The sequence below is a fragment of the Pseudomonas sp. BIOMIG1BAC genome (genome assembly GCF_001705995.2).
GTDB classification, from domain to species: domain Bacteria; phylum Pseudomonadota; class Gammaproteobacteria; order Pseudomonadales; family Pseudomonadaceae; genus Aquipseudomonas; species Aquipseudomonas sessilinigenes.
Map to the genome: position 1 here is coordinate 4,467,940 of NZ_CP049045.1, position 57,671 is coordinate 4,525,610.

Genomic DNA, 57,671 nt, shown 5'->3' on the forward strand with positions numbered 1-57,671 from the left:
GACGCCCTTGGGTTCGCCGGTGGAGCCGGAGGTGTACATGATGTACGCCACCGCTTCGCTGGACAGTTCCAGGCCGGGGTTGTGCCCCGGCAACCGGTCCAGGCGCAGCCGATCCAGCTCGACCCGTGGCGTCGCTACATCCAACGGCCGATCGCTATGGACCAGCAGGACCACCGCCTGGCTGTCGGCCACCATGAAGCCCAGCCGCTCGGCCGGGGCATGGATATCCAGCGGGACATAGGCCGCACCGCACTTGTTGACCGCCAATTGCGCCATCAACAGATCCAGGCTGCGTGGCAACAGCAAGGCCACGGCCTGCCCGGGAAGCACGCCAAGCCCCAGCAGGTGATGGGCCAGCTGGTTGGCCCGGGCATTGAGCCGGGCATAGCTGAGCACCTCCTGGCCATGCACTGCCGCCACCTGTTGCGGACGCTCCAGGACCTGCGCCTCGAAACGCTGGTGCAGGGTCTGCCGGCGCGGGTAGTCACGGTGGGTAGCGTTGAACGCCACCAGCACCTGCTGGCGCTCGGCAGCCGGTAGCACTGCCACCCGGCCAATAGCCAGCCCCGGCTCCTGTTCCAGGGCGTGCAGCAGGTTTTCCAGGGTGCACTGCAGGTACTGGCAGATACGCCGGGCATCGACCCCGGCGGCTACCGCCGTGCACATGAAGCCATCGCCCAGGTCGTCGATGCTCAAGGTCAGCGGATAGTTGCTGCGCTCTTCGGCGTTGAGCAACTGCATGCCCTCCCAGGCCCCGTCCGCCGGCCCCGTCAGATCGGCCGACGGTGCGCTGTGGCGATAATTGAGCAGGCTGCTGAACAACGGCGTACCTGGCTCCACCGCACTGCAACGCTGCACCAGGGCCAGGGGCGCCTGCTCATGCCCCAGTAGTTGCGCCAGGCGCTCATGGGTGGCCAACAGCGCATCGCGCACCGGCACCTCGCCCAGGTCGACCCGCAACGGCAAGGTATTGATGAACACCCCCAGGGCCCGCTCGGCGCCTTCGCCACCTTGCATCCGCCCCAACAGCACGGTGCCGAATACCACCTGTTGCTGCGCGGCCAGGCTGCCCAGCACGCGCCCCCAGGCCAGGTGCATCAGGCTCGCGGCGCTGACGCCCAGTTGCCGGGCCTGCAGGCGCAAGCGCCGGGCCAGCAGCCGATCCAGGGGTTGGCGAGCCTCGCTGAGGACGACCTCGCGACCCGGTACTTCCTGCAAGCCCAGGGGCAGGGTCGGCTGGTGGATATCGCCCAGCATCTGGCGGAAAAACACCTCATGCTCGGCCGCCCCGATTCCCAGCCGGGCCTGGGCCACGTAGTTGCGATAGGGCACGGCGGCGCCCAGGCGCTCCTGGCGCCCCAGGAGGAAGGCGTGCAGCTCGTGCTGCAGCACTTCCAGGGCCACGTGGTCCATCACCAGGTGGTGGAACAATAACAACGCCACCAGCCGTCCATGGTCCGGATCGACGGCATACACCAGGCGCAGCAGCGGTGCCTGGGCAATCTCCATGCGGTAGCGACAGCTGTCGAAGCGCGCCTGCAATTGTTCCAGCACCGGCCCTTGGGCAGCGTCCAGCACCCGCTCTTCACAGACCAGCGCAGCTTCGCGCCAGACCACTTGCAGCGGCTCGTCCAGCCCCTCCCAGAGCACCGCGCTGCGCAGAATGTCATTACGTTCGATCACCCCCTGCAAGGCCTTGGCGAAGGCCTGCAAGCGCCCGACGGTGTCGAAGGCGAACTGCGCCTGGAGCACATAGGGATCGCCCTGGCCGGCGGCCAGGTGGTGGTAGAGGATGCCCGCCTGCAACGGCGCCAGCGGATAGATGTCCTGGACGTTGGCGGTACCGCCGGGCACCGTGGCCACGACCCGGTCGATGGCGGCCTGGTCCAGCTCGATCAGCGGCAACAGTGGCGGGGTGATGCGCGGGCAATCGCGGTAGATCAGGTTCTGCGGCACCTGCACCTCGCGGCCACGGCCCACGGCAGCGGCCAGGGCGGCCAGGGTTGGCTGGCCGAACAGCACCCGCACATCCGCCGAGAGACCGGCCCGGCGCATGCGGCCGATCAGGCTCACCGCCAGCAGCGAGTGCCCGCCCAGCTCGAAGAAATGGTCGTGGCGCCCTACCCGCTCGACGTTGAGCAACTCGGCCCACAACTGCGCCAGCAGGATCTCGGTGTCGCCCACCGGTGCCTCGTACTCGCGCACCAGCGCCGCTTCCAGCCCGGGTGCCGGCAACGCCTTGCGTTCCAGCTTGCCGTTGGGGCTCAGGGGCAAGGCCTCCAGGTGTACGAATAGCGCGGGCACCATGTAGTCCGGCAGGTGCTCCAGCAACGCCTGGCGCAACTGTTCGACAGGCAATTTCCCGTGCCCGGCATCGCTGGTGTAGTAGGCCACCAGGCGCTTGTCCCCGGGTACGTCCTCGCGGGCCAGGACCACGGCCTCCTTGATGCCTTCGAGCTGGGTCAGGCGCGCCTGGATTTCCCCCAGCTCGATGCGCAGGCCACGGATCTTCACCTGGTCGTCGTTGCGTCCCAGGTACTCGATATTGCCGTCGGCGAGATAGCGCCCCAGATCGCCCGTGCGGTACATCCGCGCGTCCGGCTCGGCGCTGAACGGATCGTCGACAAAACGCTCGGCGGTCAGTTGCTCGCGGTTCAAGTAACCGCGCGCCACCTGCACCCCGGCAATGAACAGCTCGCCCACCACGCCCAATGGCACCGGCTGCAATTGCGCATCCAGCAGGTACAGGCGGGTGTTGGCGATCGGCTTGCCGATGGGCGTGTTGTCAGGAGTCGTCTCCAGCGGACCGGTACAATCCCAGGCCGTCACGTCCACCGCGGCTTCGGTGGGGCCATACAAATTGTGTAAACCAACATTCGGTAACTGCTGCTTGAAGCGCCGCACCAGGCTGCCCGGCAGCGCCTCGCCGCTGCACATCACCTGGCGCAAGCTGGCGCACTCGCGAGTCTCGCCATAGGCCAGGAACACGTCGAGCATCGAGGGCACGAAATGCAGGGTGGTGATGTTTTCCCGGGCGATCACCTGGCGCAGATAGGCCGGGTCCTTGTGCCCTTCGGGGCGAGCCATCACCAGGCGGGCGCCGGTGAACAGCGGCCAGAAGAACTCCCACACCGACACGTCGAAGCTGAACGGAGTCTTCTGCAACACCGCGTCGCAGCTGGTGAGCCGGTACTGCTCCTGCATCCATAGCAAGCGGTTGACCACCGCCCGGTGCTCGTTCATCGCGCCCTTGGGCTGGCCAGTGGAACCGGAGGTGTAGATCACGTAGGCCAGGCGCCGTGGCGTAAGCCCGGCGATCCGTGGATTGATCCTGGGCTGGCGGCTCCACACCGATTGTTCGAGATCCACCACTGGCACGTCCGGATCGCCCAGCAGGCCCAGGGTCGCACCCTGGGCCAGCACCGCCAGCGGCGCGCTGTCCTCAAGCATGTAGGCGATACGCTCGGCCGGGTAAGCCGGGTCGATGGGCACGTAGGCACCCCCGGCCTTGAGGATCGCCAGCAGGCCCACCACCATGTCGACGCTGCGCTCGACGCAGATCGCCACCCGCTGGTCCGGGCCGACGCCCAATTGCAGCAGGTGCCCGGCCAACTGGTTGGCCTGCTGGTTGAGCTGGCGATAGCTCAGGCACTGCTCGCCGGCCTGCACCGCCAGCGCCTCTGGGCTGCGCAGTACCTGGGCTTCGAACAACCCGTGCAGGGTCTGCTCCAGCGGATAGTCGCGGTCGGTGGCGTTGAAACCTTCGAGCAACTGCCAACGCTGCTCCTGGTCCAGCAGCGGCACCTGATCCAGGAGCATCTGGTCGTCGCTCACCATGGCCTGCAGCACCCGCTGCAGGTAGCCGACATAACGCTGCAGGGTGGCCTCGTCGAACAGCGCCGTGGCGTACTCCAGGGTGCCCTCGATATGGTCCTGGACCTCTCCCAGGTTCAGCGACACGTCGAACTTGGCGAAATGGCTGGCCTCGTGGATGCCCTCCAGGCGCAAGTCCCCCAGCACCAGTTGCGGGACATCACCGTTCTGCCAGGTCATCAGGGTCTGGAACACTGGGCTGTGGGACAGGCTGCGCACCGGCCGCAGGATCTCCACCACCTGCTCGAACGGCAGGTGCTGGTGGGCCTGGGCTTCGAGGGTGCGGGCCTTGACCTGGGCCAGCAACGCCTCGATCCGTGGCGCTGCCGCCAGGTCCACGCGCACCGCCAGGGTGTTGACGAACAAGCCGATCAGGCCCTCGACTTCAGCCTGCATGCGATTGGCCACCGGGGTGCCGACCACCACTTCGGCCTGCCCTGACAGACGCCCGAGCAACAAGGCCCAAGCGCTCATCAGGGTCATGTACAAGGTACTGCCATGACGCTGGCTCAAGGCCCGCAGGCCCGCCGTGAGCTGGGCATCCAGGCGCACCAGGATGCTGCTGCCGGCATAGTCCTGCTGGGCCGGGCGCGGCCGGTCGGTGGGCAACAACAGCAAGGCCGGCGCCCCCTCCAGGGCCTGGCGCCAATAGTCGCCCTGCTGTTGCAGCACCGCACCGCTGAGCCAGCGCCGTTGCCAGTGGGCAAAGTCACTGTACTGCAGCGCCAGCGCCGGCAACGGGTCCGGCAGGCCGCGGCTGAAGGCGCCGTACAGGGCCACCAGCTCACGGGTCAGCACGCCCATGGACCAGCCATCGCTGACCATGTGATGCAGGGTCAGCAACAGTACATGGTGATCGTCCGCCAGGGTCACCAGGCGCCCGCGGATCAGTGGCCCGCGCTCCAGGTCGAACGGCGCCGAGGCCTCGCCCTGGACCAGGGCCTGCAAGGCCTCGTCGGCCCGAGGATGGCCGCGCAGGTTTTCCACCTGCAGGCTCAACCCGGACTGCGGGTCGGCAATCAGCACTTCGGCTTCGTCGCCATACTGGGCGAAGCGGCTGCGCAAGGTTTCATGGCGCGCGACGATACGCGCCAGCGCACGTTGCAGGGCCTGGCTGTCCAGTTGCCCGCGCAGGCGCAAGCCGATGGGAATGTTGTAGGCGGTGTTGGCGCCCTCCATCTGTGCCAGGAACCACAGTCGCTGCTGGGCGAAGGACAGCACCTGGGGCTGGTTGCGCGGCGCCGGCAGCAAGTCCGGCAGGCTGCTGCGCTCGGCCCGGACCAGGGCCTGGGCCACGGCGTGCAGCTCAGCGTTGGCGAACAGCTCACCCAGGGCCAGCTCCACACCCAGACGCCGACGCACCTGGGACAGCATGCGCATGGCCAGCAGCGAGTGCCCGCCCAGCTCGAAGAAATGATCGTGGCGCCCCACCCGCTCAACGTGCAGCAGCTCGCTCCAGATCTGTGCGAGCACGACCTCATTGTCGCCCTCCGGCGCCTCGTACTGCCGGGACAGCAGTGCATCCAGCTCCGGCACCGGCAAGGCCCGGCGATCCAGCTTGCCATTGGCGGTCAGCGGCAAGGCGTCGAGCCGTACATAGGCGACCGGCACCATGTAGTCCGGCAGTTGCGCCAGCAGATACTCGCGCAGCTCGCCCACCGTGGGCGCCACAGCCTGCTCAAGCGCAGTGAAATAGGCCACCAGCCGGGGGTTGCCCGGTTGGTCCTCGCGGGCCAGCAGCACAGCTTCCCGCACACCGGGGAACTGGTTGAGGCGGGTCTCGATCTCGCCCAGTTCGATGCGCACGCCACGGATCTTCACCTGGTGGTCATTGCGCCCCAGGTACTCGATGCGGCCGTCCGCCAACCAGCGTCCCAGGTCGCCGGTCCGGTACATGCGTGCCCCTGGCTCGTTGCTGAACGGGTCATCGAGGAAGCGCTCGGCAGTCAACTGCGGCCGGTTCAGATAGCCGCGGGCCACCCCGGCGCCCCCCACGTACAACTCGCCGGCCACGCCGATGGGCACCGGCTGGCACTGCTCGTCCAGCAGGTAGATCCGCGCGTTGGCCATGGGCCGGCCAATGTCCAGCAGCCCGCCCGCGACCAGGGCGCCCGAGGTGGCGACCACCGTGGCCTCGGTGGGCCCGTAGTTGTTGACCAGCGTGAAGGATTGCGCCTGGTCGAACTGCCGCAGGCGGTCGCCACCGATCAGCAGGGTGCGCAAGGTCGGATGCTTCTGCTCCTGGCTGAAGGCATGCTCGGCCACCGGGGTTGGCAGGAAGCTCACATCCAGGGGCTGGGCACGCCACCAGGCCAGCAACTGGTCGATATCCTGATGGTCGATGCCCGTAGGCGGCAGATGCAGGGTCGCGCCATTGCACAGGGCCGGCCAGAGCTCCCAGGCCATGGCATCGAAACCGAAACCGGCAACGCTGGAGGTGTGGCGCCCCGGCCCCAGGTCGAAGGCCTGGCAATGCCAGTGCACCAGGTTCGCCAGGCTCTGGTGCTCGACCATCACGCCCTTGGGCTGGCCGGTGGAACCGGAGGTGTAGATCACATAGGCCAGGTGCCCGGCATGCAGCCCGGGTACCGGTGGTGCGCTGGCCGGTTGTCGTTGCCAGGCCAGGTCGTCGAGATCGACCAGCGGCCGTTGCGCAGCACCGATCAATGCCCGGGTCGCGCCCTGCACCAAGACCGCCAGTGGCGCGCTGTCCTGCAACAGGTAGGCGATGCGCTCGGCCGGATGGGCCGGGTCGATGGGCACATAGGCACCACCGGCCTTGAGGATCGCCAGCAGGCCCACGGCCATGTCCGGCCCGCGCCCGACACAGATCGCCACCCGGCTGTCCGGCCCGACGCCCAGCCCGCGCAAATGGTGGGCCAGGCGATTGGCCCGGGCATCCAGCTCGGCATAACTGAGGCGCGCGTCCCCGGCTTGCACCGCCGTGGCCTCGGGTTGCTGCGCGACCTGGGCGGCAAACAGCTGGTGCAGGGTCATGCCACGTGGATAGTCCTGGCCGGTGGCATTGAAGTCCTCCAGCACTTGTCGGCGCTCGTCCGGCCCTAGCAACGGCACCCGGGCCAGGTCCTGATGCTCGTGGGCGACCATGGCTTGCAGTACCTGCACCAGGTAGCCGGCAAAACGCTGCGCCGTCTCGGCATCGAACAGCGCCGTGGCGTAATCCAGGGAGCCACGGATCTGCCCCTGGCTCTCCCCCAGGCTCAGGGTCAGGTCGAACTTGGCCACCTGGCTGGCACCGGCGACCCCTTCGAGCTTGAGCTCACCCAGTACCAGGTCCTGGGCAAAGTCCTCGACCCAGGTCAGTACCGCCTGGAACAGCGGGCTGTGGGCCAGGCTGCGCTGGGGCCTAACGATCTCCACCACCTGTTCGAACGGCAAGTCCTGATTGGCCTGGGCCGCCAGGCTGCAGGCACGGACCTGGGCCAGCAACTCGACCACGCTCTGCCCAGCGCTCACGTCCAGGCGCAGGGCCAGGGTGTTGACGAACAGGCCGATCAGGCCCTCGACCTCGGCGCGCATGCGGTTGGCCACCGGGGTACCGATCACCAGGTCATGCTGGCCCGAGAGACGCCCGAGCAGCAACGCCCAGCCTGCCAGCACGGTCATGTGCAACGTGCAGCCATGGCGGCGGCCCAGGGCCTTGAGCTGCGTGCTCAAGCCGGGCTCCAGCAGCAACGGCACGCTGGCGCCACGGTAATCCTGCTGCACGGGCCGTGGCCGGTCGGTGGGCAGCATCAGCAAGGTCGGCGCGCCGGCCAGGGCCTGGCGCCAATAGTCACCCTGGCCTTGCAGCACCGCACCGCTGAGCCAGCGCCGCTGCCACAAGGCAAAGTCGCTGTACTGCACCGCCAGTGGCGGCAACGGGTCCGCCTGGCCCTGGCTGAAAGCGCTGTACAAGGCCACCAGTTCACGGGTCAGCACGCCCATGGACCAACCGTCGGCGACGATGTGGTGCAGGGTCAGCAACAGCACATGGTGCTCATCCGCCAAGCGCAACAGGCGCCCACGAATCACCGGTCCGCGCTCCAGGTCGAAGGCTTGCGCTGCCTCGGCCTGCACCCGCTCGGCCAGTGTCAGGGGAGCCTCGGCCAGGTCTTCCTCCAGCAGTTCCAGGGCACCCTCGACCGGCCCCACCAGTACCTGGGGTTGTTCCTCTACCAGGACAAAACGGCTGCGCAACGTAGCGTGCCGAGCCACGATCGTCTGCAGCGCCTGTTGCAGCGCCTGCCGATCCAGGCGCCCACGCAGGCCCAGGCCGACGGGAATGTTGTAGGCACCCGCGCCGCCTTCCATCTGCGCCAGGAACCATAACCGCTGCTGGGCAAAGGACAGTGGCAGGTCTTGATCCTGCAGGGCCGGGAAGATTTCCGGCAGCTGGCTGCGTCCGCTGCGCTCCAGCACCGCGGCGACCGCCTGCAGCTCGGCATTGGCGAACAGCTCGCCCAGGGCCAGCTCCAGCCCCAGGCGCTGGCGCACCAGCGACACCATGCGCATGGCCAGCAGCGAGTGCCCGCCCAGCTCGAAGAAGTGATCCTGGCGGCCGACCTGCTCGACCTGCAGCACGTCGCTCCAGATCTGCGCCAAGGCCGTTTCGGTAGGGCCTTCGGGGGCCTGGTACTGGCGATTGAACAGCGATTGCTGGTCCGGCGCCGGCAAGGCCTTGCGGTCCAGCTTGCCATTGGCGGTCAGCGGCAAGGCGTCGAGCCGTACATAGGCGACCGGCACCATGTAGTCCGGCAGTTGCGCCAGCAGATACTCGCGCAGCTCGCCCACCGTGGGCGCCACAGCCTGCTCAAGCGCAGTGAAATAGGCCACCAGCCGGGGGTTGCCCGGTTGGTCCTCGCGGGCCAGCAGCACAGCTTCCCGCACACCGGGGAACTGGTTGAGGCGGGTCTCGATCTCGCCCAGTTCGATGCGCACGCCACGGATCTTCACCTGGTGGTCATTGCGCCCCAGGTACTCGATGCGGCCGTCCGCCAACCAGCGTCCCAGGTCGCCGGTCCGGTACATGCGTGCCCCTGGCTCGTTGCTGAACGGGTCATCGAGGAAGCGCTCGGCAGTCAACTGCGGCCGGTTCAGATAGCCGCGGGCCACCCCGGCGCCCCCCACGTACAGCTCGCCAGCCACACCGATGGGGACGGGTCGATGCTGCTCGTCCAGCAGGTAGATCCGCGCATTGGCCACGGGCCGGCCGATGTCCAGGCTGCCCCCGGTCTCGACAGGGCCGGAAGTGGCCACCACCGTGGCCTCGGTAGGCCCGTAGTTGTTGACCAGGGTAAAGGTTTGTCCCCGGTCGAACTGGCGCAGGCGATCACCACCGACCAACAGGGTCTGCAGGGTCGGATGGCCCACTTGCTGGCTGATGGCGTATTCGGCCACCGGGGTTGGCAGGAAGCTCACCTGCAAGGGCTGCTGGCGCCACCAGTCGAGCAAGGCATCGACATCCTCAGTGCCTTCGCTGGCGGGTGCCAGGTGCAGGACCGCACCGCTGCACAGCGCCGGCCAGACCTCCCAGGCCATGGCATCGAAACCAAAACCGGCCAGGCTCGAAGTGTGGCGGCCAGGCTGCAGGTCGAAGGCCTGGCAGTGCCAGTCCACCAGGTTGCCCAGGCTCTGGTGCTCCACCATCACCCCCTTGGGCAGCCCCGTGGAGCCGGATGTATAGATCACATAGGCCAGGTTGGAGGCGCTCAACCCCGGTACCTCCAGGTTGTCCTGGCCCTGCTCCTGCCAGTGTCGCGGGTCCAGCTCCAGCACCGGTACCGCTTGGGGCGGCAAGCGCGACAACAGCTCCGCCTGGGCCAGCACTACCCGGGGAGCGCTGTCTTCGAGCAGGTAGCTCAAGCGCTCGGCCGGATGGGCCGGGTCGATGGGCACATAACCGGCCCCGGACTTGAGGATCGCCAGCAGGCCTACCAGGGTTTCCAGGCTCCGCCGGGCGACGATGGCCACCCGGTCCTCGGGCCGTACACCCAGGGCCCGCAACTGGCGGGCCAGGCCATTGGCCTGCTGGTTGAGCCCGGCATAGCTCAACGAACGCCCCTGGTGGCAGGCCGCCAGCGCCTGTGGCGCACGTGCTGCCTGGGCCTCGATGCGACCATGCAGGGTCTGGCCCCGCGGGTAGTCCACGCGGCAATCATTGAAACCTTCCAGGACCTGCTGGCGCTCCGCCGACGGCAACACCGACAGAGCCTGCAATGCCAACTGCGGCTGCTGTTCCAGGGCCTGGGCCAGATGCTCCAGGGTGCACAACAGGTAACCGAGGATCCGCCGTGGATCGACCTGGGTACTGGCCAGCAGGGTCAGGCCGAAGTCCTCGGTGAAGTCATCGACGCTCAGGGTCAGGGGGTAGTTGGTGCGTTCCTCGCTGTGCAGGGTGCTGATCCCGGCCCAGGCGGCCTGGGCCTCGGCGCTGGCCCCGGCGTTGCTGTGGCGGTAGTTGAGCAGGGTACTGAACAGCGGGGTCGGTGCACTGACTCCGCTGCAGCGCTGGGCCAGGGCCAGGGCCGCATGCTCATGGCGCAAGAGACTGGTCAGGCGCTTGTGGGTGTCCTTGAGGGCCTCGGCCAGGCCCTGCCCGGCCACGTCCAGGCGAAACGGCAAGGTGTTGATGAAGATGCCCAGGGCCCGGTCGGTGGCTTCGGCGCCCTGCATCCGCCCCATCAGCACGGTGCCGAACACCACCTTGTGCTTGCCGGCCAGGGTCGCCAGCACGCGGCCCCAGGCCAGGTGGAACAGGCTCGCGGCACTGACTCCGGCCTGCCGCGCCTGGCTGCGCAAGCGCAGGCTCAGGGCCGTGGGCAAGGCCAGGCTAGCTTCCTCGATGGCCCGGCCATCGCCTTGCACATCCTGCAGGCCAAACGGCAGGGTCGGCTCGTCGACGTCCGCCAGCATCTGGCGGAAAAAGGTCTCGTGTGCTTGTTCGCTGATGCCCAGCCGGGCCTGGGCTACGTAGTTGCGAAACGGCATGGCCGGGCCCAGGCGCGCGGCCTGGCCGGTAAGCAGCGCCTGCATTTCGTGGCGCACCACGTCCAGGGCACTGTGGTCCATGGCCATGTGGTGGAACAGCAAGATGGCGACGATGCGCTGCCCGGCTTCGTCCCAGGCATGCACCAGGCGCAGCATCGGCGCCTGGCTGATGTCCAGGCGGTAGTGGCGGGCATCGAAGCGCCCTTGCAGTTGCTCCAGCACGGCGCCGTCGACCGGGTCCGGCTCGACCTCCTGGAGGATCAGCCCGGCCTCGCGCCAGACCACCTGCATCGGTTGCGCCAGGCCGTCCCAGAGCACGGCGGTACGCAGGATGTCATGGCGGGCGATGACCCCGCGCAGGGCCTCGGCGAAGGCTTCCAGGTGCTGCGCGCTGGCGAAGGCGAACTGTGCTTGCATCACGTAGGGATCGCCCTGGGTGGCGCTGACGTGGTGATAAAGGATGCCTTCCTGCAGCGGCGCCAGGGGGTAGATGTCCTGGACGTTGGCGACCCCACCCGGCACCGTGGCGACGATGCGGTCGATGGCCTGCTGGTCGAGGTTGGCCAAGGGCAGCAGGTCCGGGGTGATGCGCCGGGTCTGCGCGGTGATGCCGTTGGCCGGCACCTCGACCTGGCCAGCCTTGGCCGGCGCGTACTCACCGCTCTTGATCAGCTCGATCAACTGCGGCTTGAGCTCGCGCAGGCGCGCCAGCAGGGCCGGGTCGCTCAAGGCCTGCTTGTTGCCCTGGACCACCAGTTGGTCGTCCTTGAGTACCAGCTGGACATCCTTTTCCTTCAGTGTCGCCAACAGTTCGATCACGTTCACAGGACGATCTCCATTCGCTCGGTCATTGCCGCGTAGCCGGCCAGGGTCGGTTGTTCGAACAACCCGCGGACATCGGCCTCCATGCCGTGTTCGCGCATCCGGCTGATCAGGTTCACCGCCAGCAGCGAGTGCCCGCCCAGCTCGAAGAAGTGATCGTGGCGCCCTACCCGCTCGACGTTGAGCAGCTCGGCCCACAACTGCGCCAGCAGGATCTCGGTGTCGCCCACCGGTGCCTCGTACTCGCGCACCACCGCCGCTTCCACCCCGGGTGCCGGCAACGCCTTGCGTTCCAGCTTGCCGTTGGGGCTCAGGGGCAAGGCCTCCAGGTGTACGTAGAGCGCCGGCACCATGTAGTCCGGCAGGTGCTCCAGCAACGCCTGGCGCAGCTGTTCGACGGGCAATTTCCCGTGCCCGGCATCGCTGGTGTAGTAGGCCACCAGGCGTTTGTCCCCGGGCACGTCCTCGCGGGCCAGGACCACCGCTTCCTTGATGCCTTCGAGCTGGGTCAGGCGCGCCTGGATTTCCCCCAGCTCGATGCGCAGGCCACGGATCTTCACCTGGTCGTCGTTGCGTCCCAGGTACTCGATATTGCCGTCGGCGAGATAGCGCCCCAGATCGCCCGTGCGGTACATCCGCGCGTCCGGCTCGGCGCTGAACGGATCGTCGACAAAACGCTCGGCGGTCAGTTGCTCGCGGTTCAAGTAACCGCGCGCCACCTGCACCCCGGCAATGAACAGCTCGCCCACCACGCCCAATGGCACCGGCTGCAATTGCGCATCCAGCAGGTACAGGCGGGTATTGGCGATCGGCTTGCCGATGGGCGTGTTGTCCGGGGTGGCGTCCAGCGGGCCGGTGCAATCCCAGGCCGTCACGTCCACTGCCGCTTCGGTGGGGCCATACAGGTTATGCAGGGCAACGTTGGGCAACTGCTGCTTGAAGCGCCGCACCAGACTGCCCGGCAGCGCCTCGCCACTGCACATCACCTGGCGCAAGCCGAGGTCGTCCGGCGTGGCGTCGTGGACGAGGAATACATCGAGCATCGAGGGCACGAAGTGCAAGGTACTGATGCCCTGCTCGCGTATCAGCTGGCGCAGGTAGGCCGGGTCCTTGTGCCCTTCGGGGCGGGCCATCACCAGGCGCGCGCCGGTGAACAGCGGCCAGAAGAACTCCCACACCGACACGTCGAAGCTGAACGGGGTCTTCTGCAACACCGCATCGTCCACATCCAGGCGGTACTGCTCCTGCATCCACAGCAAGCGGTTGACCACCGCCCGGTGCTCGTTCATCGCGCCCTTGGGCTGGCCGGTGGAGCCGGAGGTGTAGATCACGTAGGCCAGGTGCCGTGGCGTCAGGTGCGGCAGCTGCGGGTTGTCCCGGGACTGTCCGGCCCATTGCGGCTGGTCCAGGTCCAGCAACGCCAGCCCGGACGCCTGCGCCAGGTGCCGGGTCGCACCCTGGACCAGCACCGCCAGCGGCGCGCTGTCCTGGAGCATGTAGTCGATCCGCTCCTGGGGATAGGCCGGATCGATGGGCACGTAGGCGCCCCCGGCCTTGAGGATCGCCAGCAGGCCCAGCACCATGTCGACGCTGCGCTCGACGCAGATCGCCACCCGCTGGTCCGGGCCGACGCCCAATTGCAGCAAGTGCCCGGCCAACTGGTTGGCCTGCTGGTTGAGCTGGCGATAACTCAGGCGCTGCTCCCCGGCCTGCACCGCCAAGGCCTCGGGGCTGCGCAGCACCTGGGCCTCGAACAACCCGTGCAGGGTTTGCTCCAGCGGGTAGTCGCGGGCGGTGGCGTTGAAGCCTTCCAGCAGTTGCCGGCGCTCGGCCTCGGGCAGGATCGGCACCTGCAGCAGGGAACGCTGCGGCGCTTGTTCCAGGCTGTCCACCAGGGCCAGCAGGGCTTGTTGCAGGTAGCCGCACACCCGTGCGGCGCCAATCCGCGCCGGGGTCATGGCGGTCAGGCGCAAGCCCTGGCCAAAGTCGTCGACGTTGAGGCTCAGCGGGTAGTTGGTGCGCTCTTCGCTGTGCAGGGTCTCGATGCCCTGCCAGGCTTGGCGCACGGCCTCGCTCGGCGGTGCATCGCTGCCGTGGCGGTAGTTGAGCATGGCACTGAACAGCGGCAGCGGTGCGGCCACCCCGCTGCAACGCTGGGCCAGGGCCAGGGACGCATGTTCATGGCCGAGCAAGGCGCTGAGCCGGGCGTGGGTGGCCTTGACCGCCGCACGCACCCCGCCGGCGTCCAGGTCGACCCGCAGCGGCAAGGTGTTGATGAACATGCCCAGGGCCCGGTCGGCGCCCTGCCCGGCCTGCAGGCGGCCCAGCAGCACGGTGCCGAATACCACCCGTTCCTGGCCGGTGGTGAGGTTCAGCACCCGGGCCCAGGCCAGGTGGAACAGGCTCGCGGCACTGACCCCCAGCAGCCGCGCCTGGGCCCGCAGGCGAGCGGCCAGGGTCGCGTCCACGGCTTGCTGCACTTCCTCGATGGCGTCGCCGTCGCCCTGCACATCCTGCAAGCCGAATGGCAAGGTCGGGGCATCGATGTCGCCGAGCATTTCACGGAAGAACGCCTCGTGTTCCTCGCGAGTGACACCCAGGCGTGCCTGGGCCACGTAGTTGCGGTAGGGGATCGCCGCGCCCGCGGGCTGCTGCCCCAGCAGGCAGGCCTGGATCTCTTCGCGCACCACCTCCAGGGCGGTGTGGTCGAGGACGATGTGGTGGAACAACAGGATCGCCACCACGCCCTGGCGTACCGGGTCCTGGGCGAACACCAGGCGCAACAACGGCGCCCGGGTCAGGTCCAGGCGCCAATGGCGAGGATCGAAGCGCTGGTGCAACTGCTGCAGGATGTCGCCGTCGGCCGGATCCAGGTCGACTTCCTCAAGGGCCACCGGGGCCTCGCGCCAGACCACTTGCAGCGGTTGCTTGAGCCCCTCCCAGAGGATCGCCGTACGCAGGATATCGTGGCGCTCGCCGACCCGTTGCAGGGCCGCGGCGAAATCCTCCAGGCGCTGGCGACTGGCGAACGCCAGGTGCGACTGCAACAGGTAGGGATCGCCTTCGCGGGCACTCAGGTGGTGGTAGAGAATGCCTTCCTGCAAGGGCGCCAGCGGGTAGATGTCCTGCACATTGGCAGCACCACCAGGCACCGTGGCCAGCACCCGGTCGATAGCCTGCTGGTCCAGTTCGACCAGCGATAACAGCGACGGGGTGATGTGCTGGCAATCGGAGGGGATGCGGTTGTCCGGCACCGGTACTTCACGACTGCTCCCGGTCGTGGCCGCGAGGGCCGCCAGGGTCGGCTGCTCGAACAGCACCCGTACATCGGCCGCCAGCCCGGCCTGGCGCATGCGCTCCACCAGGGTCACCGCCAGCAGCGAATGCCCGCCCAGTTCGAAGAAATGATCGTGGCGCCCCACCTGCTCGACCTTGAGCAGCTCGCTCCAGATCCGCGCCAGGGCGATTTCCACCTCACCCTGGGGCGCTTCGAACTCGCGGCTGAGCCAGGCCCCCTGCCCCGGCTCCGGCAAGGCCCGGCGATCGAGCTTGCCGTTGGCAGTCAGCGGCAAGGCCGCAAGCACGACATAGGCCACTGGCACCATGTAGTCCGGCAGGTACCCTTGCAAATGATCGCGCAGGTCTTCGGCACTGGGCTCGCCAGTAGCAGGCGTGCAGGTGAAATAAGCCAGCAGGCGTCCTTCGCTCACCAGCACCAGGGCCTCCTTAAGGGCCGGGTGCTGGAGCAGCGCGGCTTCGATTTCCCCCGGCTCGATGCGCATACCCCGTACCTTGACCTGGTCGTCGTTGCGCCCCAGGTAGTCGAGGGTGCCGTCTTCGCGCCAGCGCGCCAGGTCGCCACTGCGGTACATGCGCGCGCCGGGCTCGGCACTGAACGGGTCGTCGAGGAAGCGCTCGGCGGTCAGTTCGGGGCGATTGAGGTAACCCCGGGCCACCCCGGCACCGCCCACGTACAGCTCGCCGGCGACACCGACCGGTACCGGTCGCAGCAACTCGTCCAGCAGGTAGATACGGGCGTTGGCCATGGGCCGGCCGATATGCAGCGCACCACCGGCCACAAGCGCGCCGGAAGTCGCCACCACCGTGGCTTCGGTGGGCCCATAGTTGTTGACCACAGTAAAGCCCGGGTCGCGAGCGAACTGGCGCAAGCGGTCACCGCCGATCAGCAGGGTACGCAGGGTTGGGTGCCGCAGTTGCTGGTTGAAGGCGTATTCAGCCACCGGTGTCGGCAGGAAGCTCACATCCAGCGGCTGGTCGCGCCACCAGGCCAGCAACCGCTCGATGTCCTGGGCCCCGATATCGGCCGGCGGCAGGTGCAGGGTCGCGCCACTGCACAGGGTCGGCCAGACCTCCCAGGCCATGGCGTCGAAGCCCAGGCCGGCGAGGCTGGAGGCATGCCGCCCGGGCCCCAGGTCGAAGGCCTGGCAATGCCAGTGCACCAGGTTCTCCAGGCTCTGGTGCTCGACCATCACGCCCTTGGGCTGGCCGGTGGAACCGGAGGTGTAGATCACATAGGCCAGGTGCGCCGGGGTCAGCCGCGGCACCTGCGGGGTGTCCGGGTCGCTGTCGCTCCAGACCTCGCGATCGAGGTCGAGCACCGGTACCCCAGGCACTGGCGACAGGCCGCCGGCCACCAGCAGCGCCCGGGGTGCGCTGTCCTGTACCAGGTAGGCGATGCGCTCGGCCGGATGGCTCGGGTCGATGGGCACATAGGCGGCCCCGGCCTTGAGCACCGCGAGCATCCCTTGCAACAGTTGGGGACCACGGGCCATGCACAAGGCCACCCGGTCATCGGGTTGCACGCCGAACGCCAAGAGTTTCCGGGCCAGCTGATTGGCCTGCTGGTCCAGCTGGCGATAGCTCAGGCGCAGCGGCCCCTGGACCAGCGCCACGGCGTCGGGCGCCGCCCGGACCCGGGTCTCGAACAGGCCATGCAGGGTCTGCCCACGCGGATGGGCGGCGGTGCTGGCATTGAAGTCCCGCAGCAGGCGCTCGCGCTCCGCCAGCGGCAACACCGACAGTTGCCCCAGCTCCAGCTCGGGGCTGTGTTCCAGGGCAGCGACCAGTTGCTCCAGGGCGCACGCCATGTAGCCACCCAGGCGCTGCGCACCGATCCTGGCCAGGGCCAGCACCGACAGGCTGAAACCGTCGCCGAGATCGTCGACGCTCAGGCTCAGTGGATAGTTGCTGCGTTCCTCGCCCCCCAGCAGCTCCACGCCCTGCCAGATGTCCTGCCCCGCAGCCGCCGCTGGCGGGGCGCTATGGCGGTAGTTGAGCAAGGCATTGAACAGTGGCGAGCCGCTGGCCACCGCGCTGCAACGCTGGGCCAGGGCCAGGGAGGCGTGCTCGTGGCCCAGCAACGCGCTGAGCCGGGCATGGGTCGCCCTGACGCCATCACGCACTCCCACCCCCTGGACATCCACCCGCAGCGGCAGGGTGTTGATGAACACCCCCAGCGCCCGGTCGGCACCCTCGCCGCCTTGCATACGTCCCATGAGCACGGTACCGAACACCACCTGGCGGCGATTGGCGACCTGCCCCAGCACCAGGGCCCAGGCCAGGTGCATCAAGGCGGCGGCGCTGACGCCCAGTTGCCGGGCCTGTTCGCGCAAGCGGCCAGCCAGGGCCGCTGGCAACGCCAGGTGGGCCTCGTCGATATCGTGGCCCTCGCCCTGCACATCCTCCACGGCGAACGCCAGGGTCGGCTCGTCGATGTCCGCGAGCATGTCCTGGAAGAACGCCTCGTGTTCTGCCTCTCCAGCCCCCAGGCGAGCCTGGGCCACGTAGTTGCGGTACGGCACCGGGGTGCCCAGGTGCTGGCCGCGATTGAACAGCAGCTCGTGCATTTCCTGGCCTATCACCTCCATGGCGGTGTGATCCAGGGCCAGGTGATGGAACAAGAGGATCGCCACCACCTGCCGGCGCACCGGATCGAAGGCGTGGACCATGCGGATCAACGGCGCCTGGGCCAGGTCCAGGCGCCAGTGGCGCGCATCGAAACGCTGGTGCAACTGCTCCAGGACATCACCCTCGGCAGGGTCCAGGTGCTGCTCCAGCACCTGCAGCCGAGCCTCGCGCCAGACCACCTGGACCGGTTGCGGCAACCCCTGCCAGAGCACGGCGGTGCGCAGGATGTCATGGCGCGCGATGACCTGCTGCAAGCCGCTGGCGAAGCGCTGCAAACGCTCCAGGCTGTCGAAGGCCATCCGCGACTGCAGCAGGTAGGGGTCGCCCTGCCCGGCACTCAGGTGGTGATAGAGAATGCCCTCCTGCAAGGGGGCCAGGGGATAGATGTCCTGGACGTTGGCGACGCCCCCCGGCACCTGGGCCACGATCCGGTCGATGGCCGGCTGGTCCAGCTCGATCAGCGGCAGCAGGTCCGGGGTGATGCGCTGGCAATCGGCGGCAATGCGATTGGCCGGCACCTGCACCTCGCGGCTGGTGCCCACCGCCCCCGCCAGGGCAGCCAGGGTCGGCTGGCTGAACAACACCCGCACATCGGCCCCCAGGCCAATCTGGCGCATGCGCTCGATAAGGCTCACGGCCAACAGCGAATGCCCACCCAATTCGAAGAAATGGTCATGGCGCCCCACTCGTTCGACCTTGAGCAGGTCGCTCCAGATTCGTGCCAGGGCGATTTCCACGTCGCCCTGGGGCGCCACGAATTCACGTCCGGGCATGGCCGTCGCCGGTGGCGCGGGCAAGGCCTTGCGATCCAGTTTGCCGTTGGCCGTCAACGGCCAGGTGTCCAGCCGCACATAGGCCAGTGGCACCATGTACTCGGGCAGTTGTTGCAGCAAGGTGGCGCGCAGGCTCTGGGCAGACACTGACGGGGCATCCTGCTGGACCCGGTAGTAGGCCACCAGGCGCTGCTCGCCCGGTTCGTCCTCGCGCACCAGGATCACACCGTCCTTGACCCCCGGGCAGGCCAGCAAGCGCGCCTCGATTTCCCCAGGCTCGATGCGCAAGCCGCGGATCTTCACCTGGTCGTCGCTGCGCCCCAGGTATTCCAGCAGGCCATTATCCAGCCAGCGGCCGATGTCCCCGGTACGGTACAACAACGCACCGGAACGCTCGCCGAAGGGGTCGTCGATGAACTTCTGGGCATTGAGTTCGGGGCGATTGAGGTAACCCAGGGCCACGCCGTCGCCACCGATCACGATCTCGCCCGCCACGCCGATGGGCAACGGCTGCTGGCGGGTATCCAGGATGTACACCTGGGTGTTGGACAAGGGTCGGCCGATGGGCAGGCTGTCGGCATCCGCTGGTAATTCCCACGGCTCGTGGGTGACCGCGAAGGTGGTGGTTTCCGTCGGCCCGTAGCCATTGACCAGGCGCAATCCCGGGGCCTGGGCCTGCATCCGCCTGAACGCCGTGGCATCGGCCCGCTCGCCACCACACAGGAGCATGCGCAGCCCCTTCAGGGCCTGGGGAATCAGTTGCACGTACTGGTTGAACAGGCTGGTGGTGAGGAACAGCATCGTCACGCCAGATGCTTGCAACAGCTGGGCGAACGCCGGTGGATCGAGCAGGGTCTGGTGGTCCACCACCACGACCCGGCCACCGTTGAGCAAAGGTCCCCAGACGTCCAGGGTGCTGGCGTCGAACGCCGGGTTGGAGGCGAACGCCACCCGATCACCGGTGTTGAAGTCGGCATAGCCGTTGTTGATCACCAATCGGGTGATGGCCCGGTGCGGCACCAAGACGCCCTTGGGTTCGCCGGTGGAACCGGAGGTGTACATGATGTACGCCACCGCTTCGCTGGACAGCTGCAGATCCGGATTGTGCGTGGGCGTCCCCTGCAACGACAGCCGATCCAGCTCCAGGCGCGGCACCGGCACATCCAGTAGCTGGTCGCTGCGGGTCAACAGCATCACGCTCTGGCTGTCCTGGACCATGAACGCCTGGCGCGAGGCTGGGGCATTGCCGTCCAGCGGTACGTAGGCCACACCGCATTTACTGGCCGCCAGCTGGCCCACCAGCAGGTCGATGGAACGCGGCAGCAAGAGGGCCAGATGAGCCCCTGGCTTCACGCCAAGGCTTAGCAAGTGGTGAGCCAGCTGGTTGGCCCGAGCGTTGAGCTGGGCATAGCTGAGCACCTCCTGGCCATGCACCGCCGCGACCTGTTGCGGGCGCTCCAGGACCTGCTCCTCGAAACGCTGGTGCAAGGCCTGCTGGCGCGGGTAGTCGCGGGTCGTGGCGTTGAAGTCCACCAGGATCTGGCGCCGCTCGGCCTGGGGCAGCACCGGGATCTCCCCCAGTGCCAGGGCCGGTGACTGCTCCAGGGCCTGCCCCAGGTGCTCCAGGGCACAGGCCAGGTAATCGCAGACCCGGGCCCCGTCTACCTGGGCCACGGCCTGCACGGTCAGGCGCAGGCCCTCGGCGTCATCGTCGACATTGACCACCAGTGGATAGTTGCTGCGCTCCTGGGAGTCGAGTACCCGAATGCCCTCCCAGATCGCCAGCGCCTGTTCGTGATCGGTCGACCGAGCGCTGTGGCGATAGTTGAGCAGGCTGTTGAACAGTGGCAGCGCCGCCGGTACGCCACTGCAGCGCTGGGCCAGGGCCAGGGACGCATGCTCGTGGCCAAGCAACTGCGACAACCGCGCGTGGGTGTCGCGCAGGGCCTGCTCTACCCCCTGCCCGCCCAGGCTGACCCGCAGCGGCAGGGTGTTGATGAACATGCCCAGGGCCCGGTCCGCCCCCGCACCGCCCTGCATGCGCCCCAGCAGCACGGTGCCGAACACCACTTCATCACGACCGGACAACTGCCCCAGCACCCGGCCCCAGGCCAGGTGCACCAGGCTGGCGACACTGACGCCCAGGGCCCGGGCCCGTTCGCGCAGGCGCCGGCACAGCAGCGGATCGAGCCTGAGCTGGCGCTCCTGGATACCCTGCCCGTCACGGTTGACGTCCTGCAGGCCGAACGCCAGGGTCGGCTCGTCGATGTCCCCCAGCAGGTCGTGGAAGAACTCTTGGTGCTGCGCTTCGTCCAGCCCCAGACGAGCCTGGGCCACATAGTTGCGATAAGGCGTAGCGGGCGGCAACTGGGTGGCACGCCCTTGCAGCACGGCGCTGATTTCCTCCACCAGCACTTCCAGGGACGTATGATCCAGGGCCAGGTGATGGAACAGCAGCATGCCCAGCCAGCGCGCCTGTCCCGGGTCCTGGGCGCAGACCAGGCGCATGAGCGGCGCACACCCCAGGTCCAGGCGGTAGTGGCGGGGATCGAAGCGCGCCTGCAATTGCTTCAGGGTACTGCCCTTGGCCGGTTCTACCGACAGCACCTGCACGGCCAGCGGAGCCTGGCGCCAGACCACTTGCACAGCCTCGTCCAGGCCCTCCCAGACCAGGCTGGTGCGCAAGATGTCGTGACGCTGGATCACCTGGTCCATGGCCTGGATGAAGGTCTCCAGGCTCGACTCGTCGGCGAACTCGAATTGCACCTGCAACAGGTAGGGGTCGCCTTGGGTGCTGCTCAGGTGGTGATACAGGATGCCCGCCTGCAGGGGCGCCACCGCATAGATGTCCTGGACATTGGCCGTACCGCCTGGAACCGTGGCCACCACCCGGTCGATGGCGGCCTGGTCCAGGTCGGCCAACGGCAACAGATCGGGAGTGATGCGCGGGCAGTCAGGGGCAATCAGATTGGCCGGCACCGATACCTCATGGCCGGCTCCCACGGCCGCAGCCAGGGCGGCCAGGGTCGGCTGGCCAAACAGCACCCGCACATCGGCGCACAAGTCCACCTGGCGCATGCGCTCCATCAGCTTCACGGCCAGCAGCGAATGCCCGCCCAGCTCGAAGAAGTTGTCCTGGCGGCCGACCTGGGGCAGTTGTAGCAACTCCTGCCAGATACGCGCAATGCTCTGCTCCACGTCGCCTTGCGGCGCCTCGTAGTCGCGCCGGGCCACGGCCTGGCTGTCCGGTGCCGGCAGGGCCTTGCGATCGAGCTTGCCGTTGGTGGTCAGGGGCAGGCTGTCCAGCAGCACGAAGGCACTGGGCAACATGTAGTCGGCCAAGTGCTGGCGCAGTTGCTCACGCAGTTGCGTGGCATTGGGCTGCTCGCCCGGCTGGGCGATGAAATAGGCCACCAGGCGCTTGTCTGCGTGGACGTCCTCGCGCGCCACCACGACCGCTTCGCGCACGCCGGCACAGGCTGCCAGGCGCGCTTCGATTTCCCCCAGCTCGATGCGAAAACCGCGAATCTTCACCTGGTCGTCATTGCGCCCCAGGTATTCCAGGCTGCCGTCCGTGCGCCAGCGGGCCAGGTCGCCGGTCTTGTACAGCCGGGCCCCGGCGCGAGCGCTGAACGGGTCGTCGATGAAGCGTTCGGCCGTGAGCTGGTCACGGTTCAGATACCCCCGCGCCACCCCGGCGCCCCCCACGTACAGCTCCCCGACGACACCGACGGGCAATGGCTCGCGCCGGGCATCGAGGACATACAGTTGCAGGTCGGGAATACGCCGGCCGATGGGGCTGATGCCCACCAGTTGCGCATCGGCGGCCTGCAGCGGCCGGTAGGTCACGTGGACGGTGGTCTCGGTGATGCCGTACATGTTCACCAGTTGGGTACCGACGTTGCCGACCCGGGCATACCAGGGCTTGAGCATCCCCGGTTCCAGGGCCTCGCCGCCGAAGATCACCTGGCGCAGCGAATGCTTGAGGGCACTGCGGCCCTGGGCCGCAATCAGCGAGCGGAAGGCACTGGGGGTCTGGTTGAGAATGCTCACCGACGCCTCACAGAGCAGCGCATAGCAGGCATCCGGCGAGCGGCTGACGGCCTGGGGCACCACCAGCAACTGACCGCCATGGACCAGGGCACCCCAGATTTCCCACACCGAGAAGTCGAAGGCAAAGGAATGGAACAACGCCCAGACATCGCGCCAGTTGAAATCGAACCAGTCACGGGTGGCGGCAAACAGCCGGGCCACGTTGCGATGCTCCACCATCACGCCCTTGGGCAGGCCGGTAGAGCCGGAGGTGTAGATCACATAGGCCAGGTGGGTGGCGTTGAGCCCCGCGACCTCGGGGTTGTCCAGGGCTTCGTGGGCCAGGCTGCGGCTGTCGAGATCGATCAGCGGCACCCGCAGGTCGGCCACCAGGGCCTGGGTATCGGCCTGTACCAGCAACGCCACCGGGGCACTGTCCTGCAAGGTGTAGGCGATACGTTCGCGCGGATAAGCCGGGTCGATGGGCACGTAGGCGCCACCGGCCTTGAGGATCCCCAGGAGGCCAATGATCATTTCCAGCCCGCGCTCGACACAGATCGCCACGCGCTGGTCAGGGCGCACCCCAAGGGCCAGCAAACGGTGGGCGACCTGGTTGGCGCGCTGGTTGAGCTGGCCGTAGCTCAGGCGCTGCCCCTGGAAGATCAGCGCCGGGGCCTCGGGCTGGACCCGCGCCTGGGCTTCGACCTGCTGGTGGATCAGTACGGTGTCCGGGTAATGCCCCGGGGGCGTGTTGAGGCCATGCAACAGGTAATGACGCTCGCTGGCCGGTAGCATTTCCAGGCTGTGCACCGCCGCCTCTGGCGTGGTCTGCAGGGCCAGCGCCAGACTTTCCAGCACCCCCAGCAGGTAGCCGGTGATGCGAACGGCACCGATGCGGGCGTCCACCAAGGCGATGATGCGCAGGTCCTCGCCCAGGTCGTCGACGTTGATGGTCAACGGATAGTTGGTGCGCTCCTGTGCTCCCAGAACCTGGATACCCGGCACCACTTCCTGGGTCTGCGCACCATCGTCGGCATGGCTGTGGCGATAGTTGAGCATGGCGCTGAACAACGGAGTCGGCGCCTGCACGCCGCTGCAACGCTGGGCCTGGGCCAGGGAGGCATGCTCATGGCCCAGCAGGTCGGTCAGGCGCCGATGGGTGGCCAGCACCCCGGCTCGTACGCCCTGGGCCCCGACATCCACTCGCAGCGGCAAGGTGTTGATGAACATGCCCAAGGCCCGCTCGCCCCCCGCGCCGGCCTCCATGCGCCCCAGCAGCACGGTGCCGAAAACCACCGCCTCGCGCCCCGAGACCTGGCCCAGGACCCGCGCCAGGGCCAGGTGCAACAGGCTGGCCACGCTCACCCCCAACTGCCGGGCCTGGCTGCGCAGGCGCTGGCTCAGGTTCGGATCGAGGGTCGCCCGGTGTTCTTCGATGCGCCGCCCAGCGCCCTGGACGTCGCCCAGGCCGAACGGCAGGGTCGGCTCGTCGATATCACCGAGCATCTCGCGGAAAAAGGCGTCGTGCTGCCCCTGCTCCTGGGCGAGCCGGGCCTGGGCCAGATGGTTGCGAAACGGTACCGGCGCCGGCAGCCGGTCGCTGTGCCCCAGCAGCCAGGCGCGGATTTCCTGGCGCACCACATCCAGCGCGGCGTGGTCCAGGGCCATGTGGTGGAACAGCAGCAAGGCCACCTGGCGCCGGTTGGCCGGGTCCCGGGCATGGACCAGGCGCAGCAGCGGCGCCTGGCGCAGGTCCAGGCGCAAGTGCCGGGCATCGTAACGGGCCTGCAACTGCTCCAGGACATCACCCTCGGCAGGGTCCAGCGCGATCTCCTCGCACACCAGCGGCGCGTGGCGCCAGACCACTTGCAACGGCTCATCGAGGCTTTCCCAGGCGATGGCGGTCCGCAGGATGTCATGCCGCTCGATGACCCATTGCAAGGCCGCGGTGAAGTCCCGGAGCAGGCCCTCGCTGGCGAAGGCGAAGCGTGCCTGCAACACATAAGGATCGCCCGCAGCCGCCGATAGATGGTGATACAGCATGCCTTCCTGCAACGGTGCCAGGGGGTAGATGTCCTGGACATTGGCCGCCCCACCCGGTACCCCGGCGACGATGCGCTCGATGGCCGGTGGGTCCAGGCGCACCAGCGGCAGCATGTCCGGAGTGATCTTGAAGGCCGGGCTCAGCCAGTCGCCGCCCTGCTGGTCCAACAGTTCCAGAATTCGCGCCTTGTGCTCCACCAGGCTGTCCCAGAGCGTATCGTCCAGGGCCTCGTCGTCGCCCTGGACCAACAGGTCCTGGTCTTCGCGCTGCAGGCGGATCGCGAGAGTGGAAAGAGCTGCCATCAATTCACTGAGCTGCATGGGGAACCTGCCTGAGAATTCGGAAACGGTTGAAGAGAACGGTCCATGTTTCAGATGCAACGTTTCAGATGCGGCCAGGTGCCCGAACATCGAGCGGCCATGGCTCCCGGAGTATCCGTGGGCCATCGACCGCCAGGGTCTGGCGCCGCCTGGAAACGCTAAAACATCCCCTGGCGGGGAACTGACATAGGAAGTTGGGACACTGCCCGGGCCCTGTCCCCAAAGTCACTGCGACCCGCGCCGGCTCAAGGCCGGCGCGGGAAACCATGACCGACAAGGGTCATTGCAGGCTCAGAGGCGCCGCTGGCGCTTGAGCTGGGGAATGGTGGTGGCGGGGATGTCCACACTTCGCGAATGACTGCGGGTATTGGCTGCCAGCGCCGCCAGGGTGGGCTGGCTGAACAGCAGCCGTGCATCGGCGTGCAGCCCCTCCTGGCGCATGCGCGCCACTAGACTGACCGCCAGCAGGGAATGCCCGCCCAGCTCGAAGAAATGGTCATGGCGCCCTACCCGCTCGACTTGCAGGACCTCGGCCCACAGCCGCGCCAGGGTGGTTTCCGGCTCTCCCACCGGCGCCTCGAAGGCCCGTGCCAGCACCGCCTCGGCCCCAGGTTCGGGCAGGGCCTTGCGGTCCAGCTTGCCGTTGCTGCTCAAGGGCAGCTCGGCAAGCAGTACATAGGCCGCCGGCACCATGTACTCCGGCAGGCGCTCCAGCACATGGGCCCGCAAGCCTTCCACGCCGGGTGCACTCGCCCCCGGGTGCAGGCTGTAGTAGGCCACCAGGCGCTCACTACGCATCAACACCGCCACCTCGCGCACTGCCGGATGGCTGGCCAGCCGCGCCTCGATTTCCCCCGGCTCCAGGCGCAAGCCACGCAACTTGATCTGGAAGTCGTTGCGCCCCAGGAACTCCAGGTTGCCGTCGTCGCCGTAGCGCACCAGGTCGCCCGTGCGGTACAGCCGGTCGCCCGCGACGAAGGGGCTGTCGATAAAACGCTCGGCCTGCAACTGCGCCAACCCCAGGTAGCCACGGGCGACCCCGACGCCACCGATGTGCAACTGGCCACTGACACCCCGTGGTACGGGCTGGTCATGGGCATCGAGCACGTACAGCCGGGTGTTGGTAATCGCTCGGCCGATGGGCAATTGCACTGCCGGAATCGCTGCCCCCGGCTCCAGGGTCCAGGCGGTACTGTCCACCGTGGCCTCGGTGGGGCCATAGACATTGTGCAGCCGCGCCCTGGGCAGGCGCTGGCGGAACAGGCGGGCGATCGCCTCGGTCAGCTCGCCACCGCCGCAGAACACATCGGTGAGGCTCTGGCACTGGCCCGACTCTTCCAACTGCAGGAACTGCAACAGCATGGCCGGGACGAACTTGACCATCGTCACCTGCTGCTCCACCACCAGCTGTGCCAGGTAGGTCGGCTCACGCTGGCCGCCAGGTCGTGCCAACAGCAAGCGCATGCCGGTGACCAGTGGCCAGAACAGCTCCCAGACCGAACCATCGAAGCTGAACGGAGCCTTTTGCAGCAAGGTGCCGCCGCCGGACTGCGGGCACAACTGCGAGCCCCAGTGCATCAGGTTACCCAGGCCACGGTGCTCCACCATCACCCCCTTGGGCGTTCCGGTGGAGCCGGAGGTGTAGATCACATAGGCCAGGTGCGAGACGTTCAGTCCCGGTACCTGCGGGTCATGGCCGGGCTGGTGGTGCCAGGCCGCATGGTCGAAGTCCAGTAGCGCCAGGCCCGGGCCTTGCAGCAGATGCCGGGTCGACTGCTGTACCAGCAGCACCCGTGGCTGGCTATCCTGGACCAGGAAACGCAGGCGCTCGGCCGGATAGTCCGGGTCCAGCGGCACATAGGCCCCGCCGGCCTTGAGAATCCCCAACAAGCCCACCAGCAGTTGCGGACCGCGCTCGACACAGAGCCCGACCCGGACATCCGGCCCGACACCCAGTTCGCGCAGGTGATGGGCGAGCTGGTTGGCTTCATGGTTGAGCTGTGCATAGCTCAGGCACTGCTCGCCGGCTTGCAGCGCAATGGCCTGGGGAGTGCGCCGCACCTGGGCCTCGAACAAGGCGTGCAGGGTCGACTCGCGCGGGTAGTCGGACTCGGTGGCGTTGTACTCCAGCAGCAGTTGCGCCGCCTCTGCCGGCGGCAGGATCGACAAGCTGTGCAGCGGCGTCTGCGGGGCCTGCGCCAAGGCCTGCAACAGCCCCTCCAGGGCGCAGACCAGGTAATCCAGGACCCGCTGGGCGCCGATCTGTCGCGGAGCCCGGACACCCAGGCGAAAGCCCGGCTCCAGGTCATCCACCGCCAGCATCAGCGGGTAGCTGACCACTTCCTCGCAGCTCAGCAGCTCCACCCCTGGCAGATCCTGCAGCAGTGCCTGGGCGTCGGCACCGACGTTATGCCGATAGTTGAGCAAGGCATTGAACAGTGGCGTCGGCGGCGCCACCGCGCTGCAGCGCTGGGCCAGGGACAACGGCGCCTGTTCGTGGGCCAGCAAGGCACTGAGGCGTGCCTGGACCTGGCGCAGGCCGTCGGCGACCCCGAGCCCTGCCAGCTCCAGGCGCAGCGGCAAGGTGTTGATGAACATGCCCAGGGCCCGATCAGCGCCGGCGCCGGCTTGCAGCCGCCCCAACAGTACCGTCCCGAACAACACATCGTCGCGACCGCTGCTGCGCCCCAGCACCAGGGCCCAGGCCAGGTGGAACAGGCTGGCAGCGCTGACGCCCTGTCGGCGCACCGCGCTCCTGAGGCGCCGGGCCAGATCTTCATCCAGCAAGTGCCGGACCTCATCCGGGGCCGACTGCTCGCCAGGACGCTCCTTGAGCTCGAAGGCCAAGGTCGGCGCGTCCACCGCTGCCAGGCCCTGGCGGAAAAACGCCGCGTGTTCCTGCTGTTGCAAGCCGGTACGCGCCACGTACTCCCGATAGGCGAAAGGCGCGGCCAGTTGCCCTTGGTGCCCGGCCATATGGGCACCGATCTCGGTCATCAGCGTCACCGTGGAGGTGGCATCGTTGACCAGGTGATGAAAACGCAGCATCGCCACCCAGCGCTGGTTCTGCCGGTCTTCGGCCCAGGCCAGGGCCAGCATCGGCGCCTGGCGAATATCCAGCGGCCGATGCCGCGGATCGAAATGCTCGATCAGTTGCTCGGCCACCGCGATCCCCCCAGGCTGGGGCTGCAATTCCTGCACCGTCAGCCGGGCCTCGCGCCAGACCACTTGCACCGCCGGTTCGACCACCTCCCAGACCAGGCTGGTCCGCAGGATGTCATGCCGCTGGATCACCGCCTGCAAGGCTTGGGCGAAGGCTTCCAGGTCTTCGCGGCGGGCAAAGGCGAACAAGGCGTGTTGCTGGTACGGATCGCGTGCGGCAAACGTCATGTGGTGATACAGCAGGCCCGCCTGCAAGGGCGCCAGCGGGTAGATCTCCTGCACATTGGCGGACCCGCCAGGAACCGTGGCCACCACCCGGTCGATGCTGTCCTGGTCCAGGTCCAGCAGGCTGAGCATGGACGGCGTGATGCGCTGGCATCCCGAAGGCACGCGGTTGGCCGGGACCTGCCAGGCCGGCCGGTCATCCACCGCGGCGGCGAGGCTGGCCAGGGTCGGCTGGCCGAACAGTACCTGCACATCGGCATGCAGGCCCTCCTGGCCCATGCGCTGGATCAGCTGCAAGGCCAGCAGGGAGTGCCCGCCCAACTCGAAGAAATGGTCATGGCGCCCGACTTGCGGCACGTGCAGCACCTCGCTCCAGAGCCGGGCCAGGGTGGTTTCCAGCGGCCCGCAGGGGGCCTCGTACTCGCGGCTGATCAGCGCTTGCGGGCCCGGGGCCGGCAACGCCTGGCGATCCAGCTTGCCATTGGCGGTCAGCGGCAAGGCCTCGAGCTGCACATACGCCATGGGCACCATGTAGTCCGGCAAGTGCTGGAGCAGGTACTCGCGCAACTGGCCGATGGCTACCGGCTCGCGGGCGGTGAACCAGGCCACCAGTTGACCGTCGCGGGCCTGGACCACGGCCTCCTGCAGAAGCGGATGGCAGCCCAGGCAGGTCTCGATTTCCCCCAGTTCGATGCGCAGGCCACGGATCTTCACCTGATCGTCGTTGCGGCCCAGGTACTCCAGGGTGCCGTCCTGTTGCCAGCGAGCCAGGTCACCGGTGCGATACATGCGGGCACCGGGCTGGTCGCTGAATGGATCGTCGAGGAAGCGCTCGGCGGTCAGTTGGGGCCGGTTGAGGTAACCGCGGGCCACGCCTGCGCCACCGACATACAGCTCGCCAGGCACGCCAATGGGCAACGGTTGCTGCTGCTCGTCCAGGAGGTAGATGCGGGCATTGGCGATCGGTCGCCCGATATGCAAGGGCGCGTCGACCTCGATCACCCCGGAAGTGGCCACCACCGTGGCCTCGGTCGGACCGTAGTTGTTCACCAGGACAAAGCCCTGTTCACCTGGCGCCTGGCGCAGGCGATCGCCACCCACCAGCAAGGTGCGCAGGGTTGGGTGGCCGGACTGCTGGCTGAAGGCGTACTCGGCGACCGGGGTCGGCAGGAAGCTCAGGTCCAGGGGCTGGGTACGCCACCAGGCGAGCAAGGCGTCCAGGTTTTCCGGCCCCTCGCTGACCGGGGCCAGGTGCAGGGTCGCCCCGGCACACAGGGTCGGCCAGACCTCCCAGGCCATGGCATCGAAACCAAAGCCGGCCAGGCAGGACGCCTGGCTGCCTGGCCGCAGGTCGAAGGCCTGGCAGTGCCAGTCCACCAGTCCGGACAGGCTCCGGTGCTCCACCAGTACGCCCTTGGGCAGGCCGGTGGAACCGGAGGTGTAGATCACGTAGGCCAGGTGCTGCGGGGTCAATCCGGGAACCTGCAGATTACGGGGGCTGCCCTGGCGCCACTGTTCGCTGTCCACGCTCAGAACCGGCACCGACAGGGGCGGCAACCCTTCCGCCAGGCTTCCCTGGGTAAGCACCGCCACCGGCGCACAGTCCTCCAACAGGTAGGCCAGGCGCTCGGCCGGATGAGCCGGATCGATGGGCACATAACCGGCCCCCGTTTTGAGGATCGCCAGCAGGCCCACCAGCGTCTCGGGGCTACGTCGGGCGACCATGGCGACCCGGTCGTCCGGGCTTACGCCCAATGTCAGCAGGTGCCGGGCCAGGGTATTGGCCCGCTGGTTGAGCTGGGCATAGCTCAGGGTCCGTCCCTGGGCCACCAGGGCGATGGCTTCGGGGGTATGCTCGGCCCAGGCTTCAATGCGCGCATGGATGAGGCGTTCGGCGCTCGACGCTCGGTCGGTGGCGTTCCACTGCTGCAGCCGCGCACGCTCGCCATCGGTCAGCAATGAGAAACGCCGTATGGGCAGCGCCACGTCCTCCAGCCCCTGCTGCAGTACATGCAGCAGGTGGGCGGACAGCGCCTGGATGTCTTCGTCCCGGAAGTAGCTGCGATCGTAGACGAAGTGCATCCAGGCACTGTCCTCGAAACGGTTGCTGCGCAGGTGGATGGCCAGCGGCGCCGGCTCATGGTGGTTGGAAACCTTGACCGAGGAAGCCCCGGCTTCGCCGTAGTGGTAGTCGAGGTTTTCCACTTCATAGGACAGCGACAGCTCGAACAGCTGGGTGCGATCCTCGCGCAGCAGTCCCAACGCCCGGTTGAGTTCGCTCAAGGGGAAACGCTGGTGGCGAAAATCCTGCTTGAGCCTGTCGCGCACCGCCATCACCAACCCCTGGAAGGTCAGCTCGCCAGGAAAATCCATGCGTACCGCACTGACCTGGGTAAAGGAACCCAGGGTGGCCTTGAAGGCCGCGTTGGGCCGGTTGAGTACAGGCATGCCCAACACCCATTCGGCACGCTGGCCAACCCGGGTGAAGTACACATGCAGCGCCGCCAGCAGCACATGGAATGCCGACCCGCCCAGTTCCTGGCCCAGGCTCTTCATCCGCTCATGCAGGACGGCCGGGAAGGCTTGCACCAGGGACTCCCCAGGAGGGGCGTCGGGAGATGGCCGGTAACGCGTGCGCAACAGGGGCTCGGGCAAGGTGCGATACAGGTCCAGCCAATAGTCGCGGTCGCGCTGATAGCGGCTGGACTGGCGATAGCGGGCATCGTCCTCGATGAAGTCACTGAAGCACGGGGCCGTGGCCTCGGGCTCTTCGCCGCGCAACAGGGCACCGTAGACCTCGCCCAGGGCCTGGGAGAGCTGGGCAAAGCCCCAGCCATCGAGGATCAGGTGATGGGCCTCGACTTCCACCAGGTGGTGCTCGGGGCCCAGGCGCAGCAGCGAGAAACGGCACAGGCGCTGCCCTTCCAGGGGAAAGGCCTGTTGCATTTGTCGCTGGACATGCTGGCGGGCGACAGCCAGCGGGTCGGTTTCGTCGCTGAAGTCGTGAAAGGCCAGCTCCACCGACCAATGGCGGTCGAAGTACTGCAGGGGCAGGCCGTCCTGGCTGCCTTCGAGGGAGAGCACGGTGCGCAGCACGTCATGCCGGGCCACCACCAGCTCCACGGTGCGCTGCATCAACTCGGGGCGAAACGGGCCTCGCAGCTCGGCATACCCGCCGATGTTGTACAACGGCGAGTCGCCACGACTGAGCTGGTCGAGCCAGATATCGCGTTGCCCGGCGGTCAACGGCAGGCCCGTGGCCTGTAGTGGGCTGGCGTTCATGAATGCCCCCGGGCCGCTCTCGCAACCGACGATTGGCGCAGGGAAACGAGAGTGGCAGGTGCGACGAAGTCGCCCACGGCTATGGCAGCAAAAAGCGTCATAAGATCCTTCTCATGTGATGGCCTGGGCACTGATGTCCGCGGATTTAAGCACCGGCCCCAGGGCCTGTATGTCACCCGAAACCCGGACGGTCCGGGGGCCCGCCTAGGCTGTGGAGCGGCTGTTGGCCGGGCGATGCCGGGAGCAAGGAAGTGATCAGCGGATCGGCTGAATTAGCTGTAGGAAATTGACCATCCGTACACGAGGCAGTTGACTCGAAAGTCGACTTCCGACCCCTTGGCCAAACAGCCCGTTCAGGCACTTGCACAGGGGCGCAAGCAAACGCCCACGGGCCCGCCAGGCCGATTCGCGCGATCGTGGACGCGGCGTTGCAGAGCACCGGGCAGGCTTTTTTTGTCCCAGTTTACCCCTACAGACGCCAAGCAAATTCTTAGGCTTAAATCAGATTCGTCTGACCGGATCAGGTTCATGGAGAACCTGTTGCGGTGTGCCGTCGCAACAAGGCTTCGATCAGCGATTTGCCTTGATCAAGGATGATAGGGATATGAGTCTGAGCAGCAACCTCGCGAACATGCAAACCCCACACTTCTACCTGGAACTGGGACAGTTGATCTCCAGCACCGGCCATGGGCAGTTCGCCGCCAACATGCTCGAACTGGTGAACAAGCTGGTCTCGGTGAGCCAACTGTTGCTCAGCGAGTGGACCCTCGACGAAAACCTCGGTTGCTCCCGGGAGATCGCCCTGCTGGGGCGCGCCGGCTTGCAGGAAGAGCTGCCACTGCCCGAGCCACCGCGACGCCATGACCCACTGCTGCACAAGATGCTGGAAATGGACGATTCGCTGCTGATCCAGATCAACATCCAGCCCCATGACCGGCAATCGCGCAATCTCCCCCACCAGTGCCACCTGGTCTCGCGCAAGGCCAACCGCCGCTGTGTCATCGCCTTCTATCGCGAGTCGGCCCAGGGCGCCTTTTCCCTGGCCGAGCTGTCGTTTCTCAAGAGCCTGTCCACAACCCTGCTGCCACTGCTGGAGCGCCATGCCCAACAGTATCGGCAACAAGCCCTGAAGAGCCTGCGCAACTGGAGCACGCGGCCGGTGGCCAATCAGGACCAGTCCCCGTTGCAGCGGGAGTTCGACGAGCGCCTGTCGCTGGGCGACATCACACTCTCGGCCCGGGAAAAGGAAGTCTGCCTGGGGTTGCTGACCGGCGGCACGGTGCCGGAGATGGCCCAGCGCCTGAGCGTCAAGAACAGCTCGATCGAGACCTACCTCAAGCGTGCCGCCGCCAAGCTGGGGGTCAGTGGCCGCCACGGCCTGGCCAAGTGGATGGTCGGCGCCTGATCCTGCCTCCCCTACCCTGATGCGGGTCACCCGGGTGTTTTGGCCGGGCCCGCGTCAATGTTGGCCGTCCAGGTTCAGGAAACACCCCTGAGAATGCGCCCAGCCGGGCCCGCCACGGCAAGAGCGCCGAGGCTTCAGACCTCGCAGTCCGCAGAAACCGCCCACCACTGGCCGAACAGCGCCAGCCCGGCAGCCCGGGCCAGCGCCACCGAGGCCAGGTTGTCGGTCTGGCAGCGGTACTGCGGCTCCTGGCCCTGCTCCAGGGCATGTCGGCAGATGGCCCGCACCAGCCTGCGCGCATGGCCACGGCCGCGAAACGGCTCCAGGGTCAGGACCCCGAGATCGGCCAGCCTCGACTCGTCCCAGGGATACAGGCTGGCCGCCGCCACCAACCGCCCTTCGTCGAACGCCCCGAATACCGCCCAGTGGTCCAGCTCGACGTAGGCATTGTCCAGGTCCTCTTCGCTGGCACTGGACTGGAAGCCAGTGAAGGCCTGCTCATCGCTGGCCGATAGCGCCCGGGTATCGCCCAGGGCATCGTCGCCAAGCAACTCGGCCTGGCACTGGCGAGGGAAATAGAACACATGGTCGGCGCCATTGAAGGTGATGCCGGCCCGCGCCACCCGGGCCAGAAACTCGGCCTCGGTGGCTACCGGGGCCTCGGACAACCCCATGATCTGCGCCATGGCCGGGGCCAGTACCGCCTGGCTGCCGCCGGGGGTCTGGAGCAGCATCAGGCGTGACTCGTCCTCCAGTTCGGGATTGAGTCGCACACTGAAACCGCCGTTGCCCTGCAAGCCTTCCGGGCAGCAGAACTGTGATTGCCAATAGTCTTGAACAGTCGCTGAAAACCAGGTCATGAGGGTCATCCACAAAGTTGTCGTTCAAAGGTTGGCTGGCCACCCGGCCCGCATTCACAGGCGCCCTTCGGCGCGGTCCTGCGCCGTCACCGAGGTCAGCCGGGCCAGGCGCGGCGCCAGCCACTGGTTCAAGTCGTCCAGGTAGCTGAACACCACCGGCACCAGCACCAGGCTGAGCAGGGTCGAGGTCACCAGGCCACCGATCACCGCCACCGCCATGGGGGCGCGGAAACCGGCATCGGCCCCGGTGCTGAACACCGCCGGGAGCATGCCGGCGACCATGGCCAGGGTGGTCATGATGATCGGCCGCGCCCGTTCGGCTCCCGACTGCATCAGGGCCTGGTGCCGGGACACGCCGGCACGGCGCTTCTCAATGGTGAACTCCACCAGCAGGATCGAGTTCTTGGTGACGATGCCCATCAACATCAACAGGCCGATGACCACTGGCATGTCGATGGCGGCGCCATACAGCAACAGCCCGCCGATGGCTCCGCCCACCGACAGTGGCAGCGCAGTGAGAATGGTCAGTGGCTGCAGGAAATCGCGAAACAGCAGCACCAGCACCGCGAACACCATCATGATGCCGAAGCCCATGGCCACGGCGAACTTGTCGAACATCTCGGTCATGTACTCGCCATCGCCGTACTCCATGCGAGTCACGCCCTGGGGCAGGTCTTGCAGGGCCGGTAGCTGCTCCACGGCCTCCAGTGCAGTCCCCAGGGTCAGCCCGGACAGATCGGCATCCACCGAGATCCTGCGCAGCCGCGAGAAACGCTCGATCCGCGCCGGCCCGCTGCCATAACCGATATCGGCCACGGCGCTCAGCGGCACCACGGTGCCGCTGTTGGTGCCCACGCCAAGGTTGTTCAGGGCATCGAGATCACCCTGCTTGATCTGCGGCAGCAGTACCCGGATCGGCACCTGGCGATCGGGAAAGTTGAAACGCGCCGAGCTGGAGTTGATCTCCCCCACGGTGGCGATCCGCGCCACGCTGCCGATGGCCTGGGCACTGACCCCGGCCCTCGCCGCCTCGTCCGCCCGGGGCTGGATCAGCAGTTCCGGACGTGCCAGCGGCTCGTTGACCTGGACGTTGGCCAGCCCCTGGATACCGCGCATCTGCCGTTGCAAGGCATGGGCGGCCTGGCTCAGGACCTGGCCATCGGCCCCCACCAGGATGATCGAGACATCCCGTGCCGCGGCCTCGCCACGAAAGGAATAGCGCAGGTCGGCAAAACCGTTGAGCAACGGGCGCAGGGACTGCTCGAAGGCTTTCTGGCTGAGTTCGCGCTCGCTGGCCGGCACCAGCCGGACCAGCAGTTGCCCGGTCGCCACGTCGGTGGTGCCGGACGGGTCTTCACCGCCGGCGGTGGCGAACACCGAGAGCACCTCGGGCCGCTGGCGCAGTTGCTCGGCCATGCGGGTGAAAACCTCGTCGGTCTGGGCCAGGGGCGTGCCCGGCGGCAGGAACACATCGATACGCGTCAGGCTGGTGTCGTTGACCGGCATGAAGCCCGAAGGCAGCAGCGGCACCAGGGCGAACGAGCCACACAGGAACAAGCCGGCGATACCCAGGCTTCGGCGTCGATGGCCCAGGGCCCATTCCAGCAGGTTCAGGTAGTGCGCCAGGATTCCCCGCGGCGAGGCTGGCGCCGGGTCGTGTCCTCCACTGGCGCAGGCCTTGGGCGCCAGCAGATAGGCCGCCAGCAGGGGCGTGACCAGTCGCGCCACCAGCAACGAAGCCAGCACCGCCGCCGATACGGTGATGCCGAACGGAGCGAAGTACTGGCCGACGAAACCACCGATGAAGCTCACCGGCAGGAACACCGCAACGATGGTCGCCGTGATCGCCACCACGGCAAAGCCGATGGCGTCGCTGGCATCGATGGCCGCCTGGTAGGGACGCTTGCCCTGGTCCAGATGACGCTCGATGTTCTCGATCTCGACGATGGCGTCGTCCACCAGGATGCCGATCACCAAGGTCAACGCCAACAAAGTGATGCTGTTGAGGGAATAGCCGAAGGCGATCATCACCACGAAGGTCGGCAGGATCGAGAGCGGCAAGGCAATGGCAGCCACCAGGGTGGCACGCCAGCTCCTGAGGAAGACGAACACCACCAGCACGGTCAACAACGCGCCTTCTACCAGGGTCATGACGGCAGCGTCATAGCTGGCCAGGGTGTAGTCAACGGTGGACGAGACCTGGAGGATCTGCAGGTCGGGGTTTTGCTGCTGCAAGCGCTGGATCGTGGCCTCTACCCCGGCGGCGACCCGGGTGTCGCTGGAGCCTTTGGCGCGAAACACTGCGAACCCCACCACCTCCCGACCGTCGAGCCGGGCCCTGGAGCGGGCCTCGCTGGCACCGTCGTAGACCTTGGCCAGGTCCTCCAGGCGTGCCCAGCGTCCATCGGACAAGGCAATGGGTGTATTGGCCAGGGCGTGCACGGTCGGTGCACTGCCCAGGGTGCGGATGGATTGCTCGCTGCTGGCCACGCTGGCCCGCCCACCAGGCACGTTGATATTGCTCTGCACCAGTTGCGCATTGACCTGGTCGGCGGTCACGCCCAGGGCTTGCAGGCGCTCGGCCTGCAACTCGACCCTGACCTCGCGCTCGACGCCACCCTGGCGCTGGACCTTCTGTACCCCCGGCACCGCCAGCAACTCACGGCTCAGTACATCGTCGACGAACCAGGACAAGTCAGCCAGCTGGCGGTCGCGCCCCTGCACCGCATAGTTGAGGATCGCCCCGCCCTCGACATCGACACGGGTGATCATCGGCTCCTCGATGGTCTGCGGCAGGTCGGCGCGGATCAGCGCGATGGCGTCGCGGATATCGTTGGCCGCGCGTCCCGGGTCGACCCCTAGCTGGAACTCCACGGTGGTCAAGGAAATACCGTCGCCCACGGTGGAGGTGATATGGCGGATCCCGGCCAGGCCCGATACCGCGCGCTCGACCCGCAGGGTCACCGAATGCTCAAGTTCGGTGGGCGCCGCCCCGACCTGGGAAATCACTACGGTGATCACCGGGAACTCCACCCTGGGATTGGCATTGATCGGCAACTGCACGAAAGAGAACCAGCCAGCGACCGTCAACACCAGGAACATCACCAGGGTGGGGATCGGCCGGCGGATCGCCCAAGAGGACAGTTGCAGGCTCATGGCGTCGCCCTCGACGGCTCGTCATCCGGGTTGACGATATCGCCATCGCGAACGAACGCCGAGGCCTGGGCCACGACCCGCTCACCCTCGGCGAGGCCAGCGAGCACCTCGACCTGGATACCATCACGCCGACCGACACGAACCTGGCGCAACTTGGCCGTACCGTCCGGCTCCAGCACCATGACCGAGGCCTGTTCGTCGCTGACGAAAGTCAGGGCCCGCTGTGGCAGCACCAGGCTCGTGGCCTGTTGCGGTCTCTCCAAGCTGGCGCTGGCGAAGCTGCCGGCACGCAGGCCGGGCTCGGCGGCCAGGGCAATGCGTACCCGGGCTCGCCGGCTCGTAGGGTCGACCTTCGGGGCCAACAGGCGCACAGTGCCGGCCACTGGCGTCGCCACCCCCGCTGCCTGGACCTGTACCTGGGTGCCGACTTCAAGCAGGCCCAGGCCGTTCTGCGTCACTTCGCCGTCCAGCTCCAGCTGGTTGTCGCGGATCAAGCGAAACAATGGCTCGCTACCGCTCATGGCTCCGATACGGGCATGGCGCTCGGAGATCACCCCCGCCACCGGTGCCCGCACCACGGCTTTCTGCCGCTGGGCCCGGGCATCCGCCAGCTCGGCCTGCGCCTGTTCACGCTCGGCCTGGGCTGCCGCCAGGTTAGCCTCGGCAGACCGCGACTGGGCCCGCTGCTGGTCCACCTGCTGGGCACTGGCAGCACCAACGCTGCCCAGTTGATCGAGGCGGCCAAGGCTGGCCCGGGCCTCGGCATGCAGCGCCTGGTGCTGGCGGATCAGAGCAGTGCTGCGACGCAGCGCAGCCTCGGCCTGTTGTACCCGGGCGTCCAGAGTGCTGGTTTCCAACTGCGCCAGGGTCTGGCCCGCTATCACCTGGTCTCCCTCTTCCACCAAGACTGCCGCGACGCGCTGTTCTTGCAACGCGGTGCCAATGGCGATTTCTTCCCGGGGGACCACACTGCCGCTGATGAACAGGTTCTGCCCGACACTGCCCGGCTGGGCCACAACGCTGCTGACCTTCATGGCCGGCGCTACCTGGTTGTTATTGCCACCGGGCAGTTGGGTTCCTGGCAGCCACAGCGCCAGCACGGCGACCACCAGGGTCAGCAACGCCATGATCAGGAGCTTGGGCTTGTGCTGGGCCAGGCGTTGGAGCCGCTGCTCGCGCCGTTGCTCGGGGGTGGGATTCGTCGGGTTCATCTGCTGGATTCTCGAATGATTACGCGCGCCCTTGCGCTGGGCGCAATGCTCTGCCGTGGAGCTGGCCATGGCTGCCTGGAGTATTGCGGGCGGTACTCAACCAGGCTCCAGGGGTTGGGGGCGCAGAAAGCGCCGAATGATCTGGCGCAGCATGGGTTGGTGCTCCCGGGCCTTGAACCCGGGCTCCAGCACTACCCTGGCGATGGCGCCCTCGGTGAGCGCCACCAGCCATACCGCGGCCTTGTCCGGGTCGAGCTGCGGGTCGACCTGGCCGGCGGCCATGCCGCGTTCGAGCAACACCGCCAGACCCGCCTTGACCTGGGCTTCATTGGCCGCGAACAGTGCCCCCACCTGCGGATTACGCGTGGCCTCAGCAGCGACCTCGATGCTGATGCGGGCCTGCAGCGGGTCGCTGGAAAGCGCCATCATGGCCAGGGCGAGTTCCTCGATGGCCCCCAGTGCGTCCTCGGCAGCGGACCAGCGCTCGAACAAGCGGAGCATGTTGTCCTGCTCCTGCTCGGCAATGGCCGCGATGATCGCTGCCTTGCTAGGAAAGTAATGAAACAGGTTGCCCGGGCTCATCCCGGCAGCGGCGCAGATCTGTGCGGTGCTGGTGGCGTGGAAACCGTGGCGGGCGAAACATTCCACCGCGGCGCCAAGGATTTGGCGACGCCGATGCTGTGCCTTGTAGGGGTCTGCCGTTCTCATTGCTCATCCTGGCGCAGCAGGCTCGTGCAGCGCGATGAATAGACTGATTGATCGATCTATTTTTGAGTCCAGAGCCAGCCGCGGCCAACGCTCCACGGCATGGCCGGGATCGTCCCCTGGCTGGCGATCTGCAATGACGACAGGCTAGCGCGGAGCTTTTCCGGCAGCTGTAAATCTATGTGAAAAATGGTGCATAACGACTGCAAGCGCATGGCACCTGCGACTCAGCCGCCCTCGACGTGCAACCCACGTTGCACGTACCACGACAGTGGCAGCGTCAACAGCAGGAGCGCCGCCAGTACCATGATCGCTACCATCACGCTGCTGGCATCGCTGAGCAGGCCTGCCAGAACCGGGGCCAGCGCCCCGCCGCCGATGGTGCCGGTGTAGAACAGCGAGAACGCCTGTTCGCGCTTGCCGGCAGCCGCCAGGTCCGGCACTGCGCCATAGAGCACCGATGAGGTGCCGTTGAGCACCAGGCCCAGCAGCGGCAACATCAGCATCAGGCCGCCATAGGGCAGGAACACCGCCAGCACGATCAGGCAGGCCGTGCTGGATTCGGTGATCCAGACGGTCTTCATCATGCCGATGCGGGCCCCGAGATAACCGCAGAACAGCTTGCCGAACGCGCCGCCGATGAACAGCAGGGTCAGGGCCAGGCCGATCCCGACGCTACCCGCGCCCTTGGCCTTGAGCAGGAACGGCAGGAAGGTCAGGAAGCCCATGCGCACGGCACTGTCCAGCGTGCCGGTGACGATCAGCGCCCCTAACCCAATGAGCGAGCCATGGCCGTTGGCGGCCTTCGGGGCCTTGCCCTGCATGGCCAAGGTACTGTCCCTGGATGGCATCAGCCACCACAGCAGCACTGCGCAGCCCAGCCCCAGCAAGCCGACCAGGGTGACGCTGGCCCGCCAGCTGGCCACGGCCAGCAGCAGCCCCACCAACCCGGGAACCAGGGTCTTGCCGATGTCTCCGGCGAAGTTGTACTGGGCCAGGGCTTCCTTGACCCCGCCACCGGCTTCATGGGTATCGGTGATTATCGATGAGGCCAGGGGGTGCTGGGTGCTGGCGCCCAGGCCTCCGAGCGCCAGGGCCAGGAGCAATACCGCAAGCCCGGTGGCCTGCCCCGCCAGCAGGTAGGCCAGCCCGGCCAGTGCGGTACCGCCCACCAGCAATCGCTCGCGCCCCCAGCGCCGGGCCGCCCGACTGGCCAGCAACTGGAAGCCGGCCATCATGGCGGAGTAGACCCCACGCAACAGGCCGATCTGCCCATAGCTCAAGGCAAATTGCGCCTGCCAGAGCGGTAGCAATACGTAGATCACATCGGTGAGCCCGTCATGCACGGCATGGGCGCTGCATCCGGCCAGCAGGGAGCGGCGACGTACCTGGGTGTCGTTGGCGGGGGCCGGGGTGGCGTGGTTCAGATCGTTCATGATGTGGGCCGGATGAAGTGGAGGGAAGAAAGCAAACAACGTCGCAGGCGCTGGCTGAATCAACCGGCCAACTGCCGCCGGGGTTGCGGGGCGCGCCAGCCAAACCAGCCGATCAGCAGGACCAGCAGTTGGAACATCACGATCAGCGCTACGCAGCCATGCCAGCCCCAGCGCTCCCAAAGCAGTGCCGGGACCAGAGCCCCGCCGCTGCCCCCCAGGTAGTAGCAGCTCAGGTATAGCCCTACCGCACGAGCCTTGTTTGGCCCGGCCCTGGTACTGGTAAAGGCATTGGCCGCAGCCTGGGCCAGGAACACCCCGGTGGAGCTCAGCGCCAGGCCCAGCACCATCAGCCACAGGGAGGACAGTAGGGTCAGGGCCGAACCGCAGACGCCCAGCAGCGCCGCGACCGCTAGCAACTCGACCTGGGGACGGGAGCGGCTCAGGCGACCGGCGACGGGAATGACCACCAGTGCCAGCAGGAATACGCTGTAGAGCGTGCCCAGGGCCGCCGGCCCCAGCGCGAAGGGTGGCTGGCTGAGGTAGAGCCCGGCATAGGTAAAGGTGGCGACTTGCGAAAACAGTACGCAGAACCCCACGCCATAGGCCGCCAGCAAGGGTTTGCTGCACAGCTCACGCAGACCCGCCCGGCGCGTGGTGTTACCGGCCGGCACGGGGGGATTGGCCGGCAACAGGCGATGGATGGCCAGGCCGATGAGCACGCTCAGGCCCGCCAGTACCACAAAGGCCTCGCGCCAGCCCAGGTACTGGGTCGCGACGCCGGTGACAAAGCGCCCGGCGAAGCCGCCGAGCACGGTACCGGCGACATAGAGGCTGGTGACTTCGGTGACGGTGCCGCCGCTCCAGCGATCGCCGATATAGGCCACGCTGGTGGCGAACACCAGGGGAATCAGCAGGCCTTCGACCAGGCGCCAGGCCAGCAGCTGGAACAGGCTGCCAGCGCCAGCCAGCAACACCGACGGCAGTGCCAGGAGCAAGGCGGCCAGCACGATCACCGTCCGCTGTGGAAAGCGGCTGCTCAAGCGCGTGCTCAAAGGCGCGCTGAGCGCCACACCCAGTGTGGTCAGGGTGATGCTCCAGCCGGCCTCCGCGGTGCCCACGGCAAACTCTTGGGCCAGTACCTGGAGAATGCCCTGGGTGGCATACAAATGGAGAAAAGCCGCGCAACCACATAAAAACAGGGCCAGGCGGGCGTGATGCTGGGGCAGATTCATGAAACCTCTCGTTTTGTGACGAAAGGGCTTTATAAAATACGCCGCCGAACCAAGACCAATACCGATTTTCGACCGATCGATACCCGGGAGCCAGGATGCTCGATCTACGCAGGTTGCGTTACTTTCTGACCGTCGCCGAAGAGCTGCACTTCGGCCGCGCCGCCTTGCGCCTGCACCTCGCGCAACCGCCGCTGACCCGCCAGATCTCGACGCTGGAAAACGAACTGGGATTTCGGTTGTTCGACCGTACCAGCCGCGCGGTGTCCCTCACTCCCCAGGGCCAGCACTTCCTGCCCTATGCCCAGGCGGTGCTGGAACAGGTGGAGCGGGCCCAGGTCATGGCGGACAAACTGGCCGCAGGCAGCGCCGGGCAACTGGCCCTGGGCTACGCCAGCTCGATTGCCTTGTCGGAGTTGTTCAGCCAGGCGCTCCAGGCTTTTGCCCAACGCTTTCCGCAGGTTCAACTGACCCTGGTGGAAGGCGCGTCGGTCAGCCAGTGGGGGCAAATCGTCGACGGTCGTATCGATATCGGCCTGAGCCGGATGCAACCGCCAGAGGAGCTGAGCGAAATCCACACCCGGTCCCTGGGCGATGAACCCCTGGTGGCGGCGCTCGCCAGCGACAGCCCGCTGGCGGCCCGGGCCGAGGTGAACCTGGCTGCGCTGAGCGAGTACCCGCTGATCCAGTTTCCGACCGGCTACGGCTCGGGACTCAACGAGGCCATAGAACAGCTGTACCGACGCAACGACCTGCCCCTGCGCCCTGGCCCCAGCGGGCGCCAGATCACCTCGATCATTGCCCTGGTGGCGGCGGGCCAGGGAATCGCCCTGGTACCCAGCTGTACCCAGACACTGGCCCGCAAGGGCGTGACCTACCGGCCAGTGACCGACCTGGGGGCCAGCGCCCCGCTGCTGGTATTGACCCGCAGCCAGGGGCGCAGTCACCTGGTGGAAGCGTTCTTGGGGGTGATCGATGAATTGTTCGAGGCACAACAGGCCACGATGCGGACCTGAATCAGAGCACCGTAAGCCCAAGGCCAGCCAACAGCATGCCGGCCTGGCTACGGGAAATGATCGCCCCCTTGAACAGCTTGGCGTCCACCAGCCGCAGGCCCTGCAGGCTCGCCTCGCGCAGGTCGGCATCGTCGAAACGGGCATTGTTCACCCGGGCCAGGGACAGGCTGCCGCCCTCGACGAACACCGCCTTGCGAAAATCGCAGTAGGTGAGGTCGGCCTCGCTGAAATCGATCTTGTACAGCTGCGCCTTGTAGAACGAGATGCCGGACAGCATGGCGCTGTTGAGCAGGCAATCGGAGAAAACCAGGCCCAGGGCCGAGACATCGGCGAAATTGGCCCCCGTCAGCTTGCAACCCTCGAACTGTACATGGGCGACCTTGCTGCGCTGCCACAGGGTGTTGTTCAGGTCGCAGCGTTCGAAACGGGCATCGGTGAGCACCGCCGAGCGCAGGATCGCCTGGCCGGCCCGACAGCTGAGCCACTGGCTATTGCTCAGGTTGGCGGCGGTCAGGTTGCTGCCGCTGAAGCTGCAACGTTCGAAATGGGCCCCGGCCAGGTTGATGCGAGACAGGTCCTGGCCGCTCAGGTCCAGGCCTACGCCACGCACGGGCAAGGTTTGGCTGGCGACCAATTCGGCCAGGGAACGATCTTGCAGATCCTCGGGGGTGATGTCGAAGTAACCGTCTTGCGCCTGCATGCTCTCTCCTGAGCCTGGGGTTGATGGGGTGCATCTTCTGGATGCGGTCTTGGGAGGTCAAGGCTGGTCGTTGGTTCCTTGCATGACCGGCGCCTGGCAGGAATACCTTGCCCCCTGCCCTGCGCCAGGGTGAATCCGTTAGGCTTGGCGGCTGATGCCAGCAACGGTATTGCCACGAGGCACCGCACACCGTGGACGTCCACGCAATTTGTGGGGCTGGAGGGTTTGGCCGTTTCTTCCATGCCAACCTGTAATAACCATGTGGCCCATGACTGCATCATCGGCGACTTCGTCACCTTCGCTCCCAATGTCCATTGCAACGGTGCGGTGGTGATCGAGGACCATGCCTGTATCGGCGCCGGGGCCATCATCAAGCAAAGAACGGCAGAACGCCCCACCGTCATCGGCCGTAGCGCGGTGATCGGCATGGGGGAAGTGGTGACCAGGAGCGTGGCACCCTACACCACGGTCTGTGGCAATCCGGCCCAGCCGCTGCACAAGGCGCAATGAGGTGGCCTGGGCAGCCTTCGGGATACAAGAACGCCGTGGCGATTCACAGGCCGCAATCGCGGCTAGCCGATCACGTTGATTCCCAGGTGTGCGGCAAGGTGGCTGATCTGGTCACGGTCGAGCTTGACCCCGTCCAGGTTCACCAGCCGGATATCCAGGTCGCCCAGTTGCGAGTTGGTCAGGTCGCAGCCGGTGAAGTCGGCAGATCGCCAGTCGAACAGGCTGAACTCGCCACCAGACAGATCCGATCCGGTAAAACTGGCCCCGGTGACATTGGCACCGGTCCAGCGGTTGTCCCACAGCTCGCACTTCTCGAGGTTCACCTTGGAGAAGTTGCTGTAGGCCAGGTTGCTCTTGTTGATGTAGGCATTGCAGAACCAGGACTTGCTGGAAATCACGTTCATGAAACTGGCGCTGCTGAAGTCGGCGCCCTGTGCCTTGCACTCAGTGATCTCCAGCCCCAGGGCGCTGGCAAAGTTGAACACGCAGACCGTCAGGTCGCAGCGCTTGAACGAGGCGCCCTTCAACTTGGCGCTGCGAAAGTTGCAACCCACTTGCCGCTCGGGGTCGTAGAAGCTGCAATCGATGAATTGGGTTTCCGACAGGTCGACCCGGGAAAAGTCGCAATCCAGAAAGGTTACGCCCGTAACGACCTGACCGGTAAGTTCCTCCACGCCGATGCGCTTGTTCTCAAAAACCTGGGACTCCATGGCACTTTCCTACACAATCTGTGGCCGATAACTCGACCAACCTAGCACCCCGATAGAGCCAATTGAAGCCTTTTCGTCTCACCCTTGCCCCTGCCAAGCCATGCGAAACCCATGCTGGTACAGACCACGGCGCTCTTGGCCAGTGATTCACCCTGCTTCAGGAGACAGGAAGCCCCTCTATGGAACACGTCATAAAGCACCTCGCCACTCAAGGCCTGGTACTGTTCATTTTCTTTTCACTCATGTACCACGTAAGCAACATCCGTCGCTGGGATGTCACGACCCAGGAAGACTTCGAGCAGGCGCTGAAACGCCTGCACATCGACAAGTATCAATTGCTGGTAGACCGCCGCGTATCACCGAGGCCGAAACGACAGGGCGAGATCTACCGCATCTTGCATGACCACGCCGAAAACTACTTTCTCTACCAGCGTACCGGCAGCAACCCGGGCGTACTCCAACCGCTCACCAAGGAGCGGGCGCTGCTGGCGGCCAAGATGAACAGCTGAGCCGCGAGTCCGGGAACGAGCTTAGAAGCACTTCGTCCCCTGGGGAAAACTGTTCCGTCAGGAACTGCGCGAAACTGCGCAACCTGGCCGAGTGATATCGATCTGGCAGGTACACCACATTCACCGGGCGACTGGGCAGCTCCTGCTCTGGAAAGAGTTGGACCAGGCGTCCCGCCTGGACATCCGACTGCAACAAGAGCGCGGGTTAACGACCCTCGCGAGCAAGCTTCGCTCCTACAGGGGATCACCTCGCTTAAGTGAACAGCATTGCAGTGCAGGTCGGTTCCTGGGAGGTTTCTGTCTGCTCTGACTGGGCTCGCAGCGACTCGCGGGCGTAGGCAAAGAGAACCAACCCATCCATGAGATGCGGGTTGCTCTGGGTGCCAGCCTTGTTGCGATAGGTATCGCCACAGAACTCGAAACAACCGGTATCGACTGCCGCCTCATAGTCGGCAATGTGCTCACCCAGCGCCTCATCGAACAGGATGATATCGCGGTGGTCGATGGCACGGCTTTCTTCGCAAAGCCACGCGAGCAGCAGAGTGGCTCGTTCTGTATGGGTCATGGGCTTTCCTGGTCGAGGTGAGCGGAGCCAGACCTTGCCCCATAAGGAGGATCAAGTCCAATCGCCTGCACTAGCCGGGCTGCATACATCACCCACAGAGAAAGCCATTGGACCGAGGCGCTATCGGCGGTAGACACATTCAACACCGTTCGCCCAACAGCGATAGCAGACCAGGCCCAGACCGTGCTGTGAGTAGCAACCGCTCACCTGCACTCATATCCCTGGTCCCGGCACCCAACCGCACTCATCGTGAAGTTGCCGGATGATTTTGCGGAATCCTACGTGAGTGCACGGTCGTCCTGGAGCGACCTCCTCAACCATTTGATTCATCTGCTTTTCCGACAACCCTGGCGTTAAGACCAATGGAAAAAGAGATCTGATGTGGCTCTCACTGAGCCATTTATTGCTGAATGGGTTGAAACAGATGCTTTTCCCTGGTCGGCGATCTTCAACCGTCAAGCCATGCTGAGCCGCGATCTCAAATACGCGCTGCACAAACTCATCTTCTGTCATCGCTCTCTCCCTGCCGACTTCGTGTCGGACCTAGGATCAGTAGCCCAATTCTACGAATAACGCCAGCCCGGCCAAGCCGTCAGCTACCCGGAGACAAATTATGCAAGAGCCATCTACGCAGGCCTGCGTAACGGCGTCCGCGACCAGCAGATCCACGATGCTTGATCTACAAACGTGTGATCGAGGTAACCCGGGAGTTCAAGCTCTCCTCAAGTACTATCCGTGCAGCAGAGAAACACATCACGATGATCGCTGACACTATCGCCAAGGAGAGTGAGCTGAAGAACTGAGGCATTGCTTTCTCCTGGGCAATAAAAAACCCGCACTTGGCGGGCTTTGGTGAAACGTGCTCCAGCTATGAGCTGTGAAGCTTCAGATATTCCATCGCATCCGCAAAACGCTTTGCACTATCAATGCTACGCATCCGTAAGGTTCGAAGACTGCTGCCATCCTTGCCGCGCACAATAGCGGCAAATTGGCCTGACCTTACTTTGTGCTGGAATACATCAATTCTTCCTATCGAGCTGAAATAGAGTCTCTGCCCAAGCTCCTTGGTTCGCACAGTTGAGTCTCCAACAACCAGAGCTCCGTTAGGCACAGAGGTAGGTTTCTCCGTCCTTCGGTGCATAGGCCTCGTTCTCGACAACCACTTTCAGTGGTGTTGCTCTGGCCTTCGCCCAGACGATAACCCTAACCTCTAAGATCGAGGCAATGACGTTGTGGCTCATACCTGGTTGTTCCTGATGGCTTCATCGACGATCTGCTGGAATCTGGCGAGCGTGATTCGAACCACGCCACCAGGGGCTTGCTTCGAATGCCCGTATTCAAGCGGCACCGCGTAAGGCAGGTTGTTTACGATGTAGGCTGTCTGGCCGGCGGTCAGCGACTGAACCTGAGTACGCAGAACAGCGATGGTGACATTGCCGGATGGGTCGACCTGATCCAGAACACCATCCGCCGGTGTATCGATCGAAAACTGCCAGTTCCCCCGAAACCGCCCACCGACATAGCCCTTACCGGCTACCAGGCCGTTCACGTTGAAGTTCTGGTCGCGCTCGGTCTTGGTCAGGGGCTTGGCGTACTTCACGCCGCGGCGCAGCTTGCCGGCCTTGGTGAAGTTGTTTTCGTCCAGGTTGATCAGCGTGTTGCGCACAGCGACTTTGAAGTCGTAGTCGTCGGCCGCGCGCGTATTGGCCGCACGGTGCGCCACGTTGGCCGCCCAGATCTCCGGGTTACCCACCGGCGACATGCGAATCACGCTGCTGCCGATCTCGATCACGATCTCGCGAATGGTGGCATCAATGCCGGCCTGGGCCTGCTCGGCGAACTGGCGGATGTTTTCGGCGAAGCTGTCGTTCCTGCCCGCGTACCGGTTCATGACCGCACCTGCAGTTCGTACAGAATCGGTGTACCGGCTGGGTTGACCTCTTTCAGTGGTGGAACGATGGACCAGGTCCGACCCTGAATGACCACCTGGTTCAGCAGATCTAGCGCCCACTCCAGCCCTTGTGCGGCGACCTTGAGCTTCTTGTCGCCCTGCTTGATGAGGCTGTTGTTCTGGAACTCAAGACCGGTGAAGTCGAGTAGGATGCCCTGGGCCGTCTGTTCGATGATGGTGTCGGGCCCAGCGAACCCAGTTTCAGGGTCGTACTCGCCGGGCTTGATGTTACGGATGGTTACGGGTTGGCCGAACTCTGTGATCATCTCCAGAGCCATCAAGGCCATTTCGTCGTAGAAGCTGGCCATGAGGGCTCCAGATGTGAAAAACCCAGCACGATGGCTGGGCTCAGGGGTTTTCGCTCGACCTACAATCTGCCAAGTTGATGTTTCAGTCCTCGGTCGTTCAAAAGTTGAAGCACCTCCTTCAACGTTTCAACTCCAACGCGATGTTTTCCAAGCAGCTGCACCTGATTGATCTTGGTTAGATCCTCCAACGTGGAAAGACCACAGGTAACAATCAAGTTGTTTCGAGTTCTGGTTGAGAAATTGAGATCATCAATTGAAGTACCTAGCACCAGCGAATCAGCTTCGGCCTGAGCCGCCAAAGCAGAAACTATCTGCTCCGCTGTTTCTCTATTATCGACCTGAGCAACAGGGTGAGTGCCCCGCTCATCAAATCTAGTGATGGCGTAACGAGTGACTTCACGAATACGAAATTCAGGCTTCATACTGACGCTCCGGCCTGCGCACAGGCTGAGTAGATAGAAGGAATGACGTTGCCGCAGCAACTCGCCCGATACTAGCTTCAATACTCATAATCAACAAGAGTTGTAGCAGCTAGGCCCTAACTGCAAACAGCCCGCGTTTCTGTAGGTAATCAGCAAACTGCGTCGCGCTCGGCCGGTCCGGCGCCGCCGGCAGCAGTCGGCCACTGGTGTTCGGGATAGTGGCGTATTCGCGAGTCACCGCCCCTTCGACACGCCCCATGGTTACCGCGCCTTTGCGCTTCTGGATCGGGTCCACGTCGTCGGCGTGAATCTCGGCAGCCAGAGCCATTTGGCCGTACTGAATCCGCGCCGGCAGGTAGTTGTTGGTCTTGATCTCCTGATCCAGTAACACTTCCCGGCGCGGCCAGGCCAGAGCTTGATCACTATTACTCTTGCGCCCCTTCCAGGTCATCCCATCCATCGCCAGAGCTGCCCGTCGCAGCAACGCCTCTTGCGCGGGCACGTCAGCGGGGATGGCTACGCCGAACTTCACGGCGTACATGGCCAGGTCCTCGGCGGATGCATAGCTCTCGGCGTCAGGCTTGCCGTTGCCGTCCTCAATTATGAGCATCATGTGTTAACTCGCTGGAAGGTTTAAGACTGACTTTCAAACTCTCTAAAATCAGTGCAGAGGAGCGACCATGATCGTTTTTTATCGCGTGCAGACGGTCTGGTATATGGAGTATGCGATCCTTTTTGTTCTCGGTTTCGACCCTATAGTTGGTTCGTCTGAAGGACGGTGCGAGCCGTGGTGATCGCGAAGGCACAGTATGATGCGTTGGAAGTAAAATCGATAACGGCTTGTTACGAGCCGCACAATGACCATCGCCTGACTTCCCAACCAGCCGATTCGTAGATCATCTCGAGTAACTGAGACAAGGACTTCTCCCCTGTGAACCAGCCCCAGAAAACGCTGTTGAAACTAGCTCGTGAAGGGCAACTCCCCCATCCGGCTAAGCTGACCGAATTCAAGCTATCTAGTTGGCTCGATGCTTATGAATTCACCAGGGGCCAAGGGAATGAAGAACGCGGTTTCCTTAATGCTGCTGCCTGGCTAAATGACCATTTCCAGCGCGTGGAAAAAACTCGTCAGCAATTCACTTTTCGCCGTGACAATCCGCTGAGCACAAACGAACTAATCCAAGCTCACCTGGGAGCCGCCAATCACGCATTCTACCGGGTGTGCGAGGAGCAGTTGGAACTTATGGCCGGGCAACCCGAAGCGACAATGGAACAACACCTGGCACTCAAGTCCTCTCTTAACTATGGCAATGCCGAGGCCGATCCCAGCGCCTTGAATACGTATCGGCTGGACAGCCTATGCGGGGCGTTCTGGGAACTGTTCAAGCGCCGTGATGACCTGGACAAAATCTTTCCTGAAGATCGTCCTCATAAACTGGACAAGCTCACATTCCTAGTGAATGAAACTTCAATGGTTCAGCGGTTTCACAACTTCTCACGCATCTGGCAGGACCTACTTTACGGCGAAGCCCAGTTTTTCCCACACCCTCAAGGTGCGGTTCTCGCCTCAACTGCCCCTGATCCGCATTTGCTCAAAGCCGTCTCAGAATATCGCCGGAAGCACCACCGTGCCACGGAGGTAATGCTGATCGTCCGCGATCTGAAAAACTGGCGCCTGATCGCTGAAGCAGTGATGGATTCAGGCCAATACCTGCACTACCAGGGCTCCGGTAACAGCCTGTCCTGCGTCCCCTGGGAGGGCTTATCAGAGGAAGTGCAGATGTCGGCTTTCTACCATCGCGTCGCACCGCACTACATGATCGATCAACACCTACATCCTATCCTCGACTCAGGATCCAGCGACGCCAGAAACCAGACAATGCGCAATGTCTTGAATGTCTGGTCTCACCTGGCCGTTCTCGCAGCCCAGATTAAAGAGGCTACCGTATCCGGAGCTGCACCAGAGCAGTGGGATGAGCTACTGGCCTTTGCCCCAAAGCTCCGACGAGACGATTTGGTGGATCATCTGGTGCGATGTACGAACATGATCGTCGATGATGTAAAGATCGTTATTGAGATGCTCTCCTATGATGCCAGTAGCATCCAGGACGACCTCTGGAGCCAGCCCCTGCTGGTGCTCGATGAATATATTTGTTTTGCAATCAGCGCTTTGCTGACTGCCAGCATCGAGCGCAATTTCGACATTTGGCTGAAGCGCATCGATCCCAAATCCGATCACCGTGGCAAGTTGTTCGAGCGCGACATTCTGAATGTTCTGCAGGAGTGTCGATCGAACAACCCTATCCTAGCAGAGCACCTCTGCTGGACAGCGCCAATGAAGTTTAGATATGAGCACAAAAAATATGAGGAAATCGATCTGACGTTTGCCATTGGCAACCTGATCGTCATCGCCGAACTCAGGAGCCGACGTACGCCTATCACTGCATTGGATTATCACAATGAATTATCCGACTTGAATGGAATAGAAACCAAAACCAATCAAGCTCGCCGAAAAGCAGAGCGAGTCCGTGAAAATCTGCAAGCTTTCTGCGATAAGTACTACCCATTACTCAGTGGACGTAATGATCTGGCAGTGCTGCCTCTGGTAATAATCAACGGCCAATTTCACGCGGGCTACCCCCGCAATGGTGTGCCTGTACTGGACACCCATTTGCTCAAACACTTCCTCAAGGATGCACAAGGGCGATTCTACGGCAGCATAGAGGGAGACGCTGACCATATGTACAGTATTCCTTTATACGACTGTCTGGACGAGGCTGCGCAGATTTTCCCCGACTACGCTAGATGCCCAACACTAATTAGCGTCTATAACGCCCTGATAACGCAGGTTTTCACAAAGTACGAGATACAGGAAAAAGATTTTCCACCTATTTTCACCACCACCTTTGAGATTCCTAAAGTTGCGCCTGAGCGTTACGTTCAGGTCTTGGAGGAAATTGCTGAAGGTAAGCTTCGAAAGAACTTCTGATCCTTCTTTACTCCTCGTTCCCTGAACAACGATATCTACTGTGCGGAGGCTCAGACTTGCCTAAAGCTCAATCATCTTAGAGCCTTGTATTGTTCGGCCAAGAGCTTCTCTAGGGACTCTTTCGAGACATTGGCACGGTAGGCTACACCGGCGGCATCGAGCACAGCTTTGAGGGCTGCAATGTCGCCAGCCTGGCCTGCTGGCTTGATAGACAAAGCCTTATCGATGCCTTCGAACTGGGTCAGCTTGCCGGTGGTTTCCTTCAGCTTGCCCAGCAGCTCGGAGTTCTTGGTTTTCAACCCGGAAACGGATGCCTCAACAGCAGTCGCGATAGCGGCCTTGACTGCAGGGTTTTCCAGGGCGATTTCGTTTTCTTCTGTCACTTTAATGCACTCCTAGGTATAAGCGGCCCGTTTTGCGGGCATAAAAAAACCCGCCGGAGCGGGCATTTAAGTTTTTGCTGTTAGTAGAAGGTCATTTCATAAAGCGTGTGATGAGCATCAGTGTAAAGTGGATTAAAAGCACCACTCAGACTCATTTCATCTAATATATAGCATACTGAATAACGCTCGACTGCAGCAAGTCTTACTCTGCACAACTCTATATAATTGATGTTCCGCAATGTACAGAGGGCATTTATATTAGCAGCCACCCAATCAACTAGAAATTCGACAGCAACTCTTCCCGTACATACAGAATTCCGCAAGGCACTGAATGGCAATATAAAATTGATAGCCTGCAAGATACTACCCGACGACAACCAGCCGTTCTTTTTTGCGACAATCAGCTCCCACCAAACACGCCTCTGATAATAATGTCGATATTGTTTAGAGCCGTAATTAAAAACAAACCATCTAAAGCGGAGACCAGCTGAATTTTGTTGCTATTCCCTGGCATATTTTGAAGCATAGCTTTCCTTAGTTTTCTGTGTCCCGCTCAACTCTACATTCCGGCTCGCTCAAATACCAGCGGCTCCAGCGTCTTCATTTGCGCCAGATTCAAAGACGCGAAGTTGCGATCAAGCTGCAGTTCTGCAAAGCGCTGGACGCTAAGCCCGCCCTCCCGAAACAGCTTCGCCCGCTTCGGACCAATCGCTGCATCCTGAAACGACGCAGGCTGTTGCTGGAGCCAATGGTAGTAATCAAGACTGGCACTGACCTGCCCGGGGCCATTCGCGCCAACCGAAGCCCGTGTGGCGCCCTTGGCGAACACCTAGCTGAGCCTGGTCAGCAGAACGAAGGTCGTGCGACAGTTCGGGTGAAACGGTGGCCGAGGCCCGGAGTCGACCGGAAACCGTCGCTTATCCATCGCTCGGCAGAGCTGACTGGTCTTGCTGTCCAGTGTGGCGATCATTTCAATTTCGGTCACCACGTCGGTGTTCGCCTTGGCCACCTCCATCCGCGCCTGTGACGACACATGCTGAATCGCGGTGTGGTGTGCGCCACGGTACTGGCGTTGCGGTTGGTGGTGGCCAGAATGCCGTCTTTGTACCTCAGCATGATCCCCGTTATCGCAATCGCCTGGTTCACCTACGTCTATCTCAGATAAACCTCCGCAGCCCCCTCACTGAATTTCACAGCGCCCTTCAAGCATGGCGCGGGAGACACTCATGTCCACAAACATGCGGATCTGGGAGCAAGTCGATAAGACCGACACCCGATATACGAAGCCTGCCGAGGTCGGTGGTCAGAAGATCACTAGCCGCCCTTCAGAACCAGAGCGCTGGCTTGGATGCGATCTTAGGCAAGAACCACAAATAGATCAGGGGAAGGTTGTGAAGGCAGAGAAGACTGGCGCGGCGAAGCATTCAGCTGACTACCTCGACCGCAAGAAGGCCGAGGCGGATCGCCTGGACATAGAGAAAATGCACTTCGATATGCCGGCCGGGATTCGCAAGCAGCTTGCAGCAGAGCTGGCAGTCCACGGCTACAGCCAGGTTCAGGAGCTCTGGCAGGACCTGGCGCTATCGTGATGAAAGGGCGCGCCGACTGCTTAAGCCTGACACGCCAGCTTTTCGCATATCACCAAGGCTTGCACGTCAGTTCGAAGACGCCAGCCAGGCCGAGCTAAGGCGAGAACCTGGGGATTAGGTTATCTCCCATTGGATGAATTCACTGAAAAAGACAGGACGGAAAACGGTTTCGCGAGATTATGACCTCTCTCCCAGCAATAACGCCCTTCCGTCCTGATGCGTTTGTGTAAGAGCGAAGACTTTTACCATCGGGAGCGGTCACCAGTACCTGATAGGACTCTTCCTCTTGGCCGTGTGTCTTACGGCGGGCCTCGATCATTGACTTCAGCTGCGAAAGATCCAAGCAGCAGATCTCTTGGTCCTCAACACACACAAGCCCTACGAACACAGAGTAATGCTCGGCAGCACCATAGACGGCCTCTAAGTGCTCACGGGTGTACGTGAACTGATATTCCCTTGTTGGTTTTGGCTCCTGCCCGTACTTGAGGAAAATACAGGTGTCGGCATTGATCAGAAAAGCGTTGTTGATCTTGTCGCCTTTCAGCTTCAGCGGGTTGATCGCGGTGAAATTGTCGTCCTCAGCAATCTGCATGAGGGCTGCGCCCAGGTTCTGATGCTCCGTACGAATCTTCATTGCAGCTCCCTATGACTGAATGCCGATCAGTACATATAGCCCACACAAAATCAAATTGCCACCACCGATCACGGAGGGCGGCACCTGCATGGAGAAATCCATGAGCGATACCAACGCCAGCCCGAGCCTGGCAACCGGCCATCCGATGACCGAAGATACCTGGCAGGACTTCGTCACACGCCTTCGCCACAACTGCAACGGCCAGGGAGTGAAGTGGCACCACACGGCATGCGCGCTGTTCACCGTGCAGCAGAAGTGCATCGACTACGGCTATGAGGCTGACTACGCCGAGGGCCTGACGGTCTGCTTGGAAGACAACAGCTGGTTCAGCCCTGAGGATTACTGGGCAGATCTCGACAAGGACGAGCAGGAAGAACTCAATCGGATGGTCCAGGCCAGAAACGAGTGCGATTTTCTGGAGCTTGTTGCCGATGATCAGTGGGAAGTCTTGGACGAACTCGACGACCACATAGTCACTGGCTGGAACAAGCACTGGGAAATCGTGAACAGCCACTTCACCAAGGAAGCAGCCGAGGCCTTCATTCGACGAAAGCAGCACGACTACCCCGAGCTGCGTGTTTACGTCGAGTCGCAGTACTACGCCTGGGAGTTCGAAGCGATCAAGGCAGCCATCCTTGATGGCACGCTTGTCTACCAGCCGAAGCCAACAGTTGAGAACGCCGCAGCCGCCTGAGTTGCAGCGTTTTCAGCTCTCTGCTCAAAAATGCTAGCTGAGTAGAGCGAGTCTATAACCCATAGTCCCGCTATGCGATTTTGAGAATCACAGCGCGATGCTTTTATTCCTCACCATTTCAAATTTTGAAAATGCAGGACGAACCTTAAAGATCGACACCTCACGCAATTCCTCTCCTAGGGCGTCACGCAATTCCGCGCCAGAAACGTTAGATTCACACCCAACAATTACCTGCTGAAGCTTCATGGCCTCACAAAACTTAGAGAAGTACAACACTCCCGCTCTTTCACAAGTATCAAGCCGCTTCATTAGCCGCTCTTCCTTTTCATAGCTCCAACTTCTATGCTTAGTAGTCAAAAACTCCAAAAACCAATTGTACGCATTATCTTTACTAAGGTTATCGTTTTCAATTCTCTTGCGCGCCGACGTATAGCTAATTTTATGCAAGGCTTCCTTATCAATATCAAAGCCCAGGCAGATCCCTTTATGCTTATCACCATAATGAGCCCACTGGACCGGACTTCTAAAGGATCTACTAAAGCAGATAAGTCCAAATTTATCCGCGAAAGTTACTTTTAATTCCTTGGCGACACGCCTTAATTCTTGTTTGTTTAGATCATACGCCAACAGCTCAAACGGATCGTTCAACTCCATTATTGTGGCAATTTTTAATCGCCTATTTCTTATATTTTCCAAACCATATTTGGTACTACAGAAATGATAGACCCGAGCAACACCATTTTCATCCATGTATGTAAACCCTCATACAAAACCTCATAAATATACCCATTAGGATCTATCATGCCCACCGCAATCGACCCGTTCGCTGGCCTCGGCGGATGGAGCACTGGCGCACGCGCCGCAGGTGTCCAGGCCCTCTGGGCTGCAAACCACTGGCCCGAGGCGGTGAAGTGGCACGCAGCAAATCACGCTGACACTGAGCACGTCTGCCAGGTTCTGCATCAGGCCAATTGGGCGGCAGTGCCACGAACTGACATCGGCATAGCCTCCCCGTGCTGCCAAGGCCACGCGAAAGCCCGCGGCAAGAAAAACGGCAACCCTGAGCATGATGCGTCCAGATCGACAGCTTGGGCTGTGCCATCTGCCGCAGAGGTTCTGCAGCAGGATGCCTGGGTGGTCGAGAACGTACCGGAGTTCGTGAACTGGTTGCTGTACCCGAGCTGGGTCGATGCCATGCAGAGACTTGGCTACCAGGTCGCACCTCACATCGTTGATTGCGCTGATCTCAGCGTGCCGCAACATCGGGTGCGACTGTTCTTGATCTGCACCAAGAGCAAGACGCCGATTCAGCTGCAGCTCCAGCAATGCGAGCATGTGCCGGCGAGCAGCTTCCTCAACTTCGAAGCCCGGCGGTGGTCGCCCATCGAGAAGCCTGGCCGGGCCCTGGCCACGCTCGACCGAGTGCGCAACGGGCGTCAGCGCTTCGGCGATCGCTTCATCATGCCCTGCTACGGCAAGGGCTCAGGCACCACCGGCCGAGACATCAACCGACCGATTGGCACCATCACCACCCTGGATCGCTGGGCCTTGGTAGACGGCGGACGCATGCGAATGCTAAGTGCCAGCGAGGCCCTGGCTGCTATGTCATTCCCGGCTGACATGCGCCGCCCCGACAGCCACCGGCTGGCTATGCATATGGCCGGTATGCCGTACCGCCGCTTGCCGGTCAGCGCGTGATAGAAGCCTTAATGAAGGCCGCATGAGCGGTTAAGCCTGGTAATACTATTCTCAAGGAGCTCAAGCTCTTCCACCCAACGCCCCACCAAAGAAACATTGGCATCAACTTTATCTATGATTTCTAAAGAAAAAACCAAGCTCGGATTTGGGTAATCCATCAATCCACTTAAAAACTCGCCGTAGTTGCTAACCTCGCGAAGGCCAACTAAGAAGTGAACCATCTCATTTGAAATAGCAGTAACTGGTATTTCGCGAAGCATAGCCGCCGACTGTTTGAGGTCGTGTGCGACCGCCTTCCAATCCAACGGGTTGTTTGCAAATGATAATACCCTCAAGGCGAGCTTAAGGCGCGTGTAAATGTCAGACACATGGATCATCAGTGCGTATGTAGCATTAATCCCATCTAGCCTTGCTTTTAGTTCAGTTTCTTCTTTCTGCTTCCGTAGAGACTCCTGTTGAAAGTACGGAATCGCGATGGCTACCACGATGGCGACGATAGCTCCAAAAGCTTGTGCCCAGCCTGCTGCGTCAACAGGTAGCCATCCAATGCGCGACCAATAACCTACCGACCCGACGACCGTCCAAACTACTGCGCTCAAAGCACCAAGCAGCCACATGAATCCAAAACTGTATTGAAGAGCCCTCTCCGGCCTCCATACTTTCAATTGAACTGCTCCTAGCTGATTCGATGAAATATTAGCGCACTCCTGCATCTAGGAGCTAGCCATCAGGCTCTACCCCTCCGTCAGAACACTTTTGTACTCAGCCCTAGTGCAACTCCCACTTACCGCTACCACTGTCGCAAGTGGAACAAGGACAAATCATGCCTGAAACACTGGACCACATTAACGCCATTCCCCAAGGAAAAGAGCGCCGGAAAGGAAAATGCAACCTGGTAACAACCACCAATTCCTGCCATCAGCCAAGCCTATACCAAACACTGCGCTTCCAATAATTAGCAACGGCAGATTGATTGCAAGTTTCATAACACGCTCCTTGTGAATCAATCCAAATTGGTCAGACCGGCAGAAAATATAGCTGCCAAGGAGAAGTCATGCCTGAAGAAAGAACAGTAACTATCCCTGCCCGCGAACAGCACGCAGAATATTCCTCAATCACCGTGACGCTCCCCTGGGTCTGCCGGGCGTGTGATGCTCCGCGGGGAGAGCCAATCCGAACGACCAGTTGGGATGGCAGCCGGCAGTTGGCCGTAGATAGCTGGAGCAACCCCTGTGGGCACGTTGAGAAGTACAGCAAAGTGCGGCGAGACCTGGAGGCGCAGCCATGACCAAGGTGAAGGAACGCCCGATCCTGTTCTCGGCGCCCATGGTGCGCGCAATCCTGGAAGGCCGGAAGACGGTTACCCGGCGTCTGGTCAAAGGTGATCAAGTTCCGCGTCTGCGCAAAGGTGCGCAAGGAAAGTACCAACCCACTTAATACTTATATATCCACAACAAAAAGATATCTCCATAGCCCCAGACTAAAGCACTTACGACAGCAAAAAATAAACACAACCGCCCTGATTTACCCAAAGTCATTT

Annotated in this window: 32 protein-coding genes and 3 pseudogenes (2 of these 35 only partly in view); 9 read left to right on the forward strand and 26 right to left on the reverse strand. The window is 63.9% G+C overall.

The features are described from left to right. The 3 genes from ATY02_RS20830 to ATY02_RS20840 form a co-directional block, all read right to left on the reverse strand. Nucleotides 1-11,688, reverse strand: the 5' portion of a protein-coding gene (locus tag ATY02_RS20830) for a non-ribosomal peptide synthetase (protein ID WP_164823700.1). 3,006 nt of this gene lie to the left of the window's left edge; the window shows 11,688 of its 14,694 coding nt (coding positions 1-11,688); its start codon is at nt 11,686-11,688; its stop codon lies beyond the left edge, outside the window. After that, nucleotides 11,685-24,782 carry a non-ribosomal peptide synthetase gene (locus ATY02_RS20835; protein WP_164823701.1) on the reverse strand — a complete coding sequence of 4,366 codons (13,098 nt, stop codon included), beginning with the start codon at nt 24,780-24,782 and terminating at the stop codon, nt 11,685-11,687. The genes ATY02_RS20830 and ATY02_RS20835 overlap by 4 nt, the downstream gene beginning before the upstream one ends. A 291-nt stretch (nt 24,783-25,073) precedes the next feature. After that, nucleotides 25,074-31,451, reverse strand: a complete 6,378-nt coding sequence (locus tag ATY02_RS20840; protein ID WP_068586371.1) for a non-ribosomal peptide synthetase — start codon at nt 31,449-31,451, stop codon at nt 25,074-25,076. 604 nt (nt 31,452-32,055) lie between these two features. Here ATY02_RS20840 and ATY02_RS20845 point away from each other — a divergent pair. Continuing rightward, on the forward strand, nt 32,056-32,856 hold the full coding sequence (locus ATY02_RS20845) for a helix-turn-helix transcriptional regulator (RefSeq protein ID WP_068586368.1): 801 nt from the start codon (nt 32,056-32,058) through the stop codon (nt 32,854-32,856). Between the two features lie 134 nt (nt 32,857-32,990). Here the strand turns inward: ATY02_RS20845 and ATY02_RS20850 are convergent, their stop codons facing one another. The 6 genes from ATY02_RS20850 to ATY02_RS20875 form a co-directional block, all read right to left on the reverse strand. Further along, nucleotides 32,991-33,716 (reverse strand): GNAT family N-acetyltransferase, encoded by a 726-nt coding sequence (locus tag ATY02_RS20850; RefSeq protein ID WP_068586362.1) that lies wholly within the window; start codon nt 33,714-33,716, stop codon nt 32,991-32,993. A gap of 54 nt (nt 33,717-33,770) precedes the next feature. After that, nucleotides 33,771-36,872 carry an efflux RND transporter permease subunit gene (locus ATY02_RS20855; protein WP_068586358.1) on the reverse strand — a complete coding sequence of 1,034 codons (3,102 nt, stop codon included), beginning with the start codon at nt 36,870-36,872 and terminating at the stop codon, nt 33,771-33,773. Next, nucleotides 36,869-38,152, reverse strand: a complete 1,284-nt coding sequence (locus ATY02_RS20860; protein WP_083236093.1) for an efflux RND transporter periplasmic adaptor subunit — start codon at nt 38,150-38,152, stop codon at nt 36,869-36,871. Before ATY02_RS20860 ends, ATY02_RS20855 begins: the two co-directional genes overlap by 4 nt. Before the next feature lie 27 nt (nt 38,153-38,179). Next, nucleotides 38,180-38,791: a TetR/AcrR family transcriptional regulator gene (locus tag ATY02_RS20865; protein ID WP_068586353.1), complete on the reverse strand. Its 612-nt coding sequence runs from the start codon at nt 38,789-38,791 to the stop codon at nt 38,180-38,182. A 224-nt stretch (nt 38,792-39,015) separates the two neighbouring features. After that, nucleotides 39,016-40,224 carry an MFS transporter gene (locus ATY02_RS20870; protein WP_068586349.1) on the reverse strand — a complete coding sequence of 403 codons (1,209 nt, stop codon included), beginning with the start codon at nt 40,222-40,224 and terminating at the stop codon, nt 39,016-39,018. A 59-nt stretch (nt 40,225-40,283) separates the two neighbouring features. Then, complete coding sequence (locus tag ATY02_RS20875; RefSeq protein WP_068586346.1) at nt 40,284-41,456, reverse strand: MFS transporter; 1,173 nt, start codon at nt 41,454-41,456, stop codon at nt 40,284-40,286. A 95-nt stretch (nt 41,457-41,551) separates the two neighbouring features. Here ATY02_RS20875 and ATY02_RS20880 point away from each other — a divergent pair, with 95 nt between their 5' ends. Continuing rightward, a complete protein-coding gene (locus ATY02_RS20880) occupies nt 41,552-42,469 on the forward strand; it encodes a LysR family transcriptional regulator (RefSeq protein WP_068586343.1) in 918 nt (305 codons plus the stop codon). A 1-nt stretch (nt 42,470) separates the two neighbouring features. On the opposite strand, the gene ATY02_RS20885 is transcribed toward ATY02_RS20880, so the two are convergent. Continuing rightward, nucleotides 42,471-43,169 carry a pentapeptide repeat-containing protein gene (locus ATY02_RS20885; protein WP_068586341.1) on the reverse strand — a complete coding sequence of 233 codons (699 nt, stop codon included), beginning with the start codon at nt 43,167-43,169 and terminating at the stop codon, nt 42,471-42,473. Between the two features lie 393 nt (nt 43,170-43,562). Between ATY02_RS20885 and ATY02_RS36680 the strand changes: the two are divergent. Continuing rightward, nucleotides 43,563-43,658: pseudogene (locus tag ATY02_RS36680) on the forward strand (acetyltransferase); the annotation flags it as partial. Between the two features lie 83 nt (nt 43,659-43,741). Here the strand turns inward: ATY02_RS36680 and ATY02_RS20895 are convergent. Next, nucleotides 43,742-44,389 (reverse strand): Qnr family pentapeptide repeat protein, encoded by a 648-nt coding sequence (locus ATY02_RS20895; RefSeq protein ID WP_068586339.1) that lies wholly within the window; start codon nt 44,387-44,389, stop codon nt 43,742-43,744. A 179-nt stretch (nt 44,390-44,568) separates the two neighbouring features. Between ATY02_RS20895 and ATY02_RS20900 the strand changes: the two genes are divergently transcribed. Next, nucleotides 44,569-44,898, forward strand: a complete 330-nt coding sequence (locus ATY02_RS20900) for a hypothetical protein (RefSeq protein ID WP_068586336.1) — start codon at nt 44,569-44,571, stop codon at nt 44,896-44,898. Here ATY02_RS20900 and ATY02_RS36685 read toward each other — a convergent pair. The 8 genes from ATY02_RS36685 to ATY02_RS20940 all read right to left on the reverse strand — a co-directional run bounded on the left by ATY02_RS36685 (nt 44,855) and on the right by ATY02_RS20940 (nt 48,757). Beyond that, on the reverse strand, nt 44,855-45,094 hold the full coding sequence (locus ATY02_RS36685; RefSeq protein WP_206600868.1) for a LysR substrate-binding domain-containing protein: 240 nt from the start codon (nt 45,092-45,094) through the stop codon (nt 44,855-44,857). The two genes, ATY02_RS20900 and ATY02_RS36685, sit on opposite strands and share 44 nt — an antisense overlap. A gap of 57 nt (nt 45,095-45,151) precedes the next feature. After that, nucleotides 45,152-45,463 carry a hypothetical protein gene (locus tag ATY02_RS20910; RefSeq protein WP_068586332.1) on the reverse strand — a complete coding sequence of 104 codons (312 nt, stop codon included), beginning with the start codon at nt 45,461-45,463 and terminating at the stop codon, nt 45,152-45,154. A gap of 213 nt (nt 45,464-45,676) precedes the next feature. Then, nucleotides 45,677-45,976 (reverse strand): hypothetical protein, encoded by a 300-nt coding sequence (locus ATY02_RS20915; protein ID WP_141698256.1) that lies wholly within the window; start codon nt 45,974-45,976, stop codon nt 45,677-45,679. A 590-nt stretch (nt 45,977-46,566) separates the two neighbouring features. Continuing rightward, the gene (locus ATY02_RS20920) at nt 46,567-46,704 is read right to left on the reverse strand and encodes a hypothetical protein (protein WP_164823611.1); all 138 of its coding nucleotides are present in this window, start codon (nt 46,702-46,704) and stop codon (nt 46,567-46,569) included. Then, a complete protein-coding gene (locus ATY02_RS20925; protein WP_068586326.1) occupies nt 46,701-47,354 on the reverse strand; it encodes a hypothetical protein in 654 nt (217 codons plus the stop codon). Before ATY02_RS20925 ends, ATY02_RS20920 begins: the two co-directional genes overlap by 4 nt. Continuing rightward, nucleotides 47,351-47,722 carry a hypothetical protein gene (locus tag ATY02_RS20930; protein WP_068586323.1) on the reverse strand — a complete coding sequence of 124 codons (372 nt, stop codon included), beginning with the start codon at nt 47,720-47,722 and terminating at the stop codon, nt 47,351-47,353. The genes ATY02_RS20925 and ATY02_RS20930 overlap by 4 nt, the downstream gene beginning before the upstream one ends. 59 nt (nt 47,723-47,781) lie before the next feature. After that, nucleotides 47,782-48,144, reverse strand: coding sequence for a DNA-directed RNA polymerase subunit alpha C-terminal domain-containing protein (locus ATY02_RS20935; protein WP_068586320.1), 363 nt, complete (start codon nt 48,142-48,144; stop codon nt 47,782-47,784). A gap of 109 nt (nt 48,145-48,253) precedes the next feature. Then, a complete protein-coding gene (locus ATY02_RS20940; RefSeq protein ID WP_068586317.1) occupies nt 48,254-48,757 on the reverse strand; it encodes a DnaT-like ssDNA-binding protein in 504 nt (167 codons plus the stop codon). 318 nt (nt 48,758-49,075) lie between these two features. On the opposite strand from ATY02_RS20940, the gene ATY02_RS20945 reads away from it, so the two are divergent. Beyond that, nucleotides 49,076-51,133 (forward strand): hypothetical protein, encoded by a 2,058-nt coding sequence (locus ATY02_RS20945; protein ID WP_068586314.1) that lies wholly within the window; start codon nt 49,076-49,078, stop codon nt 51,131-51,133. A 71-nt stretch (nt 51,134-51,204) separates the two neighbouring features. Here ATY02_RS20945 and ATY02_RS20950 read toward each other — a convergent pair whose 3' ends face one another. Next, a complete protein-coding gene (locus ATY02_RS20950; RefSeq protein ID WP_068586311.1) occupies nt 51,205-51,516 on the reverse strand; it encodes a hypothetical protein in 312 nt (103 codons plus the stop codon). 559 nt (nt 51,517-52,075) lie between these two features. Further along, a pseudogene (locus ATY02_RS20955) lies at nt 52,076-52,623 on the reverse strand (phage head morphogenesis protein); the annotation flags it as partial. Between the two features lie 119 nt (nt 52,624-52,742). On the opposite strand from ATY02_RS20955, the gene ATY02_RS36145 reads away from it, so the two are divergent. Continuing rightward, entirely contained in the window at nt 52,743-53,105 is a 363-nt protein-coding gene (locus ATY02_RS36145; protein WP_228022336.1) for a hypothetical protein, read from the forward strand. 139 nt (nt 53,106-53,244) lie between these two features. Here the strand turns inward: ATY02_RS36145 and ATY02_RS20965 are convergent, their stop codons facing one another. Next, complete coding sequence (locus ATY02_RS20965; protein ID WP_068586308.1) at nt 53,245-53,739, reverse strand: hypothetical protein; 495 nt, start codon at nt 53,737-53,739, stop codon at nt 53,245-53,247. A 100-nt stretch (nt 53,740-53,839) separates the two neighbouring features. Between ATY02_RS20965 and ATY02_RS20970 the strand changes: the two genes are divergently transcribed. Continuing rightward, the gene (locus ATY02_RS20970) at nt 53,840-54,433 is read left to right on the forward strand and encodes a hypothetical protein (RefSeq protein ID WP_068586304.1); all 594 of its coding nucleotides are present in this window, start codon (nt 53,840-53,842) and stop codon (nt 54,431-54,433) included. An 87-nt stretch (nt 54,434-54,520) separates the two neighbouring features. Here ATY02_RS20970 and ATY02_RS20975 read toward each other — a convergent pair whose 3' ends face one another. After that, nucleotides 54,521-55,183 (reverse strand): DUF2971 domain-containing protein, encoded by a 663-nt coding sequence (locus tag ATY02_RS20975; protein WP_068586302.1) that lies wholly within the window; start codon nt 55,181-55,183, stop codon nt 54,521-54,523. A 51-nt stretch (nt 55,184-55,234) separates the two neighbouring features. Between ATY02_RS20975 and ATY02_RS20980 the strand changes: the two are divergent. Next, a pseudogene (locus ATY02_RS20980) lies at nt 55,235-56,157 on the forward strand (DNA cytosine methyltransferase). On the opposite strand, the gene ATY02_RS20985 reads toward ATY02_RS20980, so the two are convergent. Continuing rightward, the gene (locus ATY02_RS20985; protein ID WP_068586299.1) at nt 56,140-56,748 is read right to left on the reverse strand and encodes a hypothetical protein; all 609 of its coding nucleotides are present in this window, start codon (nt 56,746-56,748) and stop codon (nt 56,140-56,142) included. The pseudogene ATY02_RS20980 and the gene ATY02_RS20985 sit on opposite strands and share 18 nt — an antisense overlap. 228 nt (nt 56,749-56,976) lie before the next feature. Beyond that, complete coding sequence (locus ATY02_RS20990) at nt 56,977-57,117, reverse strand: hypothetical protein (protein ID WP_164823702.1); 141 nt, start codon at nt 57,115-57,117, stop codon at nt 56,977-56,979. Between the two features lie 298 nt (nt 57,118-57,415). Between ATY02_RS20990 and ATY02_RS20995 the strand changes: the two genes are divergently transcribed. Then, complete coding sequence (locus ATY02_RS20995; RefSeq protein WP_164823612.1) at nt 57,416-57,568, forward strand: hypothetical protein; 153 nt, start codon at nt 57,416-57,418, stop codon at nt 57,566-57,568. On the opposite strand, the gene ATY02_RS21000 is transcribed toward ATY02_RS20995, so the two are convergent. Beyond that, nucleotides 57,565-57,671 carry the final stretch of a hypothetical protein gene (locus ATY02_RS21000; protein WP_068586296.1) on the reverse strand. It continues 337 nt past the right edge of the window, so the window shows 107 of its 444 coding nt (coding positions 338-444); the start codon falls outside the window, past its right edge; its stop codon occupies nt 57,565-57,567. The two genes, ATY02_RS20995 and ATY02_RS21000, sit on opposite strands and share 4 nt — an antisense overlap.

Excerpts from the sequence above, each read along its gene's own strand:
- ATY02_RS20835 (WP_164823701.1), bottom strand. The coding sequence starts at position 24,782 with ATGCAGCTCAGTGAATTGATGGCAGCTCTTTCCACTCTCGCGATCCGC.
- ATY02_RS20840 (WP_068586371.1), bottom strand. The coding sequence starts at position 31,451 with ATGAACGCCAGCCCACTACAGGCCACGGGCCTGCCGTTGACCGCCGGG.
- ATY02_RS20845 (WP_068586368.1), top strand. The coding sequence starts at position 32,056 with ATGAGTCTGAGCAGCAACCTCGCGAACATGCAAACCCCACACTTCTAC.
- ATY02_RS20850 (WP_068586362.1), bottom strand. The coding sequence starts at position 33,716 with ATGACCTGGTTTTCAGCGACTGTTCAAGACTATTGGCAATCACAGTTC.
- ATY02_RS20855 (WP_068586358.1), bottom strand. The coding sequence starts at position 36,872 with ATGAGCCTGCAACTGTCCTCTTGGGCGATCCGCCGGCCGATCCCCACC.
- ATY02_RS20860 (WP_083236093.1), bottom strand. The coding sequence starts at position 38,152 with ATGGCCAGCTCCACGGCAGAGCATTGCGCCCAGCGCAAGGGCGCGCGT.
- ATY02_RS20865 (WP_068586353.1), bottom strand. The coding sequence starts at position 38,791 with ATGAGAACGGCAGACCCCTACAAGGCACAGCATCGGCGTCGCCAAATC.
- ATY02_RS20870 (WP_068586349.1), bottom strand. The coding sequence starts at position 40,224 with ATGAACGATCTGAACCACGCCACCCCGGCCCCCGCCAACGACACCCAG.
- ATY02_RS20875 (WP_068586346.1), bottom strand. The coding sequence starts at position 41,456 with ATGAATCTGCCCCAGCATCACGCCCGCCTGGCCCTGTTTTTATGTGGT.
- ATY02_RS20880 (WP_068586343.1), top strand. The coding sequence starts at position 41,552 with ATGCTCGATCTACGCAGGTTGCGTTACTTTCTGACCGTCGCCGAAGAG.
- ATY02_RS20885 (WP_068586341.1), bottom strand. The coding sequence starts at position 43,169 with ATGCAGGCGCAAGACGGTTACTTCGACATCACCCCCGAGGATCTGCAA.
- ATY02_RS20895 (WP_068586339.1), bottom strand. The coding sequence starts at position 44,389 with ATGGAGTCCCAGGTTTTTGAGAACAAGCGCATCGGCGTGGAGGAACTT.
- ATY02_RS20900 (WP_068586336.1), top strand. The coding sequence starts at position 44,569 with ATGGAACACGTCATAAAGCACCTCGCCACTCAAGGCCTGGTACTGTTC.
- ATY02_RS20910 (WP_068586332.1), bottom strand. The coding sequence starts at position 45,463 with ATGACCCATACAGAACGAGCCACTCTGCTGCTCGCGTGGCTTTGCGAA.
- ATY02_RS20915 (WP_141698256.1), bottom strand. The coding sequence starts at position 45,976 with ATGACAGAAGATGAGTTTGTGCAGCGCGTATTTGAGATCGCGGCTCAG.
- ATY02_RS20920 (WP_164823611.1), bottom strand. The coding sequence starts at position 46,704 with ATGAGCCACAACGTCATTGCCTCGATCTTAGAGGTTAGGGTTATCGTC.
- ATY02_RS20925 (WP_068586326.1), bottom strand. The coding sequence starts at position 47,354 with ATGAACCGGTACGCGGGCAGGAACGACAGCTTCGCCGAAAACATCCGC.
- ATY02_RS20930 (WP_068586323.1), bottom strand. The coding sequence starts at position 47,722 with ATGGCCAGCTTCTACGACGAAATGGCCTTGATGGCTCTGGAGATGATC.
- ATY02_RS20935 (WP_068586320.1), bottom strand. The coding sequence starts at position 48,144 with ATGAAGCCTGAATTTCGTATTCGTGAAGTCACTCGTTACGCCATCACT.
- ATY02_RS20940 (WP_068586317.1), bottom strand. The coding sequence starts at position 48,757 with ATGATGCTCATAATTGAGGACGGCAACGGCAAGCCTGACGCCGAGAGC.
- ATY02_RS36145 (WP_228022336.1), top strand. The coding sequence starts at position 52,743 with ATGTCCACAAACATGCGGATCTGGGAGCAAGTCGATAAGACCGACACC.
- ATY02_RS20965 (WP_068586308.1), bottom strand. The coding sequence starts at position 53,739 with ATGAAGATTCGTACGGAGCATCAGAACCTGGGCGCAGCCCTCATGCAG.
- ATY02_RS20970 (WP_068586304.1), top strand. The coding sequence starts at position 53,840 with ATGAGCGATACCAACGCCAGCCCGAGCCTGGCAACCGGCCATCCGATG.
- ATY02_RS20975 (WP_068586302.1), bottom strand. The coding sequence starts at position 55,183 with ATGGATGAAAATGGTGTTGCTCGGGTCTATCATTTCTGTAGTACCAAA.
- ATY02_RS20985 (WP_068586299.1), bottom strand. The coding sequence starts at position 56,748 with ATGTGGCTGCTTGGTGCTTTGAGCGCAGTAGTTTGGACGGTCGTCGGG.
- ATY02_RS20990 (WP_164823702.1), bottom strand. The coding sequence starts at position 57,117 with ATGAAACTTGCAATCAATCTGCCGTTGCTAATTATTGGAAGCGCAGTG.
- ATY02_RS20995 (WP_164823612.1), top strand. The coding sequence starts at position 57,416 with ATGACCAAGGTGAAGGAACGCCCGATCCTGTTCTCGGCGCCCATGGTG.